Annotated in this window: 52 protein-coding genes and 2 tRNA genes (1 of these 54 only partly in view); 30 read left to right on the top strand and 24 right to left on the bottom strand. The window is 70.1% G+C overall.

Going from position 1 to position 57,186, the window contains the following annotated elements:
• Together ACTWQH_RS24550 and ACTWQH_RS24545 are read right to left on the bottom strand one after the other, a co-directional pair.
• Positions 1-140, bottom strand: partial view of an NAD(P)-dependent oxidoreductase gene (locus tag ACTWQH_RS24550; protein ID WP_443288901.1) — the start only. 748 nt of this gene lie to the left of the window's left edge; 140 of the gene's 888 nt are visible here — the first part of the coding sequence; the start codon lies at positions 138-140; its stop codon lies off the left edge, out of view.
• A 68-nt stretch (positions 141-208) separates the two neighbouring features.
• Entirely contained in the window at positions 209-703 is a 495-nt protein-coding gene (locus ACTWQH_RS24545) for a DUF3145 domain-containing protein (RefSeq protein ID WP_443288900.1), read from the bottom strand.
• A 119-nt stretch (positions 704-822) separates the two neighbouring features.
• Here ACTWQH_RS24545 and ACTWQH_RS24540 point away from each other — a divergent pair, with 119 nt between their 5' ends.
• From ACTWQH_RS24540 to ACTWQH_RS24505, 8 genes are all read left to right on the top strand, one after another.
• A complete protein-coding gene (locus tag ACTWQH_RS24540) occupies positions 823-1,815 on the top strand; it encodes a GDSL-type esterase/lipase family protein (RefSeq protein ID WP_443288899.1) in 993 nt (330 codons plus the stop codon).
• A gap of 160 nt (positions 1,816-1,975) precedes the next feature.
• The gene (locus tag ACTWQH_RS24535; protein WP_443288898.1) at positions 1,976-3,136 is read left to right on the top strand and encodes a mandelate racemase/muconate lactonizing enzyme family protein; all 1,161 of its coding nucleotides are present in this window, start codon (positions 1,976-1,978) and stop codon (positions 3,134-3,136) included.
• 19 nt (positions 3,137-3,155) lie between these two features.
• On the top strand, positions 3,156-4,172 hold the full coding sequence (locus tag ACTWQH_RS24530; protein ID WP_443288897.1) for a zinc-dependent alcohol dehydrogenase: 1,017 nt from the start codon (positions 3,156-3,158) through the stop codon (positions 4,170-4,172).
• 164 nt (positions 4,173-4,336) lie between these two features.
• A complete protein-coding gene (locus ACTWQH_RS24525) occupies positions 4,337-5,338 on the top strand; it encodes a hypothetical protein (protein ID WP_443288896.1) in 1,002 nt (333 codons plus the stop codon).
• A 36-nt stretch (positions 5,339-5,374) separates the two neighbouring features.
• Positions 5,375-6,493: a multiple monosaccharide ABC transporter substrate-binding protein gene (chvE, locus tag ACTWQH_RS24520; protein ID WP_443288895.1), complete on the top strand. Its 1,119-nt coding sequence runs from the start codon at positions 5,375-5,377 to the stop codon at positions 6,491-6,493.
• 56 nt (positions 6,494-6,549) lie between these two features.
• Positions 6,550-8,214, top strand: a complete 1,665-nt coding sequence (mmsA, locus tag ACTWQH_RS24515) for a multiple monosaccharide ABC transporter ATP-binding protein (RefSeq protein WP_443288894.1) — start codon at positions 6,550-6,552, stop codon at positions 8,212-8,214.
• A 2-nt stretch (positions 8,215-8,216) separates the two neighbouring features.
• Positions 8,217-9,470, top strand: coding sequence for a multiple monosaccharide ABC transporter permease (gene mmsB, locus ACTWQH_RS24510; protein WP_443288893.1), 1,254 nt, complete (start codon positions 8,217-8,219; stop codon positions 9,468-9,470).
• A gap of 52 nt (positions 9,471-9,522) precedes the next feature.
• On the top strand, positions 9,523-10,671 hold the full coding sequence (locus tag ACTWQH_RS24505) for an aldose epimerase family protein (RefSeq protein WP_443288892.1): 1,149 nt from the start codon (positions 9,523-9,525) through the stop codon (positions 10,669-10,671).
• A gap of 77 nt (positions 10,672-10,748) precedes the next feature.
• On the opposite strand, the gene ACTWQH_RS24500 is transcribed toward ACTWQH_RS24505, so the two are convergent.
• The 4 genes from ACTWQH_RS24500 to ACTWQH_RS24485 form a co-directional block, all read right to left on the bottom strand.
• Positions 10,749-11,726 carry a superoxide dismutase gene (locus tag ACTWQH_RS24500; protein WP_443288891.1) on the bottom strand — a complete coding sequence of 326 codons (978 nt, stop codon included), beginning with the start codon at positions 11,724-11,726 and terminating at the stop codon, positions 10,749-10,751.
• 112 nt (positions 11,727-11,838) lie between these two features.
• On the bottom strand, positions 11,839-12,792 hold the full coding sequence (locus ACTWQH_RS24495) for an aldo/keto reductase (protein WP_443288890.1): 954 nt from the start codon (positions 12,790-12,792) through the stop codon (positions 11,839-11,841).
• A 67-nt stretch (positions 12,793-12,859) separates the two neighbouring features.
• Positions 12,860-13,093: a DUF397 domain-containing protein gene (locus ACTWQH_RS24490; protein WP_443288889.1), complete on the bottom strand. Its 234-nt coding sequence runs from the start codon at positions 13,091-13,093 to the stop codon at positions 12,860-12,862.
• Positions 13,090-13,965: a helix-turn-helix domain-containing protein gene (locus ACTWQH_RS24485; protein ID WP_443288888.1), complete on the bottom strand. Its 876-nt coding sequence runs from the start codon at positions 13,963-13,965 to the stop codon at positions 13,090-13,092. The genes ACTWQH_RS24490 and ACTWQH_RS24485 overlap by 4 nt, the downstream gene beginning before the upstream one ends.
• Positions 13,966-14,172: 207 nt before the next feature.
• On the opposite strand from ACTWQH_RS24485, the gene ACTWQH_RS24480 reads away from it, so the two are divergent.
• Positions 14,173-14,583 carry an ATP-binding protein gene (locus ACTWQH_RS24480; protein WP_443288887.1) on the top strand — a complete coding sequence of 137 codons (411 nt, stop codon included), beginning with the start codon at positions 14,173-14,175 and terminating at the stop codon, positions 14,581-14,583.
• 68 nt (positions 14,584-14,651) lie between these two features.
• On the opposite strand, the gene ACTWQH_RS24475 is transcribed toward ACTWQH_RS24480, so the two are convergent.
• From ACTWQH_RS24475 to ACTWQH_RS24465, 3 genes are read right to left on the bottom strand one after another with little or no spacing between them, the layout of a single operon-like run.
• Complete coding sequence (locus ACTWQH_RS24475; protein WP_443288886.1) at positions 14,652-15,437, bottom strand: ABC transporter permease; 786 nt, start codon at positions 15,435-15,437, stop codon at positions 14,652-14,654.
• Positions 15,438-15,446: 9 nt separating this feature from the next.
• Positions 15,447-16,205, bottom strand: coding sequence for an ABC-2 family transporter protein (locus ACTWQH_RS24470; protein WP_443288885.1), 759 nt, complete (start codon positions 16,203-16,205; stop codon positions 15,447-15,449).
• 41 nt (positions 16,206-16,246) lie between these two features.
• Entirely contained in the window at positions 16,247-17,272 is a 1,026-nt protein-coding gene (locus ACTWQH_RS24465) for an ABC transporter ATP-binding protein (RefSeq protein ID WP_443288884.1), read from the bottom strand.
• A gap of 100 nt (positions 17,273-17,372) precedes the next feature.
• Here ACTWQH_RS24465 and ACTWQH_RS24460 point away from each other — a divergent pair, with 100 nt between their 5' ends.
• From ACTWQH_RS24460 to ACTWQH_RS24445, 4 genes are all read left to right on the top strand, one after another.
• Entirely contained in the window at positions 17,373-18,209 is an 837-nt protein-coding gene (locus ACTWQH_RS24460; protein WP_443288883.1) for a MerR family transcriptional regulator, read from the top strand.
• Positions 18,210-18,266: 57 nt separating this feature from the next.
• The gene (locus tag ACTWQH_RS24455) at positions 18,267-19,124 is read left to right on the top strand and encodes an alpha/beta fold hydrolase (protein WP_443288882.1); all 858 of its coding nucleotides are present in this window, start codon (positions 18,267-18,269) and stop codon (positions 19,122-19,124) included.
• A 99-nt stretch (positions 19,125-19,223) separates the two neighbouring features.
• Positions 19,224-21,779 (top strand): ATP-dependent Clp protease ATP-binding subunit, encoded by a 2,556-nt coding sequence (locus ACTWQH_RS24450; protein WP_443288881.1) that lies wholly within the window; start codon positions 19,224-19,226, stop codon positions 21,777-21,779.
• A gap of 114 nt (positions 21,780-21,893) precedes the next feature.
• Positions 21,894-22,667, top strand: a complete 774-nt coding sequence (locus ACTWQH_RS24445; RefSeq protein ID WP_443288880.1) for a hypothetical protein — start codon at positions 21,894-21,896, stop codon at positions 22,665-22,667.
• 17 nt (positions 22,668-22,684) lie between these two features.
• Here ACTWQH_RS24445 and ACTWQH_RS24440 read toward each other — a convergent pair whose 3' ends face one another.
• The 9 genes from ACTWQH_RS24440 to ACTWQH_RS24400 all read right to left on the bottom strand — a co-directional run bounded on the left by ACTWQH_RS24440 (position 22,685) and on the right by ACTWQH_RS24400 (position 32,379).
• Positions 22,685-23,305 (bottom strand): hypothetical protein, encoded by a 621-nt coding sequence (locus ACTWQH_RS24440; protein ID WP_443288879.1) that lies wholly within the window; start codon positions 23,303-23,305, stop codon positions 22,685-22,687.
• Positions 23,302-24,960 carry a PHP domain-containing protein gene (locus ACTWQH_RS24435; RefSeq protein ID WP_443288878.1) on the bottom strand — a complete coding sequence of 553 codons (1,659 nt, stop codon included), beginning with the start codon at positions 24,958-24,960 and terminating at the stop codon, positions 23,302-23,304. Before ACTWQH_RS24435 ends, ACTWQH_RS24440 begins: the two co-directional genes overlap by 4 nt.
• A gap of 160 nt (positions 24,961-25,120) precedes the next feature.
• Positions 25,121-26,650 (bottom strand): arabinosylfuranosidase ArfA, encoded by a 1,530-nt coding sequence (gene arfA, locus ACTWQH_RS24430; RefSeq protein ID WP_443288877.1) that lies wholly within the window; start codon positions 26,648-26,650, stop codon positions 25,121-25,123.
• 240 nt (positions 26,651-26,890) lie between these two features.
• Positions 26,891-27,796 (bottom strand): carbohydrate ABC transporter permease, encoded by a 906-nt coding sequence (locus ACTWQH_RS24425; protein ID WP_443288876.1) that lies wholly within the window; start codon positions 27,794-27,796, stop codon positions 26,891-26,893.
• Positions 27,793-28,761 (bottom strand): carbohydrate ABC transporter permease, encoded by a 969-nt coding sequence (locus ACTWQH_RS24420; protein WP_443288875.1) that lies wholly within the window; start codon positions 28,759-28,761, stop codon positions 27,793-27,795. Before ACTWQH_RS24420 ends, ACTWQH_RS24425 begins: the two co-directional genes overlap by 4 nt.
• Positions 28,758-30,116, bottom strand: coding sequence for an extracellular solute-binding protein (locus ACTWQH_RS24415; RefSeq protein ID WP_443288874.1), 1,359 nt, complete (start codon positions 30,114-30,116; stop codon positions 28,758-28,760). Before ACTWQH_RS24415 ends, ACTWQH_RS24420 begins: the two co-directional genes overlap by 4 nt.
• 178 nt (positions 30,117-30,294) lie before the next feature.
• Entirely contained in the window at positions 30,295-31,149 is an 855-nt protein-coding gene (locus ACTWQH_RS24410) for an SMP-30/gluconolactonase/LRE family protein (RefSeq protein WP_443288873.1), read from the bottom strand.
• Positions 31,150-31,176: 27 nt separating this feature from the next.
• Positions 31,177-31,953 carry an IclR family transcriptional regulator gene (locus ACTWQH_RS24405; RefSeq protein WP_443288872.1) on the bottom strand — a complete coding sequence of 259 codons (777 nt, stop codon included), beginning with the start codon at positions 31,951-31,953 and terminating at the stop codon, positions 31,177-31,179.
• A 132-nt stretch (positions 31,954-32,085) separates the two neighbouring features.
• The gene (locus ACTWQH_RS24400; protein ID WP_443288871.1) at positions 32,086-32,379 is read right to left on the bottom strand and encodes a hypothetical protein; all 294 of its coding nucleotides are present in this window, start codon (positions 32,377-32,379) and stop codon (positions 32,086-32,088) included.
• 158 nt (positions 32,380-32,537) lie between these two features.
• On the opposite strand from ACTWQH_RS24400, the gene ACTWQH_RS24395 reads away from it, so the two are divergent.
• The 3 genes from ACTWQH_RS24395 to ACTWQH_RS24385 all read left to right on the top strand — a co-directional run bounded on the left by ACTWQH_RS24395 (position 32,538) and on the right by ACTWQH_RS24385 (position 33,716).
• Positions 32,538-32,610 (top strand) — tRNA-Asn (locus tag ACTWQH_RS24395).
• Between the two features lie 200 nt (positions 32,611-32,810).
• Positions 32,811-32,887 (top strand) — tRNA-Ile (locus ACTWQH_RS24390).
• 157 nt (positions 32,888-33,044) lie between these two features.
• On the top strand, positions 33,045-33,716 hold the full coding sequence (locus ACTWQH_RS24385; RefSeq protein ID WP_443288870.1) for an O-methyltransferase: 672 nt from the start codon (positions 33,045-33,047) through the stop codon (positions 33,714-33,716).
• Between the two features lie 400 nt (positions 33,717-34,116).
• On the opposite strand, the gene thiD is transcribed toward ACTWQH_RS24385, so the two are convergent.
• From thiD to ACTWQH_RS24365, 4 genes are all read right to left on the bottom strand, one after another.
• The gene (gene thiD, locus ACTWQH_RS24380) at positions 34,117-34,947 is read right to left on the bottom strand and encodes a bifunctional hydroxymethylpyrimidine kinase/phosphomethylpyrimidine kinase (RefSeq protein ID WP_443288869.1); all 831 of its coding nucleotides are present in this window, start codon (positions 34,945-34,947) and stop codon (positions 34,117-34,119) included.
• Positions 34,944-36,215: a glycosyltransferase 87 family protein gene (locus ACTWQH_RS24375; RefSeq protein ID WP_443288868.1), complete on the bottom strand. Its 1,272-nt coding sequence runs from the start codon at positions 36,213-36,215 to the stop codon at positions 34,944-34,946. Before ACTWQH_RS24375 ends, thiD begins: the two co-directional genes overlap by 4 nt.
• A 16-nt stretch (positions 36,216-36,231) precedes the next feature.
• Complete coding sequence (locus ACTWQH_RS24370) at positions 36,232-37,242, bottom strand: thymidylate synthase (RefSeq protein WP_443288867.1); 1,011 nt, start codon at positions 37,240-37,242, stop codon at positions 36,232-36,234.
• An 81-nt stretch (positions 37,243-37,323) separates the two neighbouring features.
• Positions 37,324-38,244 carry an aspartate/ornithine carbamoyltransferase family protein gene (locus tag ACTWQH_RS24365; RefSeq protein WP_443288866.1) on the bottom strand — a complete coding sequence of 307 codons (921 nt, stop codon included), beginning with the start codon at positions 38,242-38,244 and terminating at the stop codon, positions 37,324-37,326.
• A gap of 622 nt (positions 38,245-38,866) precedes the next feature.
• Here ACTWQH_RS24365 and ACTWQH_RS24360 point away from each other — a divergent pair.
• The 13 genes from ACTWQH_RS24360 to ACTWQH_RS24300 all read left to right on the top strand — a co-directional run bounded on the left by ACTWQH_RS24360 (position 38,867) and on the right by ACTWQH_RS24300 (position 53,057).
• Positions 38,867-39,844: a UDP-glucuronic acid decarboxylase family protein gene (locus ACTWQH_RS24360; protein WP_443288865.1), complete on the top strand. Its 978-nt coding sequence runs from the start codon at positions 38,867-38,869 to the stop codon at positions 39,842-39,844.
• The gene (locus ACTWQH_RS24355; protein ID WP_443288864.1) at positions 39,841-41,301 is read left to right on the top strand and encodes an FAD-dependent oxidoreductase; all 1,461 of its coding nucleotides are present in this window, start codon (positions 39,841-39,843) and stop codon (positions 41,299-41,301) included. The genes ACTWQH_RS24360 and ACTWQH_RS24355 overlap by 4 nt, the downstream gene beginning before the upstream one ends.
• Before the next feature lie 35 nt (positions 41,302-41,336).
• The gene (locus ACTWQH_RS24350; RefSeq protein ID WP_443288863.1) at positions 41,337-41,807 is read left to right on the top strand and encodes a GtrA family protein; all 471 of its coding nucleotides are present in this window, start codon (positions 41,337-41,339) and stop codon (positions 41,805-41,807) included.
• Positions 41,804-42,796, top strand: coding sequence for a UDP-glucose 4-epimerase GalE (galE, locus tag ACTWQH_RS24345; protein WP_443288862.1), 993 nt, complete (start codon positions 41,804-41,806; stop codon positions 42,794-42,796). The genes ACTWQH_RS24350 and galE overlap by 4 nt, the downstream gene beginning before the upstream one ends.
• A 155-nt stretch (positions 42,797-42,951) precedes the next feature.
• Entirely contained in the window at positions 42,952-43,443 is a 492-nt protein-coding gene (locus tag ACTWQH_RS24340) for a nucleoside 2-deoxyribosyltransferase (protein WP_443288861.1), read from the top strand.
• A 75-nt stretch (positions 43,444-43,518) separates the two neighbouring features.
• Positions 43,519-45,609: an iron-containing redox enzyme family protein gene (locus ACTWQH_RS24335; RefSeq protein WP_443288860.1), complete on the top strand. Its 2,091-nt coding sequence runs from the start codon at positions 43,519-43,521 to the stop codon at positions 45,607-45,609.
• Between the two features lie 29 nt (positions 45,610-45,638).
• The gene (locus tag ACTWQH_RS24330; RefSeq protein WP_443288859.1) at positions 45,639-46,559 is read left to right on the top strand and encodes a phosphotransferase family protein; all 921 of its coding nucleotides are present in this window, start codon (positions 45,639-45,641) and stop codon (positions 46,557-46,559) included.
• Positions 46,560-46,652: 93 nt separating this feature from the next.
• Complete coding sequence (gene menC / locus ACTWQH_RS24325; RefSeq protein ID WP_443288858.1) at positions 46,653-47,771, top strand: o-succinylbenzoate synthase; 1,119 nt, start codon at positions 46,653-46,655, stop codon at positions 47,769-47,771.
• Positions 47,768-48,517, top strand: a complete 750-nt coding sequence (locus ACTWQH_RS24320) for a TenA family protein (protein WP_443288857.1) — start codon at positions 47,768-47,770, stop codon at positions 48,515-48,517. Before menC ends, ACTWQH_RS24320 begins: the two co-directional genes overlap by 4 nt.
• A complete protein-coding gene (locus tag ACTWQH_RS24315; RefSeq protein ID WP_443288856.1) occupies positions 48,514-49,479 on the top strand; it encodes a cupin-like domain-containing protein in 966 nt (321 codons plus the stop codon). Before ACTWQH_RS24320 ends, ACTWQH_RS24315 begins: the two co-directional genes overlap by 4 nt.
• Positions 49,476-50,909 (top strand): dihydropyrimidinase, encoded by a 1,434-nt coding sequence (hydA, locus tag ACTWQH_RS24310; protein ID WP_443288855.1) that lies wholly within the window; start codon positions 49,476-49,478, stop codon positions 50,907-50,909. The genes ACTWQH_RS24315 and hydA overlap by 4 nt, the downstream gene beginning before the upstream one ends.
• Positions 50,906-51,727, top strand: a complete 822-nt coding sequence (locus tag ACTWQH_RS24305; protein WP_443288854.1) for an HAD family hydrolase — start codon at positions 50,906-50,908, stop codon at positions 51,725-51,727. The genes hydA and ACTWQH_RS24305 overlap by 4 nt, the downstream gene beginning before the upstream one ends.
• Positions 51,728-51,755: 28 nt before the next feature.
• Positions 51,756-53,057 (top strand): MFS transporter, encoded by a 1,302-nt coding sequence (locus ACTWQH_RS24300; RefSeq protein ID WP_443288853.1) that lies wholly within the window; start codon positions 51,756-51,758, stop codon positions 53,055-53,057.
• 91 nt (positions 53,058-53,148) lie between these two features.
• Here ACTWQH_RS24300 and ACTWQH_RS24295 read toward each other — a convergent pair whose 3' ends face one another.
• On the bottom strand, positions 53,149-54,909 hold the full coding sequence (locus ACTWQH_RS24295) for a hypothetical protein (protein ID WP_443288852.1): 1,761 nt from the start codon (positions 54,907-54,909) through the stop codon (positions 53,149-53,151).
• On the bottom strand, positions 54,906-55,079 hold the full coding sequence (locus tag ACTWQH_RS24290) for a hypothetical protein (protein WP_443288851.1): 174 nt from the start codon (positions 55,077-55,079) through the stop codon (positions 54,906-54,908). Before ACTWQH_RS24290 ends, ACTWQH_RS24295 begins: the two co-directional genes overlap by 4 nt.
• A gap of 434 nt (positions 55,080-55,513) precedes the next feature.
• Between ACTWQH_RS24290 and ACTWQH_RS24285 the strand changes: the two genes are divergently transcribed.
• Entirely contained in the window at positions 55,514-56,530 is a 1,017-nt protein-coding gene (locus ACTWQH_RS24285) for a LacI family DNA-binding transcriptional regulator (RefSeq protein WP_443288850.1), read from the top strand.
• The last annotated feature ends 656 nt before the right edge of the window (positions 56,531-57,186 follow it).

Raw genomic sequence — 57,186 nt, 5'->3', positions numbered from 1 at the left:
TCGGCCTTGGCGCGGGTGCGGTTCCAGGCCCGGACCTCGAGGCCGGCGCGGCACAGGCTGCGGGCCATGGCCGCGCCCATGATTCCCGTGCCCAGCACCGCCACGCGCGTGCGCCGTGATGTCCCACCGGATTCAGCCATGGCGGCACGATAGCCCTGCGAGCGCGCTCCAGCGCCATCCCCACCAGCGCGCGACGGCGCGCGGCGGCTCACACCACCTGGTGCAGCCAGCGGACGGGGGCGCCTTCGCCCGCGTGGCGGAAGGGCTCGAGCTCGTCGTCCCAGGGCTTCCCGAGCAGCTGGGTGATCTCGGCGTGCAGGTCGCTCTCGCCGCGCGCCGCCCGGTCGGCGGCGGCCCGCAGCCGGTCCTCGGGGATCATGATGTCGCCGTGCAGCCCGGTGACGGCGTGGTAGATGCCGAGGTCGGGGGTGCAGCTGAAGCGCTCGCCCTCGCCGCTCGCGCACGGCTCGCAGGTGACCTCGAAACGCAGCAGGTGCCAGCCGCGCAGCGCGGAGGCGAGCCGGGAGGCGACGCCCGCGTCGCCCTGCCAGGAGAGTTCGGTACGCCAGGTGCCGGGCGAGGCGGGCTGTCTGGTCCAGTCGAGACTGACGCGGCTGCCGAGGACCGAGGCCACGGCCCACTCGATGTGCGGGCACAGCGCACGCGGCGCGGAGTGCACGTAGAGAACACCACGTGTCGTCATCGGTCCTCCAGTCCTGCCTCATGGAACCAAGGGGTGACGGGAAGTCATCTCTTAGGCTGGGGGCTGTCCAGTGCCAGCACCCAAAGCTACCGCGAGAGCAAAAGGAACTAGGTGAACGCATGCTGGTCAGCCGCCGTCCCGTCGCCCTGACGCTCGCAGCCGCGACCGTCGTGCTGGCGGCGTCCACCGCCTGCAGCTCGTCGTCGTCCGACTCCGACCCGGACTCCGCGGCCGAATCCGGGGCGGAGAAGGAGGAGTCGGGGCCTTCCTCTCCGGGGGCGGAGCGGCCCGAGGATCAGGCGGAGGACCCGGCGGAGGGCCAGGCGGAGACCGAGCAGCAGGCGGCGCCCGAGCCGGCGTGGGACACGAGCCCGTCCTCCATCGCGGCGATCGGCGACTCCATCACCCGCGGCTTCGACACCTGCGGGCTGCTCACGGACTGCCCCGAGGCGTCGTGGGCCACGGGCACCGACGCGGAGGTGGCGAGCCTGGCCGCGCAGCTGCTGGGCGACGACACAGCCGACCGCGTGTGGAACCTGGCGGAGACCGGCGCCAACGTCGCCGACCTGCCGGCGCAGGCGCGGCGGGCGGCGCGCCACGAGCCGCAGCTGGTGACGGTGCTGATCGGCGCCAACGACGCCTGCGCGGGTGACGTGGAGTCGATGACGAGCGTGACGGACTTCGAGGCGGACTTCGCCGAGTCGGTGGAGCTGCTGCGCGCCGAGTCCCCCGAGACGCAGATCTACGTCTCCAGCGTGCCCGACCTCATGCGGCTGTGGGAGGAGGGCAGCGAGTCGATGATGGCGCGCACGGTGTGGGGCATGGCGAACATCTGCCCGTCGATGCTGGCCGACGCCGGGAACCGGTCGGAGGGGGCCGACGCGCGCCGCGAGGCGGTGCGGGAGCGGGTGCAGGCGTACAACGAGGTGCTGGCCCGGGTCTGCGCCGAGGACGAGCTGTGCCGGTACGACGGCGGCGCCGTCTTCGACTACGAGTTCACCAGCGACCACCTCAGCGAGTGGGACTGGTTCCACCCGGGCGAGTCCGGGCAGCGCGAGCTCGCCGCCCTGGCGTACGAGCAGGTCGTGGCGAACGTGACGACCAAGGACTGACCTGGACTGACCTGGACCGACCGCGGGTGGTTCCCAAGGCGTGGTGGCAGGGGTGACCATTGACAGGCTTGGCCTGCGCTCATTACCGTCACGCCCAGCATTTCGAACGCATGTCGAAATACCGAACGCCCACGCTCACCACCGCGGAGGTCAGGCACCCGTGCGCATCACCGGAATCAGCACGCACGTCGTCGGCACGCCCTGGCGTAACCTCACCTACGTCCAGGTGCACACCGACGAGGGACTGACCGGCGTCGGCGAGACGAGAATGCTGGGCCACACCGACGCCCTCATCGGCTACCTGCGCGAGGCGGAGGCCAACCACATCGCGGGCTCCGATCCCTTCGCCGTCGAGGACCTGGTCCGCCGGATGAAGTACGGCGACTACGGCCGCGCCGGTGAAATCGTTATGTCCGGCATCGCCTGCGTCGAAACCGCCTGCTGGGACATCAAGGGCAAGGCCCTCGGCGTCCCCGTCTGGCAGCTCCTGGGCGGCCGGGCCGACGCGGAGAACAACCGCGTCAAGGCGTACGCCAACGGCTGGTACACCGTCGAACGCACCCCCGAGGCGTTCCACAAGGCCGCGCAGACCGTCGTCGAGCGCGGCTACCGGGCCCTGAAGCTCGACCCCTTCGGCACCGGCAGCTTCGAGCTGGACCACGCCGAGTCGCTGCGGTCGGTCTCCCTCGTCGAGGCGGTGCGCGACGCGATCGGCCCCGAGGCCGAGCTGCTGGTGGAGATGCACGGCCGCTTCTCCCCCGCCACGGCGATCCGGCTGGCGCAGGAGATGGAGCGGTTCCACCCCTCCTGGATCGAGGAGCCGGTGCCGCCGGAGAACCTCAAGGCGCTGAAGAAGGTCGCCGAGAAGACGACCCTGCCGATCGCCACGGGCGAACGCATGCACGACCGGATCGAGTTCCGCGAGCTGTTCGAGTCGCAGGCGGCCGACATCATCCAGCCAGATCTGGGCCACCTGGGCGGCATCGGCGAGATGCGGAAGCTGGCCGCCACCGCCGAGACCCACTACGTCCTGGTCGCGCCGCACAACGTCGGCGGCTCGGTGCTGACCGCCGCCAGCCTCCAGCTCGCGGGCTGCACCCCGAACTTCAAGATCCTGGAGCACTTCAACGACTTCGCCGACTCGGAGATCAAGCGCGTGGTGCGCGGCGCCCCCGAGGTGGTCGACGGCTACTTCACTCTTTCGGAGGCCCCGGGCCTCGGCGTCGAGCTTGACACCGAGGCGGCGGCGGAGTTCCCCCAGCAGCGGGCCCGCTTCGACCTGTGGGCCGAGGACTGGCACAAGCGCGAGGGCACGAAGTGACCGGGCACGGAGAGACGCCGTGAACGCCGCCCGCCGCGTCGTGGTCGACAAGCCCGGGGAGCACCGGCTGGTCAGCGGGCCCGTGCCCGCCCCCGGGCCTGGCGAGGTGCGGGTGGCGGTGCACGCCGCCGGGATCTGCGCCTCGGACCGCGAGCTGTACGACGGCACCCGCGACCCCGGCTACGTGCGCTACCCCGTGGTCCCCGGGCACGAGTGGTCCGGCACGGTCGACGCGCTCGGCGAGGGCGTCGACCCGGCGCTGGCGGGGCGCAAGACCGTGGGCGAGGGCTTCCGCGCCTGCCAGGCCTGCGAGCGCTGCCACTCCGGCGAGACGAGCCTGTGCACCGCCGGGTACGAGGAGACCGGCTTCACCCGGCCCGGGGCGTTCGCCGACTACCTGGTGCTGCCCGCGCGGCTGCTGCACCCGCTGGACGACGACGCCGACCTGACCGCGGCCGCCCTGCTGGAGCCCGGGGCGGTCGTCGCCGCCGCCGTGCTGCGCGCGGCCCCCCGCGCCGGGGAGCGGATCGCGGTGGTGGGCGCCGGAACGCTGGGGCTGCTGGCCACACAGCTGCTGGCGGCCTCCACCCCCGCCGAGCTGCTGGTGGTCGACCCGCGCCCCCGGCCGCTGGAGCAGGCGGCCGCGATGGGCGCCACCGAGGCCGCGACCCCCGAGCGCGCCGCTGAGCTGCGGGGCCGCTACGACCTGGTGGTCGAGACCGCCGGGGCGCCGGGCACCGCGCGGGACTCCTGCCTGCTGGCGCGGCGGGGCGGCCGGGTGGTGCTCACCGGGCTGCCGGAGCCCGGCGCGCACGGCATCGACCCGATCCACCTCGCCTTCGCCCAGCTCACCGTGGCCGGCGTCTTCGGCGCGCCGCCCGCGGCGTGGGCGTACGCCGCGCGCGCCTTCGACGTGGGGCTGCTGCGGCCCGCCGCGCTGGTCACCCACCGGCTGCCGCTGGAGTCCTTCGGGGACGCGGTGCGACTGGTGGGTAGCGGTGATCCGGAAGTGGGCAAGGTCCTGCTGATGCCCTAGCCGATCAGCGAGACAACCGGCGCTCGAGCCAGATCAGTTACAACGCCATAGCAGTGAGAACAGTCACAGCGAGATGTCCGCCACTTAACGACTTGACGACCGAACGCCATACGGCATACCGAACACCACGAGACTGACGTACCACCGCGAAACCCAGGAGCATCGTGTCTGAGTCCGCCGCCGCCCCCGCCCGCCGTCCCGGTGAGGCCGCCCTGGCCTCGATCGGCTACGCCGTCCCGGCGGACGACCCCGCCGACGCCTCCCCGCACGCCTTCCCCGACGGCGGCACCTGGCGCACCGAGATTCCCTCCGTCGAGGGCCCCGAGGCCCTGTCCACCGTGCTGAAGGAGGCGGCCCAGCTCGGCGTGCCGATCCACCGCATCAGCCAGGGCAGCGGCGTGTGGATGCTCACCGATGCCGAGATCACCGAGATGGTCGGCGCCTGCGCGCAGGCCGGCGTGGAGCTGTGCCTGTTCACCGGCCCGCGCGGCACCTGGGACATCGGAGCCTCCACCCGCACCTCCTCCGGCGGCGCGGGCCTGCGGGCCCGTGGCCACGGCTCGGTGGCCGGCTGCGTGGAGGACGCGCTGCGCGCCACCGAGCTCGGCGTGCGCTGCCTGCTCGTCGCCGACGAGGGCGTGCTGTGGCTGCTGCACCAGCTGCGCGCCAACGGCACGCTGCCGGCCGACACCACCTTCAAGGTCTCCGCGCTGGTGGGCCCGGTGAACCCATCCGCCGTCGCGGTGCACGAGCGGCTCGGCGCCGACTCGGTGAACATCCCCTCCGACCTCACGCTGGAGCACATCACCGAGATCCGGCGTGTGACGAGGGTCCCACTTGACTTCTACCTCGAAGCACCTGACGATCTGGGCGGCTATGTACGTATGTACGACATCGCCGAGCTGATCCGTCGCGGCGCCCCCATCTACCTGAAGTTCGGGCTGAGCAAGGCACCCGGAATCTATCCCTATGGCGCTCACCTGCGTGACCTCACGCTGGAGACCGCCCGCGAGCGCGTACGCCGGGGACGCCTCGCACTGGACCTCCTGGCGCGGCTGGGCGCCAACACCGGCATGGCCCAGCCCGGCTCCAGGCTCCCCGGGGAGCTGAACCGTTTCCCCATCTCCGAGAACGACACATCCGTCACTGTGTCTTATTCCAAATAGTCCTGATTGCCAGGATCGCCCTGAAAGGTCATGCCCATGTCCCGTACCCGATCCGCCGCCCGCGTCACCGCCGCCGTGGCCGCCACCCTGTCCCTCTCCCTTGCCGTCTCCGCGTGCGGCCAGGACTCCGAGGGCGGGTCGGAGAACAACGGCGGCGGGGACGGCGGAGGCACCGTCGGCATCTCCATGCCCACCCAGTCCTCGGAACGCTGGATAGCCGATGGCGACAACATGGTGAAGCAGTTCGAGGAGGCCGGGTACGACACCGACCTCCAGTACGGCGAAAACTCGATCGAGACCCAGGTCAGCCAGATCGAGAACATGATCTCCCAGGGCGTGAACGTGCTGGTGATCGCCGCCATCGACGGCGCCTCGCTGGGCAACGTGCTCCAGCAGGCCGCCGACGCCGACATCCCGGTCATCGCCTACGACCGGCTGCTGATGGAGAGCGAGAACGTCGACTGCTACGCCTCCTTCGACAACGAGCAGGTCGGCGAGCTGCAGGGGCAGTACATCGCGGACGAGCTCGGCCTCGAGGAGAACGCGAACGAGACCTTCAACATCGAGCTGTTCGCCGGCGACCCCGACGACAACAACACCCGCTACTTCTTCCAGGGCGCGATGAACGTCCTGCAGCCGTACATCGACAGCGGCCAGCTGGTGGTGCGCAGCGGCCAGACCGACCTGAACCAGATCACCACCGTGCGCTGGGACGGCGCCGAGGCTCAGGACCGCATGGACGACCTGCTCACCGCCAACTACGGCACCGAGCGCCTGGACGCGGTCCTCTCCCCCTACGACGGCATCTCGCTGGGCATCCTGTCGTCCGTCAAGGCCGTCGGCTACGGCACCGAGTCCCAGCCGCTGCCGGTCGTCACCGGCCAGGACGCCGAGGTCGCCTCGGTGAAGTCGATCATCGCCGGTGAGCAGACCATGACGGTCTTCAAGGACACCCGTGACCTGGCCGCCCAGGCCGTGTCCATGGGTGAGGCCCTGCTGTCCGGCAAGGAGTGCGAGGCCAACGACACCGAGACCTACGACAACGGCGTGAAGGTCGTGCCCTCCTACCTGCTGGAGCCCGTCAGCGTCGACGCCTCCAACTGGGAGCTGCTCCTCGACGAGGGCTACTACACCCGCGAAGACCTGGAGAACTAAAGGGCCCGCTTAAGAGCCGAGAAGCCAGAGTCCCAGCGACGGAAGCGTTCTAAGCCATGTCACCACAACAGACCGGGCACGTCCTTGAGATGCGCGGCATCAGCAAGACCTTCCCCGGTGTGAAGGCGCTGGACGGCGTCAGCATGTCGGTGAGGCCCGGCGAGATCCACGCCATCTGCGGCGAGAACGGCGCGGGCAAGTCGACGCTGATGAAGGTCCTCAGCGGCGTCCACCCGCACGGCTCGTACGAGGGAGAGATCCTCTTCGAGGGCAAGCCGTGTCACTTCCGCGACATCCGCGCCAGCGAGAAGCGCGGGATCGTCATCATCCACCAGGAGCTGGCGCTCGTCCCCCAGCTGTCCATCGCCGAGAACATCTTCCTTGGCAATGAGCAGACCGGGCGCGGCGGGATGATCAGCTGGTCGACCACGCTGAAGGAGACCGATCGGCTGCTCAAGCGCGTCGGTCTCACCGGCGAGCGCCCGCAGACGAAGATCTCCGAGATCGGCGTCGGCAAGCAGCAACTGGTGGAGATCGCCAAGGCCCTGGCCAAGGAGGTCAAGCTCCTCATCCTGGACGAGCCCACGGCGGCGCTCAACGACGCCGACAGCCGCAAGCTGCTCGACCTGGTGAAGGAGTTCCGCGACCACGGCATCTCCTGCATCCTCATCTCCCACAAGCTCAACGAGGTGCTCTCCGTCGCCGACTCGGTGACGATCCTGCGGGACGGGCGGACCATCGAGACCCTGGCGGTCCGCCCGTCCCCGGGCGCGCCCGCGGAGCTGTCGGAGGACGAGATCATCCGGGGGATGGTCGGCCGCGAGCTGACCCAGTACTTCCCCGAGCGCACCCCCTATACCGGCGAGCGGGCCGGGCAGGTGGCGTTGTCGGTCTCGAACTGGACCGTGCGCCACCCGCTGGACGCCACCCGTCGGGTGGTGGACGGCGTCTCCCTGGAGGTCCGGCACGGCGAGATCCTCGGCATCGCCGGGCTGATGGGCGCCGGCCGCACCGAGCTGGCGATGAGCATCTTCGGCCGCTCCTACGGCAAGTACGAGCGGGGCCGGGTCTCGCTCCACGGCCGGGAGATATCCACCCGCACGGTCGCCGACGCGGTACGCCACGGCATCGCGTATGTCACCGAGGACCGCAAGACCTTCGGCCTGAACCTGATCGACACCATCAGCCGCAACATCTCACTGGCGTCCCTGCCGAAGATGGCGCGGCGCGGCATGGTCGATGAGCTGGCCGAGACGCGAGTGGCCGAGAAGTTCCGCACCTCGATGAACATCAAGACGCCCACCGTCTTCGAACAGGCCGGGCGGCTGTCCGGCGGCAACCAGCAGAAGATCGTGCTGTCGAAGTGGATCAACGCCGATCCGGAGGTGCTGATCCTGGACGAGCCGACGCGCGGCATCGACGTGGGGGCGAAGTCCGAGATCTACGGCGTGATCGACCGGCTGGCCGCCGAGGGCAAGGCGATCGTGCTGATCTCCTCGGAGCTGCCGGAGCTGCTCGGCATGTGCGACCGGATCGCGACGATGGCCGCCGGCCGGCTGACCGGCGTGGTGCCGCGGGAGGAGGCCACACAGGAGTCGCTGATGCGGCTGATGACCATGGCCCGCAACGGCAACGGCAACGGCAACGGGGGCAGCAACGGGGTTGGCGTGAAGGACGGGCCGCAGGACGCGCGGTCCACCACGACAGGAGAGAAGAACTAGCGATGGACCAGGCAACTCTTCGCAAGACCGACGCCGGCGGCCCGCCACCCGGCGGACCCAGGGGCAAGGGCGGACTGAGCGACAGCTTCGGCCTGGTGCTGCGCAGCCTGGGCGGCAACATGCGGCAGTACGGCATGCTGATCGCCCTGGCTCTGATCGTGGTCGTCTTCCAGGTGTGGACCGAGGGCGACCTGCTCCTGCCGCGCAACGTCAGCAACATCATCTCGCAGAACGGCTACATCCTGATCCTGGCGATCGGCATGATGATCGTCATCATCAACGGCCACATCGACCTGTCCGTCGGGTCCGTGGCCGGATTCTGCGGGGCCGTGGCCGGCGTGCTGATGGTCGATCACGATATGTCCTGGCAGCTCGCCTTCGCCGTCGCCCTCGCCCTGGGCGCCGTCGTCGGCGCCTGGCAGGGCTTCTGGATCGCGTATGTCGGCATACCATCCTTCATCGTCACCCTGGCAGGCATGCTCCTGTTCCGAGGGGCCACGCGCATCGTGCTGGGCGGCGAGTCCCTCTCGCCCTTCCCGCAGGGCTTCAACGACCTCAGCCAGGGATTCCTGCCGGAGGTCGGGCCGAATACCAACTACCACAACCTGACCGTCCTGCTCGGGCTGATCGTCTGCGCGGTGGCGGTGCTCCAGGAGTGGCGCAAGCGGCGGCAGCAGCGCCAGTACGAGCTGGAGGTTCTGCCCATGAACCTCTTCCTGCTCAAGTGCGCGGCGATCGTCGCGGCCGTCCTGGTCTTCACCCTGCTCCTGGCCAGCTACCGCGGCGCTCCCGTGGTGCTGCTGATCCTGGGCGGCGTGCTGCTCGTCCTCGGCTACGTCATGAAGAACGCCGTCGTCGGCCGCCAGGTCTACGCCCTGGGCGGCAACCGGCAGGCCGCGCAGCTGTCCGGCGTGAAGGACTCGCGGGTCACCTTCCTCGTCTTCGTCAACATGGGCGTGCTGGCGGCGCTCGCGGGCTGCGTCTTCACCGCCCGCCTCGGCGTCGCCACCACGGGCGCGGGCAACCTGTTCGAGCTTGAGGCCATCGCGGCGGCGTTCATCGGCGGCGCCTCGATGAGCGGGGGCGTGGGCACCGTGCTCGGTGCCGTCATCGGCGGCCTGGTGCTCGGCGTGCTGGACAACGGCATGCAGCTCGTTGGCATCAGCGAGGACTGGCAGCAGGTCGTGAAGGGCCTCGTGCTCCTCGCGGCCGTCGCCTTCGACATCTGGAACAAGCGCCGGGCCGTCGCGTCGTAACACGAAACAACAGAATCCCTTCATTACTCCTATAGAAGGAGCCGCGTTTCCCATGTCCACCACCAGAAGAACCGTGATCGCCACGGCCGCGGCGGCGGGTCTCACCGCCGCCGCGGCGGGCGGCGCGCAGGCGCACCGCGGCGGGAGCGGGTCCGCTCCCCGGCGTGAGCCGTTCGGCAGTCTCGCCGACGGCACGAAGGTCGAACGCTGGACGATCTCGCGCGGCGGCACCCGCATCAAGGTGCTGTCCTACGGCGGCATCGTGCAGTCGCTCGAACTCCCGGACCGGACGGGGCGCTACGCCAACGTCTCCCTCGGCTTCGATTCCCTGGACCCCTACGTCAGCGACTCGCCCTACTTCGGCGCGCTGATAGGCCGCTTCGGCAATCGCATAGCCAAGGGCAAGTTCACCCTGGACGGCACCGAATACACCCTCCCCGTCAACGACGGCCCCAACAGCCTCCACGGCGGCGACAAGGGCTTCGACAAGCGGGTCTGGAACGTCACCCCCAACGGCCCGGCCTCCCTGGTGCTGACCTACACCAGCCCCGACGGCGAGATGGGCTACCCCGGCACGCTGGACGTCAAGGTCACCTACACCCTGACCGCATCCGGCGCTTTCCAGATCGACTACGAGGCCACCACCGACGCGCCCACCGTGGCCAACCTGACCTCGCACATCTACTTCAACCTGGCCGGGGAGGGCAGCGGCGGGATATACGACCACCGTCTGGGCATCGCCGCCACCCGCTTCACCCCCGTCAACGACACCCTGATCCCGACCGGTGAGCTGGCCCCGGTGGCCGGTACCCCCTTCGACTTCCGCCAGCCCAAGCCCATCGGCCGCGACATCCGCGAAAGCCATGAGCAGGTGCTGTACGGCCAGGGCTTCGACCACAACTTCGTCCTCGACAAGGGCATCACCGGCAAGCCCGAGCAGGCCGCCACCCTGTACGACCCGCTCTCGGGCCGCCGCATGGACATCGCCACCACCGAGCCGGGCCTGCAGTTCTACTCCGGCAACTTCCTCGACGGCACCCTCACCGGCACCAGCGGCAAGGTGTACCGCCAGGGTGACGCCCTCTGCCTGGAGACCCAGCACTTCCCCGACTCGCCCAACCAGCCCGACTTCCCCTCCACGGTGCTGCGCCCCGGCAAGACGTACCGCTCCACCACGCTCCACACCTTCGGCACGCGCTGAGCAACACGCCGAACCACGCCCGGAGCCCGTCAACGGAACGTTGACGGGCTCCGGGTCGTCTGGGCGCCGGCGCGTCGTCAGCCCGGAATGGGCACGGAGACGATGTCGTATGTCGTCGTCTCGGTGACCTCGGTGTCGAAGCGGGCGTTGGGAAGGTACAGGCGGCCGTCGTGGCCCGCGACCGTGGTGGGGGTGTCGAAGGACGCGTCGGTGAGACGGGCGGTCACCGTGCCGACCCGGCCGTCACGGTCGAGCGTGATGACGGCGACCTCGTTGGAGCGGTTGAGGACGGCGTACAGGGTGACGCCCTGGCGGAGCAGGCCGTCGCCGTTGACGAGGGACTCGCCGCCGAGATCCACGGGGGTGGCGTCCCCGGTGGCCGCATCGACCCGGTAGAGGGTGCCCTCGGTCGAGTGGACGACGAGGAGGGCGTTGCCGTCCGGGGTGGTCGTGAGGCCGTTGACGTTGATCTCCCCGGGCGTGAACGGGATGCCTGTGAGAGGGAGCGTCACGACGTCCTGCTGGGCGGGCAGGGCGCCGCCCAGGCCGAACGGCAGGACGTAGAGGACGGGGTTGTAGGAGTCCGTGAAGTACGCCGCCTGAGGGGTGAGGAGGACGTCGTTGACGAAGCCGGTGCCGGAGGAGGGGACCAGGGTGTAGTGGGCGAGGCGGTATTCGGAGTAGGTGTCGAGGACCCTGGCGTCGCCGTTTGCGCCGCCCGCGATGAAGAGCCGGTCGTCGGCGTCGACCTTCAGGCCCAGCGCCGGGGTGCCGGGGATCGGGGCGAGCGAGCCCCAGTCGCCGCTGTGCATGAATATCTTGAGGACCTCGCCGGTGACGCGGTTGCCGCAGTACGCGAGGCCGCCCTTGCCGATGGTGATGCCCTCCGGGGCGAAGCCGTCGGGCAGCTGGACGGAGGTCACGGCCCGGGGCCGGGGCGGCGTTGTGGCCGCGGTGGCCGCGGTGGCCACGCCGGTCGCGGCCACGGTGGCGGTTGCGGCGAGGGATGTGAGAACGGCTCGCCGGCTGAGGTGGGGCGCGTGGGGGTGGGTCATCTCAGCTCCTCGGAAGGTTCCAGGGGGTCTGTGACGGATGCGTACGCGTTACGCAACGAGCGTCGCGGGGCGAGCGATCCCCACCGTCGCGGCGATGGCTCGTTTCCGGCCGCTACGCGGAGGCCTCCGTCAGCCGGGCCAGCTCCGCGTCCGTCAGGCGGAGGGAGACCGACGCCAGCAGCGCCGGAAGCTGCTCGGGCGTGCGGGCGCTCGCGATCGGCGCCACGACGGTCGGCTGCGCGGCGAGCCAGGCCAGCGCCACGGTGGCGGGCTCGGCGCCGTGGGCGGCCGCCACCTCGTCCAGGGCGGCCAGCACCCGGCGCCCGCGCTCCGTGGTCAGATGCCTGGCGGCTCCGCCCGCCCGCGCGCTCTCCACGGAGGCGGCGCTCTCCGGCCGGTACTTGCCGGTGAGGAAGCCGGAGGCCAGGGCGTAGTACGGCAGCACGCCGAGCCCGTAGCGCAGGGCGATCTCGCGGCGTTCGCCCTCGTACGTCTCGCGGGAGACGAGGTTGTAGTGCGGCTGGAGCGCGACGTACCGGGCCAGGCCCTCGCGTTCGGAGAAGGCGAGCGACGCCTCCAGCCGCTCCGGGCTGATGTTGGAGGTCGCGATGGCCCGCACCTTGCCCTCGCGGACGAGCTCGTCGAGCGCGGTGACGATGTCCTCGACGGGCACGGACTCGTCGTCGAAGTGGGTGTAGTAGAGGTCGATGCGGTCGGTGCCGAGGCGGCGCAGGGACGCCTCGGCCGCGCCCTTGATGGTGGCCGGGGCCAGGCCGGTGAAGTCGGGGTGCCGGGCGACCTTTGTGGCGATCACGACGGAGTCGCGGTTGCCGCGCGCGGCCATCCACTCCCCGATCAGGGTCTCGGACTCGCCGCCCTGGTTGCCGGGGATCCAGGCGGAATACGAGTCGGCGGTGTCGACGAAGTTGCCGCCGGCGGCGGCGTAGGCGTCGAGCACGGCGAAGGACGCCTCGCGGTCGGCCGTCCACCCGAAGACGTTGCCGCCGAGGTTGAGGCCGAAGACCTCCAGGTCGGAGGAGCCGAGCTTGTGCAGGGTCGTGGTCACTGGTTACGCCTCCCAGGCATGGGTGGGCCCTCCCGCGACGCGTCGCCGGAGGGCCGTTTCGTTCGGCTCAGTCAATCAGGGGGTCGAACTCCCCCGCCTTCGCGGCGCGGATGAACGCTCGCAGTTCGGAAGGGGTGTAGCGCAGCGGCTCACGCTCGGGCGACTTGGAGTCGCCGAGAGCGACGCCGCCGTCGATCTTCATCAGCTGGACACAGTCGTCGCCACTGCCGTTGCTGAAAGAGGACTTGACCCACTCTCCATCAAGGGGAGCGACATAGAGGTCGGTCTTCTCGTGCTTCATCGCAGTTCTTTCTCGATCTCTTCGATGCGCTGGATGGTCTCCTGTGGACTCAGCGCGTACCCGGTGAGGTCGGCGAACTTGCGCCGAGCCTGCCGGACATCCGCCGGGTCGTCGTGAAGCAGTTGGCCCCTGAGCTTCTCCTGTGAGACGACGCTGTGGTTCTCCGTCCCGGGAAAGTCGAGGACAGTGAAGGGGAATCCGTGGATGCTGGGCGCCCCTGCCGAATGGGGGATCATCCGGAGGGTGACGTTCTGCTTCGGCGCCCACGTCAACAAGTGCAGAAGCTGCTCGCGCATGACGTCCTTGCCGCCGACGACCGCGCGTAGCGCTGTCTCCAGGCAGAGCGCGTCCAGGATGACGGGATGCCGCCGCGAGAGGATCGCCTGCCGTTTCATCCTGGACTCCACGAACGCCTCGCGGCGCTCCGCGCTCTCCTGCTTCTGCCCGAACGCCGCGATGGCCTCGACGTACCTCCGCGTCTGGAGCAGGCCCGGCACATAGGTTCCCGAATGGACGGAAATCCGTTCGGCGGCGTCCTCGACGTAGAAGTACCGGTAGGAGTCGCCCCGGAAGAGATTGCGGAAGCGCGGCTGCTCCCACCAGGCCCGGCCGTAGGACTTGCCGTGTTCGATCTTGGCCTGGATGGAGGCCCGCACCTGGGTGTTCGCTCCGTAGAGCGAGAGCAGGGCGTCGAGTTGCCGGTCCGTTGGGAACGCCTTGCCCCGCTCGATCTTGCTGACCGTGAAGCGCGAGACCTTCAGCCTCTCCGCCGCGTCGTCCTGTCGCAGACCAGCGTCGGTGCGCAGGCGTTGCAGGTCTTCTCCCACGTCGCGCATGGCGAAGATCGCGTTCGTGTTGACGTTGGCTGACAAGCCTCTCCCTCCCGCCTGGGCGCCTGCGCCGCGATGCGGCCAGGGTATCGCCGCGTCACCCGGCAGCCCCCAAGTTGCCCCTCTTCGGGGGAACTTCCGATAACTCTTGCACGTGACCAGTCACGTGACCCATCCTAGCCTCTGCGCACCGCTACCTTATGGTCGCGGTCCGTAGCTGATGCAGATTACGCCTCGGGAGGGACAGCGATGCACGAACGTGGGCACGTACTGTCAGTCGGACGCTACCGGCGCGAGCCGGGCTCCGTGGCCATGGCCCGCAGAGCCGCGACCCAGGCGTACGCCGCCTACCCGTGGATCGACCCGGCCCTCGTCGCGCTCCTCGTCTCCGAGGCCGCCACCAACGCCGTACTCCACTCCACCGGCAGCGACTTCGACGTGCTGTGCCACTCCCCCTCCCCGCTCGACGGCAGCGTGCAGATCGAGGTCCACGACCGCAGCCGCGCAGTGCCGTGCCCCCGTCAGGCCACCGAACTGGACGAGCACGGCCGGGGGTTGGCGTTGCTGGACCTCCTCGCCGCCGCCTGGCGTACGGAGGCCACCGCGACCGGCAAGAGCTTCGTCGTCACCCTGGCGACGGACAAGCCGTGCCCGGCCTGACGCGGCCTGGGCGCCTTCAGGCAGGCGGTGCTCGTGCTGCGCTGGTTCGTCGACGGTGCTGACGCGGACTAGCTAGTGGCGCTTGTGTACCGACGGAGCCCGGCACGCCACACCCCACGCGCGACCACGCAACTCGCAGTGGCAACCCCGAGCGCGATCGGCACCTGGATCAGACTGGCGCCCCGGGCAAGCACCTCCATGGGCAGGCTGGCCACCAGTGCGGTGGGGAACACGTACGTGAAGATCACCTGCAGCACGGGCCGGTAGAGCTGGACTGGATAGCGGGCGAACTGCCAGATGGCGTCGTAGACCACGTCTAGGCTCAGGCCGACGGCCCAGAACACGACAGCTGCGAGGATCACCCGGGTCGACCACATGATCACTGTCGCGGCGAGGATCATGACCAGCCATGCGGCGACACCGCCGACCGTGATCGCGATGGAGGCATGGACAATGCCGAAGACAACGATCCCGAGGCCGAGCGCGACCTGCAACAGGGCGAGCGGAGCGCTCGTTCCGAGGCTGGCAAGGAAGATGGCCGGCGCGGGTTGAACCAGAGCCGCGTCGAATCGCCCGTCCTTCACTTGCTCGCCGAACCATTCGACGTTCGGTTCGACGAAGGCCGCCCGGAGTCCACTGACGATTTGGAAGGACCCGAGCAGCGCTATCGCCTGGCCGGGCAACCAGCCGCCGAGGGTGTCGGTCCTGGTGAACACGAAGCTGAGAGCCGCCAGTGATGCCAGCGCGCCGACGAGTGTGACGATCAGCTCGAACAGCAGGTCGGCGCGAAATGCGAGACTCCGCCGAAGAGACATCGAGAACAGGGCCCCGAAGAGTTTGACAACCTTCACCATGTGGCTCGCCTATCCTCCGAAAGCGGTGATTTTGCGGACGCCGAGACGCCAGACGCCGACCGTCGCAACACTCAAGATCAGCAGCCACCCGACCTGCAGCCCGTACGCTTCGAGAACCGCCGACGTCGCCAGGTTGCCGGCGGCGATTTCGGCCGGCGCGCCGAGCATCGACCAGAAGGGGAGGACTCTTCCCACGTCCTGCAGTTCTGCGGGCAAGAAGCTCAGCGGCGCGGCGGTGCCACCCAGAAGGAAGATCAACGTCTCGCCCATTCCGACCGCGCCGTGGGCGCGCTGTGTCCAGATGGCCGACATGGCGAGCAGATAGGTGAACACGAACCGGACCGCGGCCGCGAGCAGCACGGCAGGGAAAGCCAGCAGGAGGTTCGTCGCACCGAGCGAGACATCGGAAAGTACGCCGACCACGATGATCAGCGGCAGCCCGAACACCAGATGCCAGAGACGAACGGCCAGGTTCGTCGAGAGGAAGTCGACCACCACGGGCCGCGGTTTGACCAGTTCAACCGCGAAGTCACCGGAGTAGATGCCGTTCGCAAGGGTGTGATGCTCATAAGAGACGGTCATCAGCTGAACCGCGAGCAGTACAACGTAGTACGTGGTCACGCCGTTGCTGCCCGGTACAGCCGACGACCACACGAGCAACCCGAGGAGAGGTGTGACCGCCTGCCCGATGACCAGGGTGATGACGAAGGTCCGAAGGCTCCACCACTGAACCGAGCTGCGCCAGACGCCGAGGCCGACCAGCCGCACCAACCGACCGGACTGCGCTCCGAGGCCACGCGAGGCCGCCGTCATCGCTTCGCATCCCGGTAGAAGCGATCCATCACCAGATCCAGCGGCGGGTCCTCGACCGCCAGGTCCACGATCGGTAGTTCGGCCAGAAGCTCGCCGGTGACCTTCGGGACGGCGTCACGACGTATCCGGAGCGAGACCTGCCCGCTCCCTCCGTCCTCGGACTTCTCCACCTCACCGAAGCGTTCCCAGGCGACCCCGCTCTGATCGGCGACCGAGACCTTGATCAGCTTGTACGGCGACAGCATCGCTGCGAGGGAACCGAGCTCGCCGTCATAGCGGATGCGGCTGCGGTCTATCAGGATCACCCGTCGGCAGAGCGACTCGACGTCTGCCATGTAGTGGCTGGTGAGGAGGACCGTGGCAGCCGTACGGGCGGCGTAGTCAGCGATGAACCGGCGGAGAGCGGCGGCAGCCGACACGTCCAGCCCGAGCGTCGGCTCGTCCAGGAAGAGGACCTTTGGCCGGTACACGAGCGTCGTGGCCAGCCCGGCACGCATCCGCTCGCCAAGGCTGAGCGCACGGACCTGCCGATTGAGCAGCCCTTCTATGTCGAGCATGTCGACCAGCTCATCGACGTTGTTCCTGAAGTCGGACCGCTGTACCTCGTAGAGAAGTTGCTGATATCTCAGCGAGTCCATCACCGTTAGTTCGCCGGGTCCACCGATCGGCTGGCTTCCCCGGATGAGCCCGATCGTCTTGAGGTACTCGCGCTGCCTGCGCCACGGGACGAAACCGAGCACCCGCGCCTCGCCGGCCGTGGGATGCAAGATCCCCGACAGCATTTTCATCGTGGTCGTCTTCCCGGCACCGTTCGGGCCGATGAAGCCGACCACCTCGCCGGCCCCGAGTTCGAATGACAGGTCGGTCACAGCGTCGATGTCGCGGTACTCGCGGTGTACTACGGAGCGTAGCGCCGCCCGGAGTCCCGACTCTCGCACCGGTGCCCGGTAGCGCATGCCCAGGTCCTTGACTGCGACCACGGTGTGATCAGTTCCAACTGAGCCTGTCGCAGTCTCACTCACTCTCATAGGCTCAATCTAGAAGGTTGATGCAAGCTGAAGGGTTTGGAGCAGGATCATGCGGAACTCTGAGGGAACAGGCACGGAAACCCTTCGGCGAAAGTTGAACCGCGAGGACCGGCTGCGTCCCATCGATCTGGCACGGATAGCCGGACTTGGCGTCACTCAGATACGCACCTACGAACGCGTCGGCTTCCTCCCGGCCGCGCCACGCGATGCGAACGGCTACCGCCGCTACTCGAGCGAGCACGTGTACGCACTGCGAGCAGCACGAGTTCTCATCGCCGGCTATGGCTGGCAGACGGCACTGGACGTCATGCGGGCCATTCATCTTGACGAGGTGAGCACGGCTTTCTCACTCGTGAACAGCCGTCACGCCGCCCTCGACAGTCAGCGGATCCGCACCGAGAGCGCGCTCGAAGCAATCGACACGATGCTTCGCAGGCCCGCCCGAGCGCCGGAGTCGACCGGAAAACCCCTGGTGCGCGTCAAAGAGGCCGCCGCGAGCGTGGGCGTGCGGACATCGGCCGTCCGGTTCTGGGAGAGCCAAGGGCTACTCCAGCCCCGCCGTCAAGCCTCGACGAACTACCGGCTCTATGACGCCGAGCAGCTGACGCGACTGAATGTCATCGCGCTGCTGCGTGACGTCGGGTACCCCTTCGACGTTATCCGAGGAGTACTTGACGAGTTGACCGACGGTCGCCCCGACCAAGTGCGGCACGCCCTCCAGCAAAGGCTCCAGACGCTTCAGCAGACCACGTGGCAATGCATCTCGGCAACCAGCACCCTGCACACCTACCTGCTCGGCATCAAGAACCCACGTCAGCACGGCGAACCGACCATCGACTACACCCAGTCCTACCTTCCGCATACGGACAAGAAAAGCGGCGTCGCCGCCCTGGCCGACCTGGTTCTGGCCCGTGAACGCCAGCAGGGGTGAGCCCAGGGGTGAGGCCCTCCTGGCAGGCGAGCCGCGCCAGCCGCTAGGTTCACGGGTGTGATCGAGACGGATCTGGCCCTGGGCGACGGCCGCACGCTGCACGTGTACGACACCGGAGAGGGCGGCTCCCAGGGCCGCCTCGTCGTCTCCTGGCACCACGGCACGCCGAACCTCGGTACGCCGCCGCAGCCGCTGTTCGCCGCCTCCGAGCGGCTCGGGATCCGCTGGATCTCCCACGACCGGCCCGGGTACGGCGGATCGACGCCGCTGCCCGGCCGGGACGCGGCGTCGGCGGCAGGGGATGTCGCCCGGGTCGCCGACGCGCTGGGGATCGAACGCTTCGCGGTGATGGGCCACTCCGGCGGCGGCCCGCACGCCCTCGCCTGCGCGGCGCTGCTGCCGGACCGCGTGACGGCGGCCGTCAGCATCTCCGGGTTGGCGCCGTTGGGGGCGTTCGAGGCCGAAGGGCTCGACTGGTTCGCGGGCATGGCGCCCTCCTGTGAGGCGTCGCTGCGGGCGGCGGCCGAGGGGCGGGCCGCCAAGGAGCGTCACGAGGCGACGGCCGCGTTCGACTCGGAGATGTTCACGCCCGAGGACCACGCGGCGCTCGCCGGCCCCTGGTCGTGGTTCGGCAGCGTCGTCGGCCCGGCCCTGGCGGGCGGCCCCGGCGGGCTGATCGACGACGACCTGGCGTACGCCTCCCCCTGGGGCTTCGACCCCGCGCGGATCGCCGCGCCGGTGCTGCTGGCGCACGGCGAGCGCGACCGGGTCGTGCCCAGCGCGCACGGCCGGTGGCTCGCCGGCCGCTGCCCCTCGGCGGAGCTGCGGATCGGCCCCGGCGACGGGCACATCTCGGTGCTCGACGGGGGCGGCGAGGCCGCGCTGGAGTGGCTCGTGGGCCGGGATCGGGGCTGAACGGGCCGGGCTGGCCGGACCGTTCGTCCCCGATCCACCCGCCCAGCACACACGCTTCGCCCGTTTGCGCGATATGTCCGTTGTTGCTCTAGTGGAGGAATGACGATGTCGCCCTTCGGGCCGTCGCCCGACCCCTTCGCCGAGCTGCTGAACCGCTTCCTCGGGATGGCGCCGGGAGCCGCGCCGCCCGCCGTGCAGCGGGTGCCGATCGGGCGGCTGCTGTCGGACGCCGGGCGGGAGCTGATCGCGCGGGCCGCCCGGCGGGCCGCCGAGGACGGCAGCACCGACCTGGACACCGAGCACCTGCTGTGGGCGGCCACACAGGTGGAGCCGTCGCGGGGGCAGATCGGGCGCGCCGGCGTCGATCCGGACGAGCTGGCCGGGACGCTGGCGGCGTCGCTGCGGGCGATCCCGGGCGAGGAGGGCGACGAGGCGCCGTCGCCCGCCGGGGAACGCCGGCTCACCCCGGCGGCGAAGCGTGCGCTGAGCGCCGCGCACGGGCGTTCCCAAGCGGCCGGGGACAGCTACATCGGGCCCGAGCACATCCTCGCCGCCCTGGTGGCGGACCCCGGCTCGGGCGCGGGGCGGGTGCTGCGGGAGGCGCGCCTGGACACCGACCGGATGACGCGGATCACCGCACAGCCCTCCCCACCGAGCCGGACGCCGACGCTGGACCGGTACGGCCGCGACCTGACGGCCGAGGCGCGGGCCGGGCGGCTCGACCCGGTGGTGGGGCGCGCCGGGGAGATCGAGGAGACGGTCGAGGTGCTGTCGCGGCGCACCAAGAACAACCCGGCGCTGATCGGCGAGCCGGGCGTCGGCAAGACCGCGATCGTGGAGGGCCTGGCGCAGCGGATCGCGGGCGGCGACGTGCCGGACACGCTGCGCGACCGTCGGGTGGTGGCGTTGGACCTGGCGGGCCTGGTGGCCGGATCGCGGTACCGGGGCGACTTCGAGGAGCGGCTGCGGAGGGTGATCGAGGAGGTGCGGGCGGCCGGCGGCGAGGTGGTGCTCTTCATCGACGAGCTGCACACGGTGGTGGGCGCGGGCGCGGCCGGGGAGGGCGCGATGGACGCCGGGAACATCCTCAAGCCCGCGCTGGCGCGCGGCGAGCTGCACGTGGTGGGCGCGACGACGATGGACGTGTACCGGCGGCACGTGGAGAGGGACGCGGCGCTCGAACGGCGTTTCCAGCCGGTGATGGTCCCCGAGCCGACCGTGGAGGAGACGATCCAGATCCTTCAGGGGCTGCGGGACGCGTACGAGGCGCACCACGGCGTGCGCTACGCCGACGAGGCGCTGACGGCCGCCGCCGAGCTGTCCGACCGGTACCTCACCGACCGCTTCCTGCCGGACAAGGCCGTCGACCTGCTGGACCAGGCGGGCGCGCGGGTGCGGCTGGCCGCGCACGCGGGCACCGCCGAGCGGGAGGAGACCGAGCAGCTGCGGCGGGAGCGGGACCAGGCGGTCGCGGGCGAGGAGTACGAGCGGGCGGCCGAGATCAAGCGGCTCATCGATCACTCCGAGGCCGAGGCGGAGCGGGCGGCGGCGGAGCGGGCCGAGCGCGGCGAACGCCGGGAGGCGGCGCCTGAGGTGAGGGCCGCCGACGTCGCCGAGGCGCTCTCGCGCCGCACCGGGATACCCGTGGCCCAGCTGACGGAGAGCGAGAAGGAACGCCTGCTGAAGCTGGAGCACGCCCTGCACGAGCGGGTCGTCGGCCAGGACGAGGCGGTGACGGCGGTGGCGGAGGCGGTGCGCCGCAGCCGGGCGGGCATGGGGGATCCGGACCGGCCGGTGGGGTCGTTTCTCTTCCTCGGGCCGACGGGGGTGGGCAAGACGGAGCTGGCCAAGGCGCTGGCGGAGGTGCTGTTCGGGGACGAGGGACGGCTGGTCCGCTTCGACATGGGCGAGTACCAGGAGCGGCACACGGTGGCCCGGCTGATCGGCGCGCCCCCGGGCGACGCGGGCCAGGAGGAGGCCGGGCAGCTCACGGAGCACGTGCGGCGGCGGCCGTACAGCGTGCTGCTCTTCGACGAGGTGGAGAAGGCGCACCCGGACGTCTTCCACACGCTGCTCCAGATGCTTGATGATGGGCGCCTGACGGACGGGCAGGGGCGTACGGTCAGCTTCCGCAACGCCGTGGTGATCATGACGAGCACCATCGGCTCGCACCGGGTGCTCGCCCACGCGGGCGACGTGGACGCCGCGCTGCGCGAGGGCCTGATGAAGGATCTGGGCGGGCGCTTCCCGCCGGAGTTCCCGAACCGGATCGACGAGACGATCGTCTTCCACCGGCTGAGCCCGGCCGACCTGGACCGGGTGGTGGACCTGCTGCTGGAGCGCAGCCGGCGGCGGGTGCGCGCCCAGGGCATGCGCCTGGAGGTCAGCGGCGCGGCGCGGCGGCTGCTGGCGGAGCACGGCCACCAGCCGGAGTACGGGGCCCGGCCGCTGCGCCGCACCATCCAGAGCGAGCTGGACAACCGCGTCGCCGCGCTGCTGCTGAGCGACGCCGCCCGGGTCGGGGACACGATCCGGGCCGGGGTGAGGGACGGGGAGCTGGTGTGCGAGGTCGGGGGTGGCGGGCGCGGGGAGGACGAGGAGATCGAGCGGGCCGAGGCCGACGCCGAGGCGGAGGGCTGGCCCCCGGCGGAGTAGGGCGGGCGGAGGGGCGGCGTACGGGGCCGGTCGTGTAAGCCATTGCGGCGGCGCGTGGAGTGTTGACGCGCCGCGCACCGTTCGACCTCGGGCGCAAAACGTAGTTTTATCGGCATGACCGCTTATGAACTAAGCCGCCGTCACCTGCTGGCCCTCGGTGGCTCGTGCGCGGCCGGGCTCGCCCTCGCGGGCGGCGGCAGGGCCCACGCGCTCGGCGACGAGCCGTACGTCCTGGCCACCAACGACGTCCAGGGCCCGCCCTGGCTGCTGCTGGCGGGCACCCCGATGCGCGGGGACATCAGGGACGGCAAGGAGGGCGTACCGCTCCAGCTGCGGCTGACCGTGCGGGACGCCGACGGGGCCCGCGCGCCCGTCGCCGACGCGCAGGTGGAGGTCTGGCACTGCGACGGCCAGGGCCACTACTCCGCCACGCCGCCCGGCGTCGGCCCCGCCACCGCGGCCGACGCCGACGCCCAGGAGGCCGACGCCGACGCCGAGACCGAGACCGAGACCGAGACCGAGGCCGAGACCCTGCCCGACACCGGCGGCGAGGCGTTCCTGCGCGGCTACCAGGTCACCGGGGACGACGGCGGGGTGCGGTTCGCCACGATCATGCCCGGCTGGTACGCCGGCCGCGCCCCGCACATCCACGTGCGCGTGCACACCCCCGGGCTCTGCCACACCGGGCAGCTCTTCTTCGACGACGCCGTGGTCGAACGGGTCCGCGAGCAGGAGCCGTACCGCCGCATCCCCGGCGAGGGGCCGACCCCGCTGGTGGAGGACCCGATCTACCTCGGGGGCGCGGGCGGCGGCCTGCTGGCGCTGGAGCGCGCGAGCGGCAGCCGGGGCTACGCCGGCCGGCTGGGCCTGGCCGTCGCCCGGCGCTGACCGGGAGCCGATCGCGCTCAGTGGTCGCCGTCGCCGCCGCAGCACGGATGCGGGTCGGGGATCTCGAAGGGCACGAAGGAGCCGCCGCGCGCGGGCATCAGCCGCAGCAGCAGAACGCCGTCCTGCCACTCGGGACGCACGTGCCCCCGGGTGTCCAGGGCGGCGTCCGCCGCCGGGGCCACGCCGCCGAGCGCCTCGACGCGGGCGATGGCGGTGCGGCCGAGCAGCTCGCCCACGGTGAGGGCGGCGGGCAGCCCCGCCGAGCCGGGGAAGACCACCGCCCGGCCCTCGCCGCGGGCGGCGCCCGCGAGGGCCGCCGCCCGCGCGCCCGCGCGCCGCGCGGCCGGGCCCAGCGTCCGCCGGCCCAGCACCGCACACGCCGCCTCCCCCGCCACGCCGCCGAGGCGGCGGAAGACCTCCCGCGCCGCCTCGCTCCCGGGGAGTCCGAGCGAGAGCGCCAGGTGCGGCTCGGGGTCGGCCACCCGGTGGGTGCAGCCGAACGCCCCGGGCGGCAGCGGCAGCTCCGCCGCCAGCCGGTGCAGGAGGTGGTCCGCCTCGCGCCGGTCGCGGATGCCCGCGTCCAGGCCGATCGTGACGCCCTCGTCGCCCGCGTCGCCCGCGTCGTTCGCGTCGCTCACTCGGGCAGCACCCAGATCGGGTTGGAGTAGAACCACAGGTCCTCCCACGGGTCGGCGTCGCCGAGCACGTCGAGCGCCGGGCCCGCCGGGTCCACCTCCGCGCCGTTCAGGCCCGGCTGGCCGCGCTTGCCGTCCGTGCCCCGCACCCGCACGTACAGCGGGCGGTCGACGCGGCCGAGCTGGTACACGAGGCTGGCCGTGCCGGTGGCGGCGTTCACCTCGAAGGACTTCACCACCCGCGTGCCGGGCGCGTGGAAGGTGTCGCGGTCGGCGGCCTCGCCGGTGACCTCGCCCTGGATGACGTCGACCCGGGCGAGCGTGGGCACGAACCCGGCCCAGTTGGGGCCGTTCGCCAGCGCGATGTCCAGGGCCAGCTCGACGCGCGTGCCGCGCCGGACGCGCAGGGTGCCGCCGAGCGTGGCCGAGCGATCGCCGCCGCGCAGGCGCGCGGTCAGGCCGGAGACCAGCCCGCCGTGGTCCACCCACACCCGTCCGGCGCGGATGCCCTCCATGACGGCGGCGTAGGAGAAGTCGTAGGCGCCGACGTGCGTGCGGCTGTACTGGCCGGGCCAGTAGTTGTCGGCGGTGGGGTTGAGGCCGGTGCCCCCGTAGACGGGGTCGTCGTGGTAGCCGTTGGCGTCGTAGTCGGAGCCGTCCGGGAGGGCCGCGGTGTCGCCGTAGTTGGCGTGCGAGTCCGAGTTGGCGGTGATCCACCACGCCTTGCCCTCGGACAGCAGGCTGTCCCACAGGCCGCCGACGGTGGCGGTCATCCAGTCGAAACCGCCCCAGGTGCGGTAGCTCTCGGCCGGGTAGCCGGGGAAGGAGTCGCTGGTCGGGCTGGCGTCGTACCCGCCGCGCACGCCGCCGGGGCCGTGCGGGGCGGGGATGCCGCGGGCCTGGTGGCCGGGGGCGGCCTCGAAGCCGACGGCGATGGACGGCTGGGCGTCGCGCCAGCCGCGGATCTCGTGGGGGGAGTCGACACCGCGGCGGGCGGGGTGGTTGGCGAGCATCAGGGCGTCCCTGACGGTGCGGCGGCGCACCTGCTCGGCGAGGAAGTCGAGGCCGGAGATGGCCAGCGCCTCGTTCTGCGGGGTGCTGGCGCGGGTGTTGTTGACGTTGCCGTCGTAGCCCACCTCGAACTGCTTGAGGACCTGGACCTCGTTCGGTCCCGGGTGCACGAAGACGGTGGCGTGCTCGGCGCCCGGGAGGTTCCACTCCAGGCCCTGGAAGACGAGGGTGTCGCGGTGCGCCTGGCGGGCGGCGCGGATGTCGGGGTTGACGCGCTCGACGCCGATGCGGGAGTGGTTGAGGTTGCCGTGGTCGGTGATGACCAGCCAGTCCAGGCCGTAGCGGGCGCCGTTGCGGACCTGGTCGATCACCCGGTACATGGCGTCGTTGCTGTACTGGGTGTGGATGTGGTGGTCGCCGGCCAGCCACAGCAGGCGGCCGGAGCCGCCGTCGCCGGCGACGGCACTCGCGCCCGCGGCCCGTGCGCCCAGCAGCCCGGCGCGCCGTATCAGGGAACGCCGCGAGAGCTGCTCGGGCGTCAGCTCGCCGTCGGGGATCCCCGGGTCCATCGCCGCGGGCAGCGGTCTGTGCTCCTCGTGGTCGAGGTCGTGGTCGTGGTCGTGGTCGTGGCCGTGGCCGTGGCCCATGGCGTTTCTCCGTCGTCGAGGCAAGGCAGTGCCGCACGAACACTGCGGCGGAAAGGTACACGCTGCGTGAATGGACGAGGAGAATCCCCGGGACCGTTGAGGGACCGCCGCCGCCCGGACTCGACACGGGCGGAGGCGGTCCCGGCCTGCGGGAGCGGCGTTACGCCAGCCGGATCACGTTCCAGGACATCGGCTCCAGGGTGGTCCGCAGCGTGCCGTCCGCCAGCACCGTGGCGCCCTCGGACGCCTCGTGCGGAGCGACCCGGGTCGGCTCGTCGCGCGTGTTGCGCGCGTCGGGGTCGGCGTCGGCGAGCACGCTGTGCGTCAGGACCCGGTCGAGGCCGAGGCCGCGCAGCGTGACCTCCAGCGGCAGCGGCTCGCTCTGGCTCCGGTTGACGGCGAAGACCGTGACCTCGCCGCCGGCCTCGTCGCGCACGGCCGTGGCGTGCAGCAGCGGCACGTCGCCGAACCGCTTCGTCTCGTACGCCGGGCTCTCGGGCCGCACCGCCAGCACGGTGCCCCGCCCGTGGGCCGACGCCTGGGCGAAGGGGAAGAAGGTCGTCTGGCGCCACGCCGGGCCGCCGGGCTCGGTGGCGATCGGGGCGATGACGTTGACCAGCTGCGCGAGGCAGGCGACCTTCACCCGGTCGGCGTGGCGCAGCAGCGCGATGAGGAGGGAGCCGAAGACGACGGCGTCGGTGACGCTGTAGTTGTCCTCCAGCAGGCGCGGCGCCTCCGCCCAGTCCTGGTTCGGCGGCGCGTCCGGGGCGAGCTGCGGGCAGCCGCCGGCCTGGTACCAGACGTTCCACTCGTCGAAGGAGAGGTTGATCCGCTTCTTCGACTTCAGGCGGGCGCCGACGTGGTCGCAGGTGGCGACGACGTTCTCGATGAAGGACTCGGTGTCGACGGCCGAGGCGAGGAAGGAGTCGCGGTCGCCGTCGGCCTCGTGGTAATAGGCGTGGAGCGAGATGTGGTCCACCAGCTCGTAGGCGTGCTGGAGGACGGTGGCTTCCCAGGCGGCGAAGGTGTCCATGCCCTGGGAGGAGCTGCCGCAGGCCACGAGCTCGACGCCGGGGTCGATCTGCCGCATGGCGCGGGCGGTCTCGGTGGCCAGCCGCCCGTACTCCTCGGCGGTCTTGTGGCCGGTCTGCCAGGGGCCGTCCATCTCGTTGCCCAGGCACCACAGCCGGATGCCGTACGGCTCCTTGTCGCCGTGGGCGGCGCGGAGGTCGGAGAGCTGGGTGCCGCCGGGGTGGTTGGCGTACTCCTGGAGCGCGATGGCCTCGGCGACGCCACGGGTGCCGAGGTTGATCGCCATCATCGGCTCGGTGTCGATCTTGCGCACGAAGTCGATGAACTCGCCGAGCCCGAACTGGTTGCTCTCGGTGGAACGCCAGGCCAGGTCGAGGCGGCGGGGGCGGACGTCCCTGGGGCCGACGCCGTCCTCCCACTGGTAGGCGGAGACGAAGTTGCCGCCGGGGTAGCGGATCACGGTCACGCCCAGCTCGCGCACCAGGTCGAGCACGTCGGTGCGCAGGCCGGCGGCGTCGGCGGTGGGGTGGCCCGGCTCGTAGATGCCGGTGTAGACGCAGCGCCCCAGGTGCTCCACGAAGGAGCCGAAGAGGCGCGGGTCGGACTCGCCGACGGTGAAGTCCGGGTCGAGGGCGAAGCGGGCGACGGGGTGGTTCATGCGGGTCCTTGCTCCTGCGTGGGTGGCACGGGTGTTCAGTGATGGTGGCTCATTCCCGGCGATGCGCAGCAGCGCCCGGCGCCGTCGACGCGGGCGCGCTCCTCCAGCTCCCGGGACCATCCCCTTCTCGCGTTCGACATATCGAATGGCGATCGATTATACGAACGAAAGGAAGCTAAGGGCAGGCCGCCTCCCGGTCAACACCTCCCGGGCCGGCGAAATTTTCGAGAACGTGCCCCGCTACTGTCCCGCGATGCCGGTGTGGGCCACGCCCCGCACGATCTGGCGCTGGAAGAAGACGAAGACGATCAGCAGCGGCAGCCCGCCGATGATCACCGACGCCATCACGGTGGCGTAGCGGACGCCGTAGGTGGACTGGACGTTGACCAGGCCCACCGGCAGCGTCATCCCGTTGGGGTCGGTGGTGACCAGGAAGGGCCACAGGAAGTTGTTCCAGGTCTGGATGAAGGTGAAGATCCCCACCGCCGCCAGCACCGGCCGCGAGAGCGGCACCACGATCTGCCAGAACACCCGCCAGCGGCCGGCGCCGTCGACGTACGCCGCCTCCTCCAGCTCGCGCGGCAGCCCCTCGAAGAACTTCACCAGGATGAACACCATGGCGGGCACGGCGACCTGCGGCAGGATGACGCCCCAGTAGGTGTCCACCAGGCCGAGCGCCACCATCTCCACGAACAGCGGGGCGATCAGCACCTGCGGCGGCACCATGATCCCGGCCAGCACCAGCCCGTAGAGCACCTTGCGGCCCCTGAACTCGGTGCGGGAGAAGCCGTACGCCGCCATGGCGGTGAGGACCACGGTCAGGACGGTGGTCACCGAGGCGATGTAGGCGGTGTTGAGCATCCAGCGGGTCAGGTCGCCGGACTCCCACACCGCGCGGTAGGCGTCGAAGGTGATCTCCGAGCCGAACCAGTGGAGCCCGGTCTCGGTGGTCTCGTCCTCCGGCTTGAGGGAGGTGGCCAGCGCCCAGGCGAGCGGCCCCACCCACAGCAGGGCCAGCAGCAGCGCGCAGGCCAGCAGCGCGAAACGCCCCGGCGTCCAGCGCGCCCGGCGGCCCCCGGAGTCCTCGTCCCCGGCGGGGGCGACGACGCTCTTGACGGCTCTGGCGGCGGTGGCGACGGCGCTCATGGGGCGTTCTCCTCCCGGTTGCGGCGCGTCAGCCGCAGGTGGATGAGCGAGACGATGACGATCAGGGCGAAGAAGATGTACGAGATGGCCGAGGCGTAGCCGATCCGGTAGCCGGTGAAGCCCTGCTGGTAGACGTACTGGAGGATCGGGCGGGTCGAGTCGTCGGGGCCGCCGCTGGTCATGATGTACACCTGGTCGAAGATCTTCAGCGAGGCGAGGAGCTGGAGCACCACGACCACCACGGTGGTGCGGTTGAGCATCGGCAGCGTGACGCGGACGAAACGCTGCCAGGCCCCGGCGCCATCCAGCTCGGCGGCCTCGTACAGGTGCTTGGGGATGGCCTGCAACGCCGCGAGGTAGAGCAGGAAGTTGAAGCCGACCGTCCACCAGACCGTGGTGATGACGATCGAGAGCATGGCGTAGCGGGTGTCGGTGAGCCAGCCGATGCCGGGCTCCAGGCCGAAGCGGGCCAGCAGCTGGTCGGCGAAGCCGAAGTCGGCCGGGTAGATGACCCACAGCCACATCAGGCAGACCACGCCGGAGGGCAGCAGGAAGGGCGCGAACCAGCTCAGCCGCCACAGCCAGCTGACGAAGCGGATGTTGTGGGCGATCAACGCCAGCCCGAGGCCGATCAGGACCAGCGGGATGGTGGACAGGAAAGTGAACCAGACGGTGTTCCACAGCGAGGACCACACGTCCGGGTCCTTCAGGGCCTCGGCGTAGTTGTCCAGGCCGACGAACTCCGACTGGGTGCCCGCGATGTCGTCGTTGCCGAGGCTCATCTTGACGCCGTACAGCAGCGGCCAGGCCAGGAAGACGGCGTAGAAGAGGAGGAAGGGCAGGGTGAAGACGAGGCCGTGCTCGCTCCAGTGGCGGCGTATCCGGCGGGGCGCCGCGACCCCGCCGGCCGCGCCCGCGGTCACCGTGGCGGCGGCCGGGCCGGTCGCGGAAGGGGTGGTGGTCATGCGGTCTCTCCGAACGGGCTCGGGGTGTCCAGAAGCTCCTGGAGACGGGACTTGGTCTCCGCCAGCCCGTTCTCGGGGCTGCGGGAGCCGGTGAGGACGCCGGAGAAGACCGCGCCGAGCTCCAGCCACATCGCGGAGGCGGAGCCCGCGAACCACGCGGGCGGGTCCAGGGCCACGTCGTCGATGACCGAGCGGTACTCCGACTGCGGCTCCATGGCGAGGTACTCGGGCTCTTCGAGGGTGGGCAGGTACGCCGGCACGTGGCCGCCGGCCGCCCAGTCCACGGAGTGCTTGAGCATCCAGGCGGCGAAGGCGTGGGTGGCCTCGTTGATGGCGCCGCCCCGGTCGTCCTGGTGGGGCAGGACGAAGGCGTGGGAGTCGGCCTGGGCGGTGGGGCGGCCGAAGAGGTTCGGCACCCGGGTCATGGAGAACGGCAGCCCGGTGTTGGTGAAGGTGCTGACCTCCCAGTCGCCGTTCAGGTAGAAGCCTGACTCCCCGGCGGCGAAGAGGCCGACCGAGCCCTGGTAGTCGACGCGGGGCGCGGCCAGGCCCTCCTCGGTGAGCATCCGCATGAACCGCAGCACTTCCAGCGCCTTGGCGTCGTCGATGGTCATGCGGGTGGCGTCGTCGTTGAGGAACGTGCCGCCGGCCTGGGAGTAGAAGGTGGCGAAGGTGCGCCAGGGGCCAGGACTGTCGCTGACGAGGGTCTCGATGACCAGGCCGGGCTTGCCGGTCACCTCGCGGGCGGCCCGGAGGGCGTCGACGAAGGCGTCGGCGCCCTCGATGGGCCTGAGCCTGCCGTCGGCGCCCAGCAGCCCGGCCTCCCGGCAGATCTCGGTGTGGAAGTAGAGCACGATCGGGTGGGTGTCGAGCGGGACGGCGTACTGCTGCCCCTCGACCGCGCCGCGCCGCCACAGGTCGGGGGGGAAGTCGGCCTCGGTGACGCCGTGCTCGGCGAGCAGGTCGAGGTCGAAGGGGTCGAGCAGCCGCCCGGGGGCGAACCCGGGCAGCCGCGCGAGGTGCAGGATGGCGATCTCGGGGGCCCGGCCGCCGACGCCCGCCATGCCGAGCTTGGTGTAGTACGGGGCGCCCCACTTGAGCGTGGCCGCCTCGAGGTCGATGCCGGGGTGGCTGCGCCGGAACGCGCCCAGCATCCCCTCCATGTTGACGCCGTCGCCGCCGCCGAAGAGGTGCCAGTAGCGCACGCGCGTCTGCCCGGCGCCGGTGCTGGCGGGCGCTGCGCATCCGGCGGCCGCGCCGGCGGCGAGCCCGCCGAGCCCGAGCCCGGCGGTGGCGCCCAGCAGGCGGCGCCGGCTGAGGCCGGGTGCGCGGGAAGGTGGGTCCGAAGGATGCATGCGGCTCGTCCTCGCTCCGAAATATCGAACACGGATCGTAAAGACGAACGAGACCGTAGGTGTGACTCACCTCACCGTCAACGGTTCGGACGGAACCCGGACCGGAAATTCCCGAGTGCCTTTCGGCGCGGTGCGGTGCAGGGGCCGGTGCCGGGGGCCGGTGCCGGCCGGACAGGCCCTAGCCCGCGAAGGCGGGTTGCGGCAGCCCTCGGCCGGCGTCCGGGAAGACCAGCACCGAACCGGCCAGCGGCTCGGCGGCCGCGTCGATGCCGGTGCGCGCGGTGGTGACGTACAGGTCGGTCAGCGACGGGCCGCCGAAGGCACAGGCCGTGGGCCGGGCGACCGGGACGGACAGCGTGCGGTCGAGCTTGCCCTCGGGCGTGTAGCGGCGCACCGCCGCGCCGTCCCAGAACGCCACCCAGACGCAGCCCTCGGCGTCCACCGTCAGCCCGTCGGGCGAGCCGGGCACGTCCGATACGTCGACCAGCGGCCGGCGGCCCGTGACGCCGCCGTCGCCGGTGACGGTGAAGACGTCGACGCGGCGGGTCGGGGTGTCGATGTAGTACATCAGCGAGCCGTCCGGGCTCCAGCCGATGCCGTTGCTGACCGTCACCTCGCCGGCCACCGTCGCCGCGGTGCCGTCGGGCGCCACGCGGTCGAGCGTGCCGCCGCCGGGGCGTTCGTCGTAGCGCATGGACCCCGCGAAGAGCGCGCCGTCCGGCGCCACGGCCGCGTCGTTGCCCCGGCGGCCCGGCACCGGGTCGTACCGCAGCCAGCTGAACGCCCCGGCCTCGTCGTACAGCCCGATGCCGTCGCGCAGGTTGACCACCAGGCCGCCGGCGGCGCGCGGCTTGGCGGCGCCGACGTGCTGCTCGGTGGCGAGCGTGGAACGCCGGCCGCTCGCCGGGTCGAAGAAGTGAACGCGGGCGGAGAGGATGTCCACCCACACCAGCCGCGCCCGCTCCGGGTCCCAGGTCGGCCCCTCCCCCAGTTCGGCCTCGGCCCGTATCGCGATCTCCAGCCCGTCCGTCACGGCGCTTCCCTTCCTTCCCGTGGGTGTTCAGTCCCGCTGGTGGTGCCCGAGCCGCTCGGAGAGCTGGCCCGCGCCCTTGACCGCCAGGCCGGTCAGCTCCTCCTGCTGCTCCGCGCTCCAGCGCACCATGGGCACCGAGATGCTCAACGCCGCCACCACCCGGCCCGAACGGTCGCGCACGGGGGCGGCCACGCAGGAGACGTCGGGGTTCGACTCGCGCTGCTCGGAGGCGACGCCGCGCTCCCGGACGTCCGCCAGGTGGCGGCGCAGCTCCTCGAGCGAGGTGATGGAGTTCGGCGTCATGGCGCGCAGCTCGCCGGCCGACTGCGGCAGCCGCGTGTCCAGCTCCTCCGGCGGCAGCGAGGCCAGCAGCATCTTGCCCACCGCCGTGCAGTGGGCGGGCAGCCGCCGCCCGGCGGCGGAGACCATCCGGACCGCGTGCGTGCTGTCGACCTTGGCGATGTAGATGACGTCCACGCCCTCCAGCACGGCCACGTGCACGGTCTCCCCGCAGGTCTCGGCGACCGACCTGGCGACCTGGTGCCCCTCGGCGGCGAGGTCGAGCTGCTCGGCGTAGCGGCTGCCGAGCTGGTAGGTGCGCACCCCGAGCCGGTAGCGCCCGGGCTGCCCGGAGACCGGGACCAGGTACGAGCGGGCGGCCAGCGTGGTGACCAGCTCGTGGACGGTGGTGCGTGGCAGCTGGAGCCTGCGCGTGATCTCGGGGGCGGACAGCGTGCCGTCCCCGTCGAGAAAGAGCTCCAGTATGTCCAACGCACGGCTCACCGCCGGTACGCGACGCCCCATGTCGGATGCCTCCCCGACCCTGACGATGTTCGGCATGCCGATCGGCCGACGGCATGTCGAACATACGCTATAGGGCGCCCGTCACTAAGGGCAATGGCCGTGATGTGAGGTGGCCGCGGGCCGCCGGGCGAGCTACGCCGCGGCGTCGCTCCCGGCGCCGTTCTTCCCCTGCCGGTCCTGCACCGAGCGTAGCTTCTCCGCGACCGGCCCGGGGAGCCGGTCGCCGGCCCGGTCGGCCACGGCACCCGCCGCCCGCGAGGCCGCCTGCCAGCCGCTCTGCGCCGCCGAGTCCACCGTGTTCCGCACGGCGGGCTTCTCGCTCAGCCGCTGCGCCGCCTCCTTCAGCTGCTCGTACCGCTCCCGGCCCGCACGGGCGCCGAGGACGTACCCGATCGCCAGCCCCGCGATGAAGTTCAGCTTGTGCATGAGACGCTCCCTTCCCTGAGGTCTTCCCTGATCCTGCTCCCGCCAGCGCCCGGGTAGCCCCGATTATGGATTTCGAAGCACCACATCACATGCGCTAATGTATGGGCGGCAGAGCGGGCGTGCCCCCAGCACAAGGGTGGCGGACCCGAGCGGAGCAGTCCCCTGTAGCTCAATTGGCAGAGCAGCCGGCTGTTAACCGGCAGGTTACTGGTTCGAGTCCAGTCGGGGGAGCATCACCCCAGGGGCCCCATCCGGGGCCCCTTGTGGTTTTCCGGGCACTGTCCGTGCATCACCGCCCGATCACCGGGAACCGATGACCCCATGTCCGCAGTCCATGCCTGCGAACGACCTCCCCCGAGCCAGGCGGGAGATCGTATGAGCAGCTATGCTGCGGCAGACGGCGCGCACACATGTGCGCGGCACGCCGTTTCGGGGCGGTAGCTCAGCCGGTTAGAGCAACGGACTCATAATCCGTCGGCCGTGGGTTCGAGTCCCACCCGCCCCACCAGCGGAACGTCGGCAACACGTTCTGACCTGCGCGTTCGGAGCCTGCTGGGCGTCGGCCGGCGGAGCGAAGCGGGCCGACGCAGGGTCTGTGACCATCTGTGGCTCTGTGTCAGTGTTGGCATTCGGTACGGATGCCCGACACAACACAAGGGGTGCTGATGAGGCCACTTGCCGACAACGGCAGGAGCCCCGAGCAGGTCTGCTCGCTCTACCAGTACGTCCTCGACCACAACCCGCCACTGGACGCCGTCCAGCGCGAGCTCGTCGAGCTGACTCAGGCCCGCTTCCCCGACAGCGCCTACTTACAGACAGCGCGGGAGCAGGGCCCGCTGCTCGCCTTCCTGGTCCGGCTCACCGGCGCGAGGCACATCGTGGAGATCGGCACCTTCACCGGCTTCTCCTCCCTGTCCATGGCGCAGGCGCTGCCCGCCGACGGCCGGCTGATCGCCTGCGACGTCTCCGAGGAGTGGACCTCGTACGCCCGCGAGGCGTGGCGTAAGGCCGGCGTCGAGGACCGCTGCCAGCTGCGCATCGGCCCGGCCCTGGACACCCTGCGGGCCATGCCGGCGGAGCCGCACATCGACCTGGTCTATCTCGACGCCGACAAGGAAGGCTACGTCGCGTACTGGGAGGAGCTGGTGCCGCGCATGAACCCCGGCGGGCTGATCATCGCGGACAACACCCTCTACGGCGGGTCGGTCGTCAACCCGGCCGCCTCCGGCGGGGCAGCGGCGATCCAGGCGTTCAACGATCACGTGGCCGCCGACGCCCGGACGGAGGCGGTGCTGCTGACGGTGGACGACGGGCTGACCCTGGCCCGCCGGGCGTAGGTGTGACGCCGGCCCGGGCCCGGCGCGCTGCGGGCACCAGCGATGCCGGGCCTGGCGACCGTCGCGTACGACGCGCGGCAGCTCAGGGACTGTCCGCGACCGGCCGGCAGGCCGGCGGCGCGCTGGCAGCAGGAGGAGCTCCTCCCCCACGCCCTCGGCCAGGTCGGCCACGAAGGGCACCGCACCCCCGTCGGCGGCGTACACCTCGGCGGTCCCGCTGGGGAGCTCGCGCAGCGTCTGCTGGGCCGGCCCGCTGGACCGCGCGGCCATCGTGACGCGCTCCGCCGGACCGGCCACGTCGGTGCCCGGGCTCACGACCGTCATGGCGAAGGCGTCGGCGGTCGTCGTGTCGCCCTCGGCACGTGCTCCGGCCGTCCGGGTCACCACGCCCGGACCCGGCCTAGGCGTGCTGCGCGGGAGCGCGCGGAACGCGAGGCCGCGGGATCCTCGGCGGCAGCCCCAGGGCATCAACGGGATGCACGCCCCGGCCGACCGACGTCAGGCCGTCCCGCACCGCTCGCGAAGCGATCTCCGTCGCCTTCGAGACCGCTTCGGGCAACGGATATCCCTGCGCCCGCAACCCGGTGATCAGCGCGGAGTGCGCGCACCCGGCGCCGTGTTCGGCACCGGTGCGGTGGGTCGGCCGGTCCAGACGCTCCAGTGACCGGCCGTCGGCGAACCAGTCCCCCTCGTCCGAGCCGCCGGACGTCACGACGACGGCCGGCGCACCGAGGTCGATCAGCCGCTGGGCCAGCGTCCGCGTCCCGGCCGTCTCATCGCCGGTGATCAATCTGGCTTCCGCCGCGTTGGGGGTGATCACGTCGGCGAGGGGAAAGAGCGACTCGATCAGGGCGGCACGGGCATCGGTGCCGGCGAGGTCGCCGCCGGCCGCACTGACCATGACGGGATCCAGGACGACGGGTACCCGCAGCCCGGTCAGCCGGCCGGCGATGGCGACGATGTGCTCCGCGCTCCAGGTCGTCCCCACCTTGACGGCCCGCACCGCGAGATCGGCTCGTACGGCGTCGAACTGCGCGCACATGAAGTCGACCGGCACGGGGTGCCGGCTCAGGACGCCGGTCGTGTTCTGCGCGGTCAGGCCGACAATGACCGTCGCGGTGAAGCATCCGATGGAGGCCAGGGCCTTGATGTCCCCCTGGATGCCCGCTCCCCCGCCGGAGTCGGAAGACCCGATGGTGAGGCACACCGGGGGCACTGAGTTGTCCGTCACGTCGGTCCGATCCCTTCGGGTGAGCGTCTGGGCCTCTCTCCGGCCGGTGCCGGCTCTCCGGTCCGCGCGGGGGCGGTACGCCGCACTGCGCCGCGTCCGCGCAGGAGCAGCAGCAGGGCGGGGATGTAGATCGCCAGCAGCCCTGCCAGGACGTACGAGTTGGCGTAGAGCTGCTCGATGCCGGTGTACTCCAGGCCCTCCTGTTCGCCGAAGGTCACCCATTCGAGCGGACCGCTGAGGCACAGGGCCACGAGCAGCCCGATCGACGCGAGAACTCCCGCTCGCCCGGCGATCGAGGCGGGGCGGGTGATCAGCGCGTGGAGGAGGAACAGCAGGCCGGGCACCACCCAGACCCAGTGGTGCTCCCAGGCGACGGGCGATATCAGCAGCCCGGCCGTCGCGACAGTCGCTATGGCCAGGGGCTTGTTCCCACGCCGGTCCGCCCATACGGCCACTGCCATCGCGGCGCCCAGCGTGACCAGGACGGCGGCCCACCACACCGGTTCCACGATGTCCGGCGTATGCGTCAGCCGGGCCAGGGCGCTGCGCATGGACTGGCTGTTGACGTTCTGCGGAAAGCCGTACCGGCTGGTGTCGAAGAACGCGTCCGTCCAGAAGTGCCAGGCAGCCTTCGGCAGGATCAGGAGGCTGAGCAACACGGTGCCCACGAAGGTGGCCACAGCGGTGATGGCGGCTTTGACGCGGCCGGTGATCAGCAGGTACAGCACGAAGATTCCCGGCATCAGTTTGATGCCCGTGGCGAGGCCGATCAGCAGACCGTGCCCCTTCTTTCCGTCACGGGTGAGGTCGTACATCACCAGGAACATGACGATGAGGTTCACCTGGCCGAGCCAGAGAGTGTCCCGCACCGGGTGCAGCCACAGCGCCGCGCAGGTGGCGGCGAGAGTGAGCGGTGCCCGCAGGGCGAGGTCGCGTACGCCGAGCAGCGCGAGCGAAGACCACACGGCTCCCATCAGGCACGTCACCGAGACCAGGATCAGCAGCGCCGCCGCCACCGACAGGCTGGGCAGGGACAGGGGGACGACGATGGCCGCGGCGAACGGCGGGTAGGTGAAGTAGAGGCCCTCGTGTGGGTCCGGGTAGGGGTTGTCGCCCGAGGCGAAGTCGGAACCGGTCGCACGGTACACGTGGAGGTCCATCGCCCAGAAGGGGTCGTCGTGCAGCAGGGCATACGCGAGCGCGGTGAGTCCGAGAGCGACAACGACGGCCGCCCCGGCCCAGGCCGACCGCATTCTCGAGGAGAGCATTTCCGCCATGCTGTGGTCACTTCTCCCCTGACGACGCCAGCGGCTCACGGACGCCCCAGCGGTTCTCCACGAGCCTGGCGTACAACGGGCGGAGCACATCGAGCAGTTCGCGGTCGACGGTGCCCGCATGACGCCACCCGGCGTGCAGGGCGAAGAGGATCACGACATCGGTCCAGTACTCCCCTAACCCGAGGCCGCTCACGTCGTCGGTGCGGAGCGTCAGCCGCTGTGTCCTCAACGCCGCTTCCAGGGACAGAACCTCGCGGATCGCGGGCCAGTTGTCGCCGGACGGCATCACCGGGAAGGGGTCGGCGCAGACCTGATCCGCGCTCGCGGCGAGGACCTTGTCGGCGAAGGCGTCATCGTGCTCGTACAGGTGGTAGGAGCCGACGGAGTGGGTGTACGTCCCCAGTTGGAGTCCCAGCTGAGTGGCCATCACCTCCTGGAGGAAGGTGAAGGAGAACACGTCGCTCACGGTGCCGCGATAGGCATCGTTGGCCCGCATGAAGGAGACGGCGTGCAGGGCCCCCTCACGGATCATGTACTGCAGTCCCAGAGTGCAGGCCACATCGATGTTGCCTTCGATGAGGAGCTCTTCCGGGGCGAATATCTGGACCACGGCACGCTTGGAATCGGGGTCCTGCCGGAGTGTCCGCTCGATGCTGTCCCACTGGTTGACGCCGGCGCCGCCGAAGTTGAACAGCCGGGGCCCGTAGGCGGTGCCGGCAAGACGCTGCCCGTCCACGGAGTACTTCTTCATGGACGGCGCATAGAACGAGATGAAGTCTAGTGCGTTGCTTCCGGAGAGGTACCACAGCGACTCAGCGAAGTTGAAGACCAGATTCAGCTTCCGCTCGGGAATCCGCACGATCCGCTCCCGCGGATTCGCGATCCGATACGACACGCCCAGGATCTCCCGGCTCTGGAATCCCCTGGGGGCGTTGACGAACTCGGGCGCGTCCCGTACCGCCAGCAGATGGTCCAGGTAAGCGGCTTCGAACGTGGGGTAGATCGTGGGCGTTTGCACAGGGGGAGCTCCTTGTGAGTGGTCGTGGGTCGTCGACGCGTGTGAAGCGGGTGAGCTGGCTGATCTCGTGCGAACCGGTCCCTACTCCCGGTCGAGCCTTCCGGCCACCGCGAGCAGCAGCGCCTGCCGCACGAAGACCGCCCCTTCTGCCTGGTCGAAGTAGAGGTTGTGCGAGGTGTGGTCCAGATCGGTGCCCAGCTCGTCCAGGCGAGCCAGCGGATGCATCACCAGGGCGCCGGGCTTCAGCGGCGTGTCACCGTCGATGCGGAACGCGGCGTCGAAGACCTCGTATTCGTTACCCACCAGGGTGAGCGAGTTCTGATAGACGACATCGAAGCGGGACACGTGCCGCTGGAGTTCGGGGGTACACACCGCAGGCAGGGACGCACCGCGCAACGCCGCCTCGAGCTCGGCGTCGAGAGGGCGCGGGTCCTCGGAGACCACGGTGACGTCCCGCAGGACGTGCGGGAAGTGAAGCGCTCCCATCAGAAGGAAGCTGCGAAGGGCCCGCATCCTGCGGGGCGTTCCGATGACTCCGAGCGAGATCCTCTGCTCGGGCGGCAGATCCGTCCTGCGCAGCTCCGTACGCCGCTTGAGCAGGGCGTACCAGTCGGCCATCGCCTGCGTGGGGTGTTCTCCACAACCGTTGCCGCCGTTGATCAGCGGGATGTTCAGCCGCGTCGCCCGGATCTCGTCCAGCGACGTGTCGGCAGGGTGGCGGAGCACCACGATGTCGGCGTACGAATTCAGCATGACCCCGGTGTCCGCAAGGCTCTCCCCCTTGTGGACGCTGCTGACACGGCCGTCCGGCATGCTGATCACGGCGGCTCCCAGTCGATGCGCCGCGCTTTCGAAGGACAGGCGCGTGCGGGTGCTGGGCTCGAAGAAAGCCGTGAGGACGACGATTCCCTGCAGTGCCCGAGCCGGACGTCGACGGCCGGCCTCCAGGTCCGACGCCAGGGCGAAGAGGGCGACGAGCTGCGCACGTGTCAGCTCGCGCACACAGAGGACGGAAGCGCCTTCCAGTCCATGCAAAGGCAAGTACACGTCATCGTGGTGAGGACCAACGGCCGACTCGACAACGTCGGCAGGTAACGAGGAGTGGGGACGTCGTAAGGGATAGACCACGGAGATCCTCCGGATTACGCCGGCCAGGCGTCACAGAAACTCAACGAGACGGATCGATCCACGAACACCCACAGCTGAAATGTGGGCAATACCGCCAATTATCCACACACGCGCTGGAGCAACCACGATCAAGCTTATGGACGTGTCACAGACGCTGGCAAGACCCTCGCGATGGCGCAATCACGCCCTTCGAAGCGGCATCGAACCACGCGGACGTCCGACCTGGGAGAACATACCGAGACCTGGTGCCTTTTCGATCCCTTTCGAAACTTTTCGCCCAAGGCCAGTGTTTCTGCATGAGCGCACCGGGTTATGCTGCTAGCGCCTCGATCCAGCAAGAGGACGAATCGTTAGCCCGCGTGGAGCGCATCGCTGATGCAGCGGCGGGTTCAGCGCCATCTGGAAGATACCGGGACGCACCTTTCTGGCCGCGCGTGACGTGGAACTGAAGGGTGCTGTCCAGCCATCGCTGCAAAGGTTCTGGAGGATATTCCGCATGAGCAATCAGGGTGCGACCAAGAGTCCTTTCCGGCGCGCGGTAGTCGCCGGCGGAGCAGGTTTCCTTGGATCTCACCTCTGTGAGCAGCTTCTCCGCCGTGGCACCGAGGTCATCTGCGTAGACAATTTCTTGACCGGAAGGCTCGAAAACGTAGCGCACCTGACGAGCAGTAACGATTTTGAACTGATGGAACACGACATAACTGCTCCCTTCGATGTCTCCGGCGAGGTTGACGTGGTCTTCAACCTCGCGTCGCCGGCCTCACCACTGGATTACCAGCGCTTACCCTTACAGACGTTAGAAGCGGGCAGCACGGGAACATGCAATGCGGTGGAACTCGCCCGCCGGAAGAATGCCAGGTTTCTCCTGGCCTCCACCTCGGAGGTGTACGGGGATCCTCTCGAACATCCGCAGCGAGAATCGTACTGGGGCAATGTGAACCCCATTGGCCCTCGTAGTGTCTACGATGAGGCCAAACGTTTTGCCGAGGCTCTCACCACAGCCTATCGGAAGCATCGCGGAGTGGACGCCTCCATCGTCCGTATCTTCAATTGCTACGGACCGCGCATGAAGATGGAGGATGGCCGCGCAGTCCCCACGTTCATCCGCCAGTCGCTTTCTGGCGAACCGCTTACGGTCGCCGGCGACGGCACCCAGACACGCTCACTGTGCTATGTCAGCGACACCGTCGACGGCATCATCTCCCTGGCCGAGAGCGGCCACCCTGGTCCGGTCAACATCGGCGGGTCCGAGGAGCTGACCGTCCTCGACCTGGCCCGGATGATCCGCCGGATTTCCGGTTCGGCATCGGAGATCCACTTCATGGATGCTCCGATCGACGACCCCACCAGGCGGAAGCCGGACACGAGCCTGGCCCGAGGGGTGCTCGGCTGGGAGACAAGGGTTGAGCTGACGGACGGGCTCAAGCTCACCATCGACTGGTTCACCAAGCGGCTTGAACGAGCCACAGCATGAATCACCCGGCATCTTCAGGCAGGACAGTCGCGGTCATCGGAGCGGGCCCCGCCGGCGCCACCGCCGCCTACTCGCTGGCGAAGCAGGGCGTCGAGGTCCATCTCTACGAAGCGTCGCCCCGCGTGGGCGGAATGGCTCGATCGTTAGAGCTGTGGGGGCAGATCGTGGACATCGGCCCGCATCGGTTCTTCAGCAGTGACCCCCGGGTGAACCGGCTGTGGCTCGAGGTCGTGGGGCAGGACTACCAGATGGTGGACCGCCTGACGCGCATATTCTTCCGCAACAAGTTCTATCCCTATCCCCTCAAGGCCGCGGAAACGTTACGCAATCTCGGCCTCACCGAGGCGCTGCTGTGCATCGCCAGCTACACTCGCGAACGCATTGCCAGGAGAAGTCCGACACCGCACGGCGCGTTCGATGAATGGGTCATCTCCAGGTTCGGCAAGCGGCTGTATCAGCACTTCTTCAAGACGTACACCGAGAAGCTCTGGGGAATTTCCGCGGGAGACCTTGACGCCGAGTTCGCGGCACAGCGGATCAAGAAATTCTCCCTCGGAGAGGCCATCAGAAACACTCTGCTGGGGGGCGGCGCTCAGCGGCACAAGACCCTGGTGGACCAGTTCGCCTACCCGGAGCAGGGCACCGGGGTGGTGTACGAGCGCATGGCTTCCTTCGTGGCGAGCCACGGAGGCACCGTCCATCTGGGCACCCCGATCGACTCCCTGGTCACGAAGGGCAGAGAGGTGACCGGAGTCCGCCTGACGTCGGGGGAGGTGCGCACGTACGACTCCGTCGTCTCCTCCATGCCGCTGACGCTCCTCGTCGACCGGCTCGAGAACGTACCCGGAGCCGTCCGGGAGGCGTGCGCATCGCTCACATTCCGCAACACGGTACTGGTCTATCTTCAGATCGACGGTGATCGGCTCTTCGAGGACAACTGGATATACGTGCACAGCGACGACCTGCGCACCGGCCGAATCACCAACTTCCGCAACTGGGCGCCATCCATCAACAACGGCAGGCCTGAGACGATCCTCGCCCTGGAGTACTGGTGCTTCGACGATGACGACTTCTGGCGCTGGGACGACGCACAGTACGTCAGCCTCGCCAAGGAAGAGATCGAGAAGACGGGACTGGTGCGACGGGACCAGATCAAGGACGGGAAGGGAGTCAGGGTTCCCCGCTGCTATCCCGTCTATCGACGAGGCTACCGTGAACAGCTTGAGATCGTCGAAAACCATCTTCGCGAGTATCAGAATCTTGAGGTCATAGGACGCTACGGCGCCTTCAAATACAACAACCAGGACCACAGCATCCTCATGGGCATGCTGGCTGCCGAGAACGTGATGGGCGAGAAGACGAAGCATGACCTCTGGGGCATCAACAGCGACTACGAATACCAGGAGTCCTCTGCCATAACAGAGACGGGGCTGGTGGAGCATGCGCGGACACCATGACACCATCTCGCCGCCTGGGATGTGTAAGGACTCTGATGAAGAATCCGGCTCTGGACCGCCTCTTCCGCCGTCGCACGAATGCCCTGGGAATCCAGTTCTTCCGCTATCTGTTCGTCGGCGGAACAGCGGCTGTGGTCGACGTCAGTCTGGTCTGGTTCCTCACGTATCAGGCAGGCCTGCACTACTTACTCTCCGTAGCCCTTGCCTTCACCTGCGGGAACATCGTCAACTACATCGGCTGCATTCTGTGGATCTTCCAACCCGGGGTCAACAGGAAGCGGGAATTCTATGCCTTTACCGTCGTGGGAGCGACGGGTCTGCTCCTCAACGAGGTGACGGTCTGGTTCCTTCATGCTCAGGTGGGCGCGGCACTGATGACGGCAAAGATCACGGCGGTCGCCCTGGGCACCTTCTGGAACTTCGGTCTACGGAAGACTCTGGTTTTCAGGCAGCACCATGGAGATCCTCCGCAAAGTCGGCAGATGGGGAAGGTGTCCCAACGGTGAAGGCCAGCTCCGGGAAGATTCTCGTCACAGGAGGCGCCGGCTTCATCGGCTCGGTGGTGACCGCCCGCCTCCTGGAAACCGGAAGGGCCGTGACGGTCCTGGACGATCTGTCCAGAGGGTTCCGGGACGCAGTGCCAGCGGGTGCGGAGTTCGTCAAGGGGGGCATACACCAGGCCGACGAGGTACTGGATTCCTCCTACTCTGCCGTCGTGCACCTCGCGGCCTTCGCCGAAGTCGCCGAATCGGTGCGGACGCCCGAACGGTACTGGTGGAACAACACCCTTGGCACCTACGCGCTGCTGGACGCCATGCGCCGGGCAGGCGTGCACGCCCTCGTCTTCTCCTCGACCTGTGCGGTGTATGGGGAGCCTGAACGGTCTCCCATCACGGAGCACACACCCACGGCACCGATCAATCCGTATGGCGCCTCCAAGCTCGCTGCCGATCACATGATCGGCAGCGAGTGCCACGCTCATGGGCTGGCCGCGGTGTCACTGCGCTACTTCAACGTCGCGGGCGCGTACGGGAGATTCGGCGAACGACACGATCCCGAATCACACCTGATCCCCCTGGCCCTGCAGGTCGCCCTGGGGCGCCGGCAGCGGATCTCGATCTACGGCAACGACTATCCCACCAGCGACGGGACGTGCGTGCGCGACTATGTGCACGTGCTGGACCTTGCCGATGCTCACCTGCGGGCCCTGGGAGTCGCGTCGCACGGAAGGCATCTGGTGTGCAACCTCGGGAGCAGTGAGGGTTACTCGGTGCGTCAGGTCATCGACACCGTCCGGGAGGTGACCGGCCATGCGATACCGGCGGCATACGAGGGCCGGCGAGGAGGAGACCCGGCGGTCCTGGTCGCCTCGACGGAGCGGGCGCGGCGAGAACTCGGCTGGAAGCCAGAACGGACGTCGCTGCGGCAGATGGTCCACGACGCGTGGGCGTTTGCCCGCCAGGCCCCGTCAGACTCTGCGGGAGAACTGCCTTGACGGGACGCGTGACGCTCGAGGCACAGCTGGAGCATTTCCACGAGTGCATTGTCACGGCACAGCCGGCCCATCACCAGTGCGCAGGACGCCGTGCTGGACACGAGTTTGGTGATTGACATCGTGCGAGCAGCGGACCAATGAGAGGAACTGCCGACATGAGCACCACGATCGAAACCGTCTTCGTCGCCGCGCCCTTCTGGGCCTACGTCAACAAGGAGACCGGCGAGTTCGACGCCGAGGCGTTCGAGACGATCGACCGGATTCTCAGGCACTTCGACGACAAGGGCTGCCTCGTGCACAACGCGCACCGGCGGGAGAAGTGGGGCCAGGCGTTCATGGAGCCCTCGCAGTACACGGTGCTGGACTACGAGCAGATCTGCACGTCCGACGTGATCATCGCGGTGCCGGGAAGCCCTGCCTCGCCCGGTACGCACATCGAGATCGGCTGGGCGTCGGCCAACAGGGTGCCGATGGTGCTGCTCCTGGAAGCGGGCAAGGAGTACGCCGGCCTCCTCATGGGGCTCGACAAGTTCGCGCCGGTGAAAATCCTCGAGTTCACCGGCCAGGTGGACCTCGACGCTCTCGACGACTCGGTCCGGGAGGTCCTCGCCGCGGCGGCGGACCGGCCCCGCAGCACCGTCGGATGACCGCTGCTCCTCATCACCGGCAGCGAAAGAGAAGAAGATCACGACCATGCGAGATCACGGACGGAGGGCAACGCCATGGGACCACTGACCAGGCTGTACCGGGGACTGGGAGTCATGGAGCCCGCGCCTGACGAGCTCAGGCGCGCCGAGAGCTTTCTCGACGGACTGATCGAGGGGCCGCCGTTCGCGGCCGACGAGGTGGACGCCCGGGAGCGCGGACTCCGCGGCGCCACACCTGCGTTCACCGACCTCGACGCGGACGAGATCCGGGTGGTCGCCTCGGCCGCCAGCAGGCACCTGGCCGCGCTCGCCCACCAGGACGGCGTATGGCTGGCGCCGTTCGCCCGCGTGCCGTTCTGTCATCTCTCCGCGGGGGCGCGCCTTGCCGAGCTGAGCCACGAGTACCGGTATGCGCCCGGGCAGCAGGGTCGCTTCTCCAGGATGGCCGACGGCCTGCTGCGCAGGCTGGGGCAGCCGAGCGGTGACGTGGGCAGCATCGCCCACGTGCGGTCCCTGCGTCTGGACGAGACGGCCTACCTGCTGCCCGACATCCTGCTCACGCTCGCCAACTCGCCGTACCGCTACGCCCCGGAGCTGCTGGCGGCCGTCGAGCCGACCCTGACCGGTGCGCTGTTCGACATGCCCGACTGGATCTCCTCGTGCGTCAAGGCGGTTGTCGACGACATCGAGGGCGTCGAATGGCCGGCACCCGCGTGGCGGCAGCCGGCCGAGGTGGTGCCGGACGTCGAGGCGGCGCTGCGTCAGTTCGCGGACTCCGGTCTCGCCGCGGATGGCGCCCGGCGTTTCGAGGCGTTCGCGCGGCTGCTGCGTGACGCGATCCGTGTGCACCGGGCCGAGTTGGAGCGGGCGTGCCTCAACGCGCTGCGCGCGCCGGAGCCGGCCATGCGGGATCTCGTGGAGCGCAAGACGCCGTCGGCACGTCATGCGCACGGCACGGCGGCGCTGGCCGGCACGCTGCTGGACGACCACTTCGACAGGTCTCCCGCGGACAGCCAGGACCTTCTGGACGCGCTCGCCCAGTCCAGGTGGATCACGCCCGGTGCCCCCGACCGCAGCCCGTTCATCACCGCGCTCACGCCGATCCACGCTCCGATGGGCAAGATCTTCAGCGCCGAGGACATCGCCATCGTCCGGCGCTGGATCACCTGGCTGGCACAGCCGGAGAGCGTGCCGGTGGTTCCCGCGCTGTCGTTGTCCGTGCCGGACCTCGACCGGAGTGGTGACGGCGAGCCTGTCCCCGATGAGTTCGACGGTCCGCGGACGCGGGAGCTCTTCCACGACCTCGTCGCCGGGCACGACCGGGCCCCGGCCGTCCGCCGGGCGGCGGCGTTCGTCGAGTACTGGCTGGACGCCGCGCAGCGGATGGAGAAGCCGGTGTTCAGCTGGGAGCTGCCCGATCGCTACGACGCCGGCGAGTTCCCGGACTGGATGATGGCGACCTACCAGGCCATGGCCTCGGCCCCGGTCTCGCCGGTGACCGACGAGGGCAAGGGCCACCACGACCGCAGTTTCCACGGGGCGGCGGACAATCTGGTCGACGGCGCGTGGTTGCAGGGGCTGACCCGCCGTGTCGTGCTGCGGGAGAGCGAGCAGCTGCTCTACGACATCTACTGGGACGAGATCGGCAACGGCAAGCCCGGCCGCAGCCACGGTGTGCTGTACGAGGACCTGCTCGTGGGACTCGGCCACCGGCTCCCCAAGTTCTGGACCAGGGAGTTCATCGACGACGTCGACTTCCTCGACGAGGGTTTCTACGCGCCGGTGTTCCGGCTGGCCATCGCGGAGTTCCCGGTGAGCAGGTTCCCGGAGATCGTCGGCGCGAACATGGTCTGTGAGTTCCACGGTCTGGGCACCGCCGGCATCTCGAAGGCCGACGACCTGACCGACCTCGGGTTCGACACGAGCTTCACCCGCCTGCACATCGCCGACGACAACGTCGAGATGGGGCACTCGGCCAAGTCTCGCGACGCCGTCGTGTTCCTCATGGCGGAGGCGGCGCGTCTCGGCGTCACCGACCTCGTGTGGGAACGGGTCCGCCGAGGTGCCACCGCGATGCGCATGGCGTACGTCGTCCTGATGCAGGGCCGTCTCAAGATCGCGCCGACGCAGGTGCCGGCCCACCTCCTCGGCGCCAGCGGCCGGTGACCTCCACGGCAGCTACTACGGTGATCTCCATGTCAACCGATATCGCGACCACGATCGAGAACGTCCTGACGAGGGAGTGCCCGGGGGTCCACGTCACCTCGGTTCGCCCACTCGACAAGGGCTACACGAGCAAGCAGTGGGTGGCCGCCACCGACCAGGGCCCGCTGCTGGTCAAGGCGCCGCAGCGCGACCCGGATCCCGAGCACCTGCGGCGACTCGTCGCCAGCGCGCGGGTGGCGGCCGAGCACGGCATCCCGGTGGTGCGGTACCGGCGGCTGGTGCCGCACGAACCGGCGCTGGGCGGCCCGCTGCTCATCCAGGAGTACCAGGAGGGCGACGCGGCGGGCGACGTGTGGGAATCGCTCGGCGAGGACCGGCGGCTGGTGCTCGTCCAGGACCTCGGCGACATCATCGGGCGGCTGCACGCCATCGTGGGACCCCACTTCGGGGATGTGCTGGGCGGCGGCAAGGCGTTGTCGCTGCGGGAGTCGGTCGAGGCAGAGGTGGCGGCGCTGCTGCCGCGGGCCGATCCCGGCCAGATCGGTGACGCCGGCGCCCTCCGGTCCGCGATCGCCGCCGCCGTGGGGCGGCTGGAGCCCTCGGCCAACGTCCCGGCCCTCACCCACGGCGACCTGTGGCTGCCGAACTTCCTGGTGCGCGACGGGCGGATCAGCTGCGTCCTGGACTTCGAACACGCCACGTACGCCGAGAGGTTCCGCGACTTCGGCAAGCTCGACGAGCACATCTTCGACGCCTTCCCGGCCGGCCGCGACGTCTTCCTCACGTCCTATGCCGCCGCCTGTCCGCTGCCGGACGACTGGGAACGGCGTGTCGATCTCGGGCACGTGCTGCACGCGCTGAACATGCACGTCTACTTCCTGCGCTGGTCCCCGCAGTGGGCGCCGCAGTACGCCGAGCAGGTGCGGACGTGGCTGGCGGGACGTTCGTGAACACGCCCGACGAGCAGGACCAGTAGGACTGGCAGGACCAGCAGGACCGGTAAGACGAGTGAGGCCCGGCAGACCGGACAGCGGGAGGAGTCCATGCATATCGATTCCGCGCGTGCGCTCCTGCTGCGCATGCCGTTGAAGGTCCCCTGGAAGACGTCCTTCGGGGCGCAGCCCGACATCGCCACGGTGGTCGTCCGGCTGACCAGCGGCGAGGCGACGGGGTGGGGCGAGGCGGCCCCGGGCACGTGGCCGCTTTTCTGCGGCGAGTGGGGGCAGTCGACGTTCGCGCTCCTGCGTGACTACATGCTGCCCCGTCTGGTCGGGGCGACCGTCGACGACGTCGATCAGCTGACCGGACTGTTCGCGGAGATCCGTGAGAACACCTTCGCCAAGGCGGCGGTCGAGACGGCCTGGTGGGCGCTGCGCGGCGAGGTCGAGCAGCGCCCGCTGAGCCACTACGCCGGCGGGACCCGCGCGACGGTGCCGGCGGGCGCGGACTTCGACATCCATGCCGACACGGACGAGCTGCTGGCGAAGATCGCGGACGCGGTCGGCTCCGGCTGCCCGCGGGTGAAGCTGAAAATGGGCAGGCGGACACGGGTCGACCAGCTCAGGCAGGTGCGCCGTGCGTTCCCCGACGCCACGGTGCACGTCGACTGCAACGCGACGTTCACGCGGGACGACATCGACCACCTGGCGCTGCTGGACCCGCTCGGCCTGGCCATGATCGAGCAGCCCATGGCCAAGGACGACTTCCTCGGGCACGCGGAACTCCAGCGGCGGCTGGAGACGCCGGTGTGCCTCGACGAGTCGATCCAGTCGCGGCACCACCTGGAACTCGCGCTGGAACTCGGCAGCTGCGGGTTCGTCAACATCAAACCGGGACGATTAGGCGGCTTCAGGATCGCGGCCGAGATCGGAGAGCTGGCGGCGCGGGCCGGCATCGGCGCGGTCGTCGGCAACATGCTCGAAAGCCCGATCGGCGCGCACGTGTGCCTCGCGCTCGCGTCGTGCGAGTGGGCGACGTACCCGGCGGACCTCTTCGCCTCCGAGCGGTTCTTCCTCAAGCCGCTGGCGGCGAACGACATCGTGTCCCCACCCGGCAGCGACTGGGAGTTCGCCGTTCCGACAACACCGGGACATCCCGCCATCCCGTTCGACGACGTGCTGTCGGAGTGGCTGGTTGCCGACAGCGGAGAGGTGACAACGTGAGCGCCACCGACATCGACGCGGCAGCGTCGACCACCTTCACCGACCAGTGCCGGGAGGCGACGGCCGCAGGCTGGGAGGCGTACGAGCAGCACCCCTGGCTGACCGACCTGGAGCAGGGACGGATGACCGTCGAGCGGTTCCTGGCCTTCCAGGTCGACGACGCGCCGTTCATCCCCTACATCCACCGCACGCTCGCGCTCGGGCTGGCGAAGGCGCCCAGCGGTTCCTCCTGGTCGAGGACGGCGGCGAACCTGCTCTCCAACTACTTCGTCGCCGCGGAGACGGAGTTCAAGCGGTCGCTGGTCGAGAGCCTGGGCCGGAGCTCGGTGCGGTTCGACTCGGGCGCGCTGATGCCGGCGCGCGAGGCGTACGCCAACCACCTGCTGAAGACCGGTCTTGACGGCGGCATCGGCGAGATCGCCGCCGCGCTCTACCCGTGCGCGATGTTCACCAAGGTCGTCGGCCAACGGTTCAAGGGCGTCGACATCCAGGGTCCGCCGGCCTTCGGTGACTGGGCCCAGTACTACGCGAACAAGGCGGGCAGCGAAATGGCGGAGGCCCACGCCGCCCTGATGAACGAGTGCGCGACCACGGCTGAGGAGCGAGAGAAGATGATGTTCGTCTATGCGCGGAGCCTTCAGCACCAGATCCGCGTCTTCGACGCCGCGTACCAGAGCCATCCCGGCTGGCCGACGACGGGATGGGCGGCTGTGGACGGTTTCCCCGTCGAGACGAGCACGCCGTGAGCGCCCGGGAGGCCACCCGGGTGGACGCGCTGCCGGTGCGGGGTGGGGTGGACAACCGGCCGATGCTCGGTGAGACGCCGCTGCTGATCACCGGTGTCGCCGCGCGGTGGGCGTGCTGTACGGACTGGGATCTGCCGTCGCTCACGCGGCGGATGGGCGATCTCGAGGTCGCCCCGTTCGTGACGGGGGAAGCGTCGCGCAACACCGTCCTCAAGCAGGTCAACGCCACCAAGTCGATGACGTTCGGCGAAGCCCTGGCGCACCTGTTCGGGGCGCGGCGGATCGTCGACGGTTCGCTCTATCTCCGCATCGGCTCCGCCTCGGCCGGCTTCGACGAGCTGGCGCGGGACTTCGCGATTCCGGACGTCGGTGCCGCGTACGAACCCGGGGCGACCGGTGTCTGGTTCAGCCAGGCCGGGAACGTGACGCCGGGGCACCACGACTGGTGGCACAGCTTCCTGATCCAGGTGCGGGGCTCGAAGCGCTATACGCTCGTCCACCCGCTCGACACCGTGAACCTGCACGCGACGTGGCAGGACGGCGAGCGCTACGACCTGTCCCCCGCACCCGGGTTCAGCCTCGCGGCCCAGCCCGACTGGCCGGGAGAGGTCCGCTATGAGGGGGTGCTGTCCGCGGGGGAGATCCTGTACATCCCGCCCTTCTGGGTGCACGAGGTCGAGACGCTGACCGACGGCAACATCTCCATCCCGATGCGCTTCACGACCAGCCAGTCGGTGGCCTCGGACCTGCACCAGCTCAGTCAGAACGGCCTGCTCCGCGACGTGACGAACAAGCCGACCCGGGACGTCGACGCGATCGTCGAGATCCTGCGGCGCAACCGCGGGGAGTTCCTCGCCCGCGAGAAGGCGTTCGTCCGCGCGCTCGCGGCGGCGCGGGACATCGCCATCGACATCGACCGGCTGCCGCCGGACCTGCGACATGGCGAAGGTGAGATCCGATGACGACACTGGCCATCCGGGGCGGCACGGTCCTCACCGCGTCCGGCACGCATGCCGTGGACCTGGTGGTGCGAGACGGTCTGGTCGACTCGTGGCGCGCGCCGGGGACGGCGACCGACGCCGACGAGGTCATCGACGCGACGGACCTGCACGTCGCACCGGGCTTCGTCGACGTGCACACCCACCTGGAGACCGTGGTGGCCGGGGTTTCGACCGCGGACGACTTCGCGTCGGGCACCAGGGCGGCGGCGTTCGGCGGCACCACCACGGTCGTCGACTTCGTCCGTCAAGGACCCGGCGAGGACCTGATCGAACGGCTCGACGACGCCAGCGGGCGGGCGCGGGGGCGCTGTGCCGTCGACTACGGGTTCCACCAGATCGTGGGCGACGTCCGTGACTCCTCGCTCGCGCGGTTTCCGCGGCTGGTGGCGGCCGGTGTGCCGAGCATCAAGCTCTTCATGGCGTTTCCCGGCGACCTCTACAGCGACGACACCCAGCTGCTGCGCGCGATGCGGCGCGCCGCTGAGCTCGGCATCATGGTGATGGTCCACGCGGAAAACGGCCTGGCCATGGAGTTCCTGCGGGAGCGGGCCAGGGAAGGCGGCCACCTGTCCCTGCCCTGGCACGCCAGGACCGCGACGCCGGCCATCGAGGGCGAGGCCACCCGCCGAGCCATCGTCCTCGCCGAGCTCGCCGGCATGCCCACGCTCTATTTCGTCCACGTCTCCTCCGCCGAGGCGCTGGACGCGATAGCCGACGCCCGCAGGCGCGGACTGCCCGTCTTCGCCGAGACCTGCCCGCACTACCTGTATCTGGACGTCGCGGAGCTGGACCGGTCATGGGAGGAAGGCGTCAACTTCGTGTGCGCGCCACCGCTGCGCACCCAGGAGCACCGCGACCGGCTGTGGTGGGCGCTGTCGGCGGGCGACCTGTCCGTCGTGTCGTCCGACCACTGCCCGTTCTGCCGGTCCACCCTGTTCCCGCCGGAGCGGCGCGACTTCTCGAAGCTGCCCGGCGGCATCGCGGGAATCGAGTACCGCGTGCCCCTGCTCTACGACGCCGCGCTCCGAGGAAGGATCCCGTTGTCCCGCTTCGTCGACGTGACCGCGACGTCCCCGTCGCGCCTGTTCGGCCTGGACCCCGGCAAGGGGTCGCTCGCGCCCGGATCGCACGCCGACATCACCCTTCTGGACCCGCGAGGCGTGACGCGCACCGGCGCGTCGGATCACCACATGAGGACCGACCACTCGGTATACGAAAGCCTGACCCTGAGCGGGAGCGTGCACGCCGTCTACCTGCGAGGGCAGCGGCTGGTCCACAAGGGACGGTGGGTGGGGCCGGAGGACCTCGGCCGGTTCATCCCTCGACGGCAGGGCACGGACCTCTACGACCGGCGCTCGCTGCCGGGCGGCGACGCGGTGGATCCGGCGTGACCCGGCGGCCGCGCCTGGTGGCGCTCGACATCGACGGCACGCTGCCGGCATGGACGGAGGTCGAGGAGCAGGCGGCCGAGCCGGCCGGCAGCAGGATCCTCAAGGCGCTGCGGGCCACCCTGGACGCCGGTGCCCACGTCGTGCTCTGCTCCGGCCGCTCGCCCCACGGGATGACCCGGGTGGCCGACCGCCTCAACCTGTACGGCCAGAACGGCGAGCGGATGTGGATGGTGGCGAGCAACGGCGCGGTGCTGTGCCGCTACGCGCCGCTGGACATCGTGCGCGAGGAGACGTTCGACCCGGGACCGGCCGTGCGGGCCGTCCTCGGCCGGTGCCCGTCGGCGCTGGTCGCCGTCGAGTACCAGGGGGCCGGCTATCGCGTCACCGCCCCGTTCCCCGTCGGCGAGCTGCCCGGCGAGACGATCCTGACCGGCCTCGACGACCTCCTCGCCCAGCCGGCCAGCCGGGTGATCGTCCGTGACCCCTCGGCGACCGCCGAGGAGTTCGCGCGGCTGACGGGCGAACTCGACCTGCCGGGTGCCGACCACGTCGTCGGCTGGTCGGCGTGGCTGGACCTCACGCCGGTCAACGTCTCGAAGGCGTCGGGTCTGCGCCACGTCTGCGCCGAACTCGGCCTGGACGGTGAGGAGGTGCTCGCGATCGGCGACGGGCGCAACGACATCGAGATGCTGCGCTGGGCCGGGCGCGGCGTCGCGGTGGCGCAGGCCCCCCAGGAGGTCCGCGACGCCGCCGACGCGGTCACCGCGGCGGCGGAGGACGACGGCGTGGCGCTGGAACTCGACCGGTGGTTCGGTTGACCCGGGTTGACCAGGGAGGCGGCATCGCGTGGCACGGGTGGTGACGGACGACGGCACGGGGCGAAGGAGCCGGAAGGGCCGGAGGAGCCGGAAGGGCTGGCCGCTGCTGGCGGCGATGGCGGTCGACTCGCTGGGCACGGGCCTGTATCTCCCGCTGTCGTTGCTGTACTTCCTCAAGGTCACTGACCTGGACCTGGCGACGATCGGTGTGCTCGTCAGCGTGGCCACCGCGCTGACGCTGCTGGTGCCGCTGGCCGTCGGACGGCTGGTCGACCGGCTCGGGCCGCGGCCGGTGGTCGCCGGCGGCCAAACGCTGCAAGGGCTCGGCTTCCTGCTCTACCCGACGGTCTCCGGGGCGACGTCGCTGGTGATCGCCGTCCTGGTGACGAAGGCCGGCTCGCGGATCTACTGGTCCTCGGTCTTCACCCTCATCGCCGACCAGGCGGACGCCGAGGGGACGGACGCCAAGGAACACTGGTTCGCACGGACCGGGATGATCCGGGAAATGGGCCGCGGCGGTGGGGCGCTGCTCGCGGGCGCGCTGCTCACCGTCGACTCCGCGCGCGTCTACGACGGGCTGATTCTCGGCAGCGCGCTGGCGTTCCTGATCTCCGCGCTGGTGGTCGTCCTCGCGGTGCCGTCCACCTCGCGTGCCCTGCCACCGGCCGAGGGCCACTCCGGCCTGCGGGTGCTGCTGCGGGACCGGCCCTACCTGGCGCTGATCGGGACGTGCACGATCTTCGCCCTGTGCAGCACGTTCCTCGCCCTGTCGCTGCCCGTCTACGTCGTCCAGGGCCTGTCCGGACCGGGCTGGGCGCCCGGCCCGCTGCTGGCCCTGAACATGCTGCTGCTGGCGACCTGTACGACGGCCGTCAGCCGCTTCGTCCGTCGCCGCTGGACCCGCGCCCGCGCCATGGCGTGGGCCGGGGGGCTGTGGGTGCTCTGGTGCGCCGCGTCCGCGGCGGCCGTCCTGCTGCCGTCCGCGGCCCTGGTGCCGTTCCTGGTGCTCGTGGTGGCGTGCTACAGCATCGCGGAGATGACCTTCGGACCCGCGTCGAACGCGCTCGCCGCGGCGGCGGCCCCGGCCGGATCGCGGGGCACCTACCTGGCGGCCTTCCAGTACGCCTTCGCCGTCTCGAGCATCGTCGGGCCCAGCCTGTTCGGCCTGCTCTTCAGCCGCCATCGCCTGCTCCCCTGGCTCGCCGTGGGCCTCCTCGCCGCTCTGGGTGCGGTGCTGATGCTGCGCCTGGAGCACCGGCTGCCACAGGAGCGCCGAGCGCCGGAGCACAAGGGCGGCACCCGGGACGTCGTGCCGGAGGGCGCGGAGTGATGTGGGAGCGCACCGCCGCACCAGCGCGAGGGCCGCCTCGCCCCGGCCGTCCGCTGAACGCCCAACAACCAGGATCCGCGCGGGGCGAGGCTCATCGGAGGCTGAGCCGGTAGTGGAACGGGGAGCGTCCGGTGATCAGCACCCGTGGGCCCGGTGGGGTCAGGCTTCCCCGAAGCCATGTATAGCGCTCGCCCGGGTCGACCACGGGGGGCTGCCGTACGCCCTTGCCGTTGCCCGGGCCGAAGGTGATCAGGTCGCCGCCGAGGCGGAAAGTGCCCTCGCCAGACACCAGCTGGTAGGTGTCGGCCTGGCCGGCGACCGGCTCAAGTCCCGTTCCCTGGAGCTCTCCTCCCGGGCGGAAGGCCAGCTCGATAGTGAGCGGCACCTCCGACTCGTCGACGTCGAAGGTGACGTCGAAGCCGGTCCCGGCCTCTGCCTCCGTGACGAGGATCTCGGTGCGCAGCGTGCGGTACTCCCTGCGCCGGTGCGGGAAGTCCATGGCCGACCAGAACCGCCCCTCGTCGGTGAGCGGGTACAGGCCGTCGGCGCGCCGGTGCTCGGGCGGCAGCGGGAGGTGGTAGGCGGCCCGCTCGCGGGCGTACAGCCGCCAGCCGCCGCCGGCCGCGGGCTCCAGGCCCTCGCTGCGGAAGTGGCCGAGCGAGAAGAACCGCGGCGCGAGCCGCACCGAGTCCAGGATCGCCGCGCCCTTGCGGAAGGTGAGGAACGTGGGGTTGGTGGACAGGCCGGAGGCGATGGCCCGCACGGCGGGGAAGTCGGTGCCGCCGAACACGGTGGCGGTGCTCGCACCGCGACGGACGCGGACGGAGCGGGTGTCCCGGTCGTGGTGGGTGAAGCGGGTGGGCAGAGGCTCGGAGGCGGGCAGCAGCCCGGCCAGCTCCGGATGGTCCAGGACGTGGGCGAGCGCGTCGCCCGGCGGGTCCTCGAACGGCGGCAGCTCCTCTGCGATCCGCCGCTGGATGTCCCGCGCCATGGCGGCGAAGCGGCCCCGGTCACCGTGGCCGTCGCGCAGCGCCAGCTCCCGGTACTGCAGCCAGTAGCCGGCGATGGAGCGCTGCTCGTTCTGGTCCTGGCGGCGGGAGTACACGGTGACCACCTCGCCGTTCGGCTCGACCTGGTACAGGGTGGCGGTCAGGTTCCGCGCCACGTGCGCGTAGAGCTCCGGCCGGTCGGTGAGCCGGGCCAGGGTGAGCAGCGCCGGGTTGGTGACGACGGCCGCGTAGATGTGGCTGCGCTCGCTGTACTGGCCGTCCGGATACTGGTCGACGCCCTCCGCGAGCCACTGGTCGATGCGGCGCGGGTAGCGCGAGTCGGGAAAGAGGACGTGGATGCGGGCGAGGGCGCCGCACAGCTCCCACCGGTGGTTGGGCGTGTGGAGTCCGCTGGCGGCGAGGGCGGGGCCCGCCTTGCGGACCACGCGGGTCACGGTGGCGCGCAGCCCGGCGGTGCGCGGGTCGTCGTCCTGACCCAGCAGGGTGAGCACCAGGCACAGGTCCTGGATGCTGAACGAGGTGTCCGGCGGCGAGTGCAGGTTGCCCTGGTCGAACAGCCCGTCGTCGTGCTGGAAGTCGGCGAGTGCGTCGGCCATCTCGGCGGCGGGCGCGAGCAGCGCGGTGTCGTGGTGGTGGGCCGACCGCTGCCAGGTCCAGGCGGTGGCCAGGCGGCGGATGTACCGGGCGACGGTCCGGACTGATATGTCCCCTGCGAGCGCCTCGCGGTAGGCGTCCAGGACGTCCGGGACCAGCGCGTCGGCCTCGGCGGTGAGCAGGCTCAGGAAGTCCTCGTCCCGCTCCTCTCGTTTCTCCGTGACGAAACGGCGGCGGTCGCTGGTCACAGCTGCTCCGCCGCCCGGGCGGCGAGGGCCAGCGGCCCGGCGACGAGGAACGCCAGGGGCGGGAGGACCCCGGCGCACACGGCGGTGGCCACGGCCATCAGCAGCACGGCGCAGGCAGTGGGCATCGTGGCGGGCGCGGTGAACAGCGGCAGCGTGGCGACGGCGGTCACGGGCCAAGCACCGGCGCGTCGGCGAAGAGTGCGAAGGACGGGCCGATCAGTTGGCCCGGCTCGCGGGCGGCGGGTGGTCGCATCCGGCATCAGTCTTTCAGTCCCGGGCCTGGTCGGCCGCAGGATCATAACCCGGAAGGAGCTGCGGAACGGGCCGCCCGCCGGGTTCGGGAGGCGGCTCGGGGCAAACCCACCGGTGACAAACCGGCAGGGCGCATCGAGCCGAACCTCAGACGTTTCGCCTGTTCAAGCAGCCCCTCGGCTGGACCACGCCAGGATTGGGCAGCCCGCAGACGGCCAACCGCTGGACGTGTGGAAACGCGCGTACCTGTGGTCTCCCGCAGGCGGTGATCGCGGAAGCCGCGCTTCCGGCCAGGGCCGGTCCGGAAGCGTGCGCGAACCACCATTACCATGGGCCCATTCTTCGCGATGATATGAGGGTGACTGTGGTCACGATCAAGGATGTTGCGCACCGTGCGGGAGTGACCAAGCAGACCGTGTCCAACGTCATCAACAAGCGGCCGGTGGTCAGCCCCGACACGCGGAAGAGGGTCGAGCGCGCCATAGCCGACCTCGGCTACACCCCGAACCTCCTGGCCCGCGGCCTGGCGACCGGGCAGACGATGATGGTCGGCTTGGTCGTGCCCAACATCACCAATCCCTTCTACGCCGAGCTGGTGGAGGATCTGGAGCGTTCCCTGGAGACGGAGGGGTACAGCATCGCCCTCTGCACGACCTACGGCGATCCGGTTCGTGCCCGCAGACAGTTGGAGATTCTCAGGCGGCGTTACATCGACGGGCTCATCCTTGCCGACGACGGAAGCATCGGCCGCCATGTCGATCTGCTGACCGAGGTGGGGCTCCCGTTCGTGCTGTGCGCCTCGGAGACGGAGTACCCTTCCGGCGCCACCGTGGTGACCTTTGACCACGGGCGCGCTGGCTATCTCGCGGCCCAGCACCTCCGTGACCTGGGGCATCGGGAGGTCGCCGTGGTCGGTGACATCCCTGCTCACGAGGTGCGGCTGGAGGGCGCGCACCGTGCGCTGGCAGAGGCGTCCATCACCGTTGCGCCCTCGCGGATCCGGGCGACCAGGGTGTCGTCGCGGCTCGGCGGGTTTGAGGCGGCCATGAGTGTGCTGACCGAGCACCCGGAGGTGACTGCCGTGATGGCGTCACACGACCTGTTGGCGCTGGGGGTCCTCCAGGCGGCGGCCGAACTCGGTCGTACGGTGCCGGGTTCCCTCTCGATCGTCAGCGTCGATGACATCGCCGCGGCCAGTCAGGCCAATCCGCCGCTGACCACCGTGGCTTTCGCCAAGCAGAGGATGGCCCGCAAATCGGCGGGATTCCTCGTCCGCGCCCTCAAGTCGGGCCAGCACCGGCCAGGCGTGACCTCGCTCAGCCCGGAACTCGTCGTCCGGGAGAGCACGGCGCCGCCGTCCAGGAACTGAGACGCCGCCGCACTCATGCCGTCGCGGACCACGCACGCCCCTTCCGCCCCGCCGTCGTAGCCGGGCGCTGCGCGATGTCCTCGCGTCCAGGTCCGCATCCGGCTGCTGCCCGCCAACGGGCTGCCGATCGGAGTCACCGAGGTGTCGGTGCTGGGGCGTCTGTGAGAGGGCAGGTGCGGGGCGGCCCTCGCGGCCCGCGCATCACACCGCTTACGCACCGGGCCTGAGGACGGTCGCGCCGGGCGGCTCTCGCGCGGCTGCCCAGCCAACTCCGGCTTCTCCCGGGCCCCTTGGTCCACGACGCACCCGCGGCCCTCGTCCCGCGTCTTGACCGCTCAAATCCAGTCTGTCGAAACTCTTGATTTGACCGGTCAAAGGACCGATAGTGGCGCGACCAGGAGCGGCCCCGTTCCCGACACTCCCGCTCCGGCGTGGCCGACTCGGGGACGAGCGCCATCCCGCTGGCGAGACTGCGGAGCGTGAGGATGACCACAGACACCGCGGCAAGACTCGATCGTGTGCGGGTCCCGCGCCGCAAACGGGGTGCCGTGTCGAAGGAGACCATGCGCCGGAGGGCGCGGCGGAGCTTCGCGCGTCATTGGACGTTGTATCTGCTGATGGCGGTGCCGCTGACGCACATCGTGATCTTCAAGTAC

The organism is Streptomyces sp. 6N223 (genome assembly GCF_052246635.1).
In the GTDB taxonomy this organism is placed as follows: domain Bacteria; phylum Actinomycetota; class Actinomycetes; order Streptomycetales; family Streptomycetaceae; genus Streptomyces.
Note: the sequence above shows the minus strand (reverse complement) of the source record. Positions and strands in the feature narration are given on the sequence as shown.

Bases quoted from the DNA above. Each gene is read 5' to 3' on its own strand.
- ACTWQH_RS24480 (WP_443288887.1), top strand. From the start codon at position 14,173: ATGCACGAACGTGGGCACGTACTGTCAGTCGGACGCTACCGGCGCGAG.
- ACTWQH_RS24405 (WP_443288872.1), bottom strand. From the start codon at position 31,953: ATGGGGCGTCGCGTACCGGCGGTGAGCCGTGCGTTGGACATACTGGAG.
- mmsB (WP_443288893.1), top strand. From the start codon at position 8,217: ATGGACCAGGCAACTCTTCGCAAGACCGACGCCGGCGGCCCGCCACCC.
- ACTWQH_RS24435 (WP_443288878.1), bottom strand. From the start codon at position 24,960: ATGGGCCACGGCCACGGCCACGACCACGACCACGACCACGACCTCGAC.
- ACTWQH_RS24540 (WP_443288899.1), top strand. From the start codon at position 823: ATGCTGGTCAGCCGCCGTCCCGTCGCCCTGACGCTCGCAGCCGCGACC.
- chvE (WP_443288895.1), top strand. From the start codon at position 5,375: ATGTCCCGTACCCGATCCGCCGCCCGCGTCACCGCCGCCGTGGCCGCC.
- ACTWQH_RS24375 (WP_443288868.1), bottom strand. From the start codon at position 36,215: ATGCTCTCCTCGAGAATGCGGTCGGCCTGGGCCGGGGCGGCCGTCGTT.
- ACTWQH_RS24425 (WP_443288876.1), bottom strand. From the start codon at position 27,796: ATGAGCGCCGTCGCCACCGCCGCCAGAGCCGTCAAGAGCGTCGTCGCC.
- ACTWQH_RS24350 (WP_443288863.1), top strand. From the start codon at position 41,337: ATGAAGAATCCGGCTCTGGACCGCCTCTTCCGCCGTCGCACGAATGCC.
- ACTWQH_RS24500 (WP_443288891.1), bottom strand. From the start codon at position 11,726: ATGACCCACCCCCACGCGCCCCACCTCAGCCGGCGAGCCGTTCTCACA.
- ACTWQH_RS24285 (WP_443288850.1), top strand. From the start codon at position 55,514: ATGAGGGTGACTGTGGTCACGATCAAGGATGTTGCGCACCGTGCGGGA.
- hydA (WP_443288855.1), top strand. From the start codon at position 49,476: ATGACGACACTGGCCATCCGGGGCGGCACGGTCCTCACCGCGTCCGGC.
- ACTWQH_RS24330 (WP_443288859.1), top strand. From the start codon at position 45,639: ATGTCAACCGATATCGCGACCACGATCGAGAACGTCCTGACGAGGGAG.
- ACTWQH_RS24340 (WP_443288861.1), top strand. From the start codon at position 42,952: ATGAGCACCACGATCGAAACCGTCTTCGTCGCCGCGCCCTTCTGGGCC.
- ACTWQH_RS24505 (WP_443288892.1), top strand. From the start codon at position 9,523: ATGTCCACCACCAGAAGAACCGTGATCGCCACGGCCGCGGCGGCGGGT.
- ACTWQH_RS24420 (WP_443288875.1), bottom strand. From the start codon at position 28,761: ATGACCACCACCCCTTCCGCGACCGGCCCGGCCGCCGCCACGGTGACC.
- ACTWQH_RS24355 (WP_443288864.1), top strand. From the start codon at position 39,841: ATGAATCACCCGGCATCTTCAGGCAGGACAGTCGCGGTCATCGGAGCG.
- mmsA (WP_443288894.1), top strand. From the start codon at position 6,550: ATGTCACCACAACAGACCGGGCACGTCCTTGAGATGCGCGGCATCAGC.
- ACTWQH_RS24400 (WP_443288871.1), bottom strand. From the start codon at position 32,379: ATGCACAAGCTGAACTTCATCGCGGGGCTGGCGATCGGGTACGTCCTC.
- ACTWQH_RS24445 (WP_443288880.1), top strand. From the start codon at position 21,894: ATGACCGCTTATGAACTAAGCCGCCGTCACCTGCTGGCCCTCGGTGGC.
- ACTWQH_RS24545 (WP_443288900.1), bottom strand. From the start codon at position 703: ATGACGACACGTGGTGTTCTCTACGTGCACTCCGCGCCGCGTGCGCTG.
- ACTWQH_RS24415 (WP_443288874.1), bottom strand. From the start codon at position 30,116: ATGCATCCTTCGGACCCACCTTCCCGCGCACCCGGCCTCAGCCGGCGC.
- menC (WP_443288858.1), top strand. From the start codon at position 46,653: ATGCATATCGATTCCGCGCGTGCGCTCCTGCTGCGCATGCCGTTGAAG.
- ACTWQH_RS24450 (WP_443288881.1), top strand. From the start codon at position 19,224: ATGACGATGTCGCCCTTCGGGCCGTCGCCCGACCCCTTCGCCGAGCTG.
- arfA (WP_443288877.1), bottom strand. From the start codon at position 26,650: ATGAACCACCCCGTCGCCCGCTTCGCCCTCGACCCGGACTTCACCGTC.
- ACTWQH_RS24335 (WP_443288860.1), top strand. From the start codon at position 43,519: ATGGGACCACTGACCAGGCTGTACCGGGGACTGGGAGTCATGGAGCCC.
- ACTWQH_RS24385 (WP_443288870.1), top strand. From the start codon at position 33,045: ATGAGGCCACTTGCCGACAACGGCAGGAGCCCCGAGCAGGTCTGCTCG.
- ACTWQH_RS24490 (WP_443288889.1), bottom strand. From the start codon at position 13,093: ATGAAGCACGAGAAGACCGACCTCTATGTCGCTCCCCTTGATGGAGAG.
- ACTWQH_RS24360 (WP_443288865.1), top strand. From the start codon at position 38,867: ATGAGCAATCAGGGTGCGACCAAGAGTCCTTTCCGGCGCGCGGTAGTC.
- ACTWQH_RS24475 (WP_443288886.1), bottom strand. From the start codon at position 15,437: ATGGTGAAGGTTGTCAAACTCTTCGGGGCCCTGTTCTCGATGTCTCTT.